This is a genomic window from Armatimonadota bacterium, assembly GCA_017993055.1.
Lineage (GTDB): Bacteria > Armatimonadota > UBA5829 > DTJY01 > DTJY01 > JAGONM01.
Genome location: JAGONM010000012.1, coordinates 1 through 57,671 on the forward strand (window position 1 = coordinate 1; position 57,671 = coordinate 57,671).

At 62.9% G+C, this 57,671-nt stretch carries 41 protein-coding genes and 1 pseudogene (1 of these 42 running past the window's edge); 24 read left to right on the forward strand and 18 right to left on the reverse strand.

All coding sequences use genetic code 11. The features are described 5' to 3' along the window. Both KBC96_06515 and KBC96_06520 read right to left on the reverse strand, forming a co-directional pair. On the reverse strand, positions 1–503 hold a 503-nt coding region (locus tag KBC96_06515; GenBank protein ID MBP6964042.1), incomplete at its 3' end, for a 50S ribosomal protein L25. A 285-nt stretch (positions 504–788) separates the two neighbouring features. Next, positions 789–1,952 (reverse strand): ADP-ribosylglycohydrolase family protein, encoded by a 1,164-nt coding sequence (locus KBC96_06520; GenBank protein ID MBP6964043.1) that lies wholly within the window; start codon positions 1,950–1,952, stop codon positions 789–791. 142 nt (positions 1,953–2,094) lie between these two features. Between KBC96_06520 and KBC96_06525 the strand changes: the two genes are divergently transcribed. Beyond that, positions 2,095–3,141 carry an SIS domain-containing protein gene (locus KBC96_06525; protein MBP6964044.1) on the forward strand — a complete coding sequence of 349 codons (1,047 nt, stop codon included), beginning with the start codon at positions 2,095–2,097 and terminating at the stop codon, positions 3,139–3,141. Between the two features lie 12 nt (positions 3,142–3,153). Here the strand turns inward: KBC96_06525 and KBC96_06530 are convergent, their stop codons facing one another. Both KBC96_06530 and KBC96_06535 read right to left on the reverse strand, forming a co-directional pair. Then, the gene (locus KBC96_06530; GenBank protein MBP6964045.1) at positions 3,154–3,822 is read right to left on the reverse strand and encodes a DUF1003 domain-containing protein; all 669 of its coding nucleotides are present in this window, start codon (positions 3,820–3,822) and stop codon (positions 3,154–3,156) included. After that, positions 3,807–4,316: a nitroreductase family protein gene (locus tag KBC96_06535; protein ID MBP6964046.1), complete on the reverse strand. Its 510-nt coding sequence runs from the start codon at positions 4,314–4,316 to the stop codon at positions 3,807–3,809. Before KBC96_06535 ends, KBC96_06530 begins: the two co-directional genes overlap by 16 nt. Positions 4,317–4,529: 213 nt before the next feature. On the opposite strand from KBC96_06535, the gene KBC96_06540 reads away from it, so the two are divergent. Next, complete coding sequence (locus KBC96_06540) at positions 4,530–10,460, forward strand: M6 family metalloprotease domain-containing protein (GenBank protein ID MBP6964047.1); 5,931 nt, start codon at positions 4,530–4,532, stop codon at positions 10,458–10,460. Positions 10,461–10,536: 76 nt separating this feature from the next. On the opposite strand, the gene KBC96_06545 is transcribed toward KBC96_06540, so the two are convergent. From KBC96_06545 to KBC96_06565, 5 genes are all read right to left on the reverse strand, one after another. Next, entirely contained in the window at positions 10,537–11,466 is a 930-nt protein-coding gene (locus KBC96_06545) for a sugar kinase (GenBank protein ID MBP6964048.1), read from the reverse strand. After that, positions 11,454–13,463 carry an alginate lyase family protein gene (locus KBC96_06550; GenBank protein MBP6964049.1) on the reverse strand — a complete coding sequence of 670 codons (2,010 nt, stop codon included), beginning with the start codon at positions 13,461–13,463 and terminating at the stop codon, positions 11,454–11,456. Before KBC96_06550 ends, KBC96_06545 begins: the two co-directional genes overlap by 13 nt. Before the next feature lie 66 nt (positions 13,464–13,529). Continuing rightward, positions 13,530–14,468, reverse strand: a complete 939-nt coding sequence (locus KBC96_06555; GenBank protein ID MBP6964050.1) for an ROK family protein — start codon at positions 14,466–14,468, stop codon at positions 13,530–13,532. Positions 14,469–14,507: 39 nt separating this feature from the next. Next, on the reverse strand, positions 14,508–15,530 hold the full coding sequence (locus KBC96_06560; GenBank protein ID MBP6964051.1) for a Gfo/Idh/MocA family oxidoreductase: 1,023 nt from the start codon (positions 15,528–15,530) through the stop codon (positions 14,508–14,510). A 113-nt stretch (positions 15,531–15,643) separates the two neighbouring features. After that, complete coding sequence (locus KBC96_06565; GenBank protein MBP6964052.1) at positions 15,644–16,213, reverse strand: methyltransferase domain-containing protein; 570 nt, start codon at positions 16,211–16,213, stop codon at positions 15,644–15,646. Positions 16,214–16,377: 164 nt separating this feature from the next. Between KBC96_06565 and KBC96_06570 the strand changes: the two genes are divergently transcribed. Together KBC96_06570 and KBC96_06575 are read left to right on the forward strand one after the other, a co-directional pair. After that, a complete protein-coding gene (locus tag KBC96_06570; GenBank protein MBP6964053.1) occupies positions 16,378–18,237 on the forward strand; it encodes a hypothetical protein in 1,860 nt (619 codons plus the stop codon). Positions 18,238–18,376: 139 nt separating this feature from the next. Next, positions 18,377–20,470, forward strand: coding sequence for a hypothetical protein (locus KBC96_06575; GenBank protein ID MBP6964054.1), 2,094 nt, complete (start codon positions 18,377–18,379; stop codon positions 20,468–20,470). 40 nt (positions 20,471–20,510) lie between these two features. Here the strand turns inward: KBC96_06575 and KBC96_06580 are convergent, their stop codons facing one another. Beyond that, the gene (locus tag KBC96_06580) at positions 20,511–21,257 is read right to left on the reverse strand and encodes a PIG-L family deacetylase (protein ID MBP6964055.1); all 747 of its coding nucleotides are present in this window, start codon (positions 21,255–21,257) and stop codon (positions 20,511–20,513) included. A 69-nt stretch (positions 21,258–21,326) separates the two neighbouring features. On the opposite strand from KBC96_06580, the gene KBC96_06585 reads away from it, so the two are divergent. The 14 genes and pseudogenes from KBC96_06585 (at position 21,327) to KBC96_06650 (ending at position 36,025) form a co-directional block, all read left to right on the forward strand. Beyond that, positions 21,327–21,626, forward strand: coding sequence for a nucleotidyltransferase domain-containing protein (locus tag KBC96_06585; protein MBP6964056.1), 300 nt, complete (start codon positions 21,327–21,329; stop codon positions 21,624–21,626). Further along, on the forward strand, positions 21,619–21,960 hold the full coding sequence (locus tag KBC96_06590; GenBank protein ID MBP6964057.1) for a DUF86 domain-containing protein: 342 nt from the start codon (positions 21,619–21,621) through the stop codon (positions 21,958–21,960). The genes KBC96_06585 and KBC96_06590 overlap by 8 nt, the downstream gene beginning before the upstream one ends. A 77-nt stretch (positions 21,961–22,037) precedes the next feature. Then, on the forward strand, positions 22,038–23,105 hold the full coding sequence (locus KBC96_06595) for an alcohol dehydrogenase catalytic domain-containing protein (protein ID MBP6964058.1): 1,068 nt from the start codon (positions 22,038–22,040) through the stop codon (positions 23,103–23,105). 206 nt (positions 23,106–23,311) lie between these two features. Beyond that, positions 23,312–24,301: a hypothetical protein gene (locus KBC96_06600; protein ID MBP6964059.1), complete on the forward strand. Its 990-nt coding sequence runs from the start codon at positions 23,312–23,314 to the stop codon at positions 24,299–24,301. Between the two features lie 166 nt (positions 24,302–24,467). Continuing rightward, entirely contained in the window at positions 24,468–25,538 is a 1,071-nt protein-coding gene (locus tag KBC96_06605; protein MBP6964060.1) for an alanine--glyoxylate aminotransferase family protein, read from the forward strand. 12 nt (positions 25,539–25,550) lie between these two features. After that, positions 25,551–27,629 carry an FAD-binding protein gene (locus KBC96_06610; GenBank protein MBP6964061.1) on the forward strand — a complete coding sequence of 693 codons (2,079 nt, stop codon included), beginning with the start codon at positions 25,551–25,553 and terminating at the stop codon, positions 27,627–27,629. Then, positions 27,626–28,924, forward strand: coding sequence for a (Fe-S)-binding protein (locus KBC96_06615; protein MBP6964062.1), 1,299 nt, complete (start codon positions 27,626–27,628; stop codon positions 28,922–28,924). Before KBC96_06610 ends, KBC96_06615 begins: the two co-directional genes overlap by 4 nt. A 107-nt stretch (positions 28,925–29,031) precedes the next feature. Then, positions 29,032–29,406 (forward strand): NADH-quinone oxidoreductase subunit A, encoded by a 375-nt coding sequence (locus KBC96_06620; GenBank protein ID MBP6964063.1) that lies wholly within the window; start codon positions 29,032–29,034, stop codon positions 29,404–29,406. Then, on the forward strand, positions 29,397–29,885 hold the full coding sequence (locus KBC96_06625) for an NADH-quinone oxidoreductase subunit B (GenBank protein MBP6964064.1): 489 nt from the start codon (positions 29,397–29,399) through the stop codon (positions 29,883–29,885). The genes KBC96_06620 and KBC96_06625 overlap by 10 nt, the downstream gene beginning before the upstream one ends. A 93-nt stretch (positions 29,886–29,978) precedes the next feature. Then, the gene (locus KBC96_06630) at positions 29,979–30,467 is read left to right on the forward strand and encodes an NADH-quinone oxidoreductase subunit C (protein ID MBP6964065.1); all 489 of its coding nucleotides are present in this window, start codon (positions 29,979–29,981) and stop codon (positions 30,465–30,467) included. Between the two features lie 8 nt (positions 30,468–30,475). Continuing rightward, positions 30,476–31,573 (forward strand): NADH-quinone oxidoreductase subunit D, encoded by a 1,098-nt coding sequence (locus KBC96_06635; GenBank protein MBP6964066.1) that lies wholly within the window; start codon positions 30,476–30,478, stop codon positions 31,571–31,573. Between the two features lie 230 nt (positions 31,574–31,803). Then, positions 31,804–32,853 (forward strand): TRAM domain-containing protein, encoded by a 1,050-nt coding sequence (locus KBC96_06640; protein ID MBP6964067.1) that lies wholly within the window; start codon positions 31,804–31,806, stop codon positions 32,851–32,853. Continuing rightward, positions 32,810–33,976: pseudogene (gene ispD, locus KBC96_06645) on the forward strand (2-C-methyl-D-erythritol 4-phosphate cytidylyltransferase). Before KBC96_06640 ends, ispD begins: the two are co-directional and overlap by 44 nt. 177 nt (positions 33,977–34,153) lie before the next feature. After that, positions 34,154–36,025 carry a diguanylate cyclase gene (locus tag KBC96_06650; GenBank protein ID MBP6964068.1) on the forward strand — a complete coding sequence of 624 codons (1,872 nt, stop codon included), beginning with the start codon at positions 34,154–34,156 and terminating at the stop codon, positions 36,023–36,025. A gap of 100 nt (positions 36,026–36,125) precedes the next feature. Here the strand turns inward: KBC96_06650 and KBC96_06655 are convergent, their stop codons facing one another. After that, on the reverse strand, positions 36,126–37,793 hold the full coding sequence (locus tag KBC96_06655; protein ID MBP6964069.1) for a formate--tetrahydrofolate ligase: 1,668 nt from the start codon (positions 37,791–37,793) through the stop codon (positions 36,126–36,128). 397 nt (positions 37,794–38,190) lie between these two features. On the opposite strand from KBC96_06655, the gene KBC96_06660 reads away from it, so the two are divergent. Next, positions 38,191–39,063 (forward strand): SPFH domain-containing protein, encoded by an 873-nt coding sequence (locus tag KBC96_06660; GenBank protein MBP6964070.1) that lies wholly within the window; start codon positions 38,191–38,193, stop codon positions 39,061–39,063. A gap of 374 nt (positions 39,064–39,437) precedes the next feature. After that, positions 39,438–40,388, forward strand: a complete 951-nt coding sequence (locus KBC96_06665) for a cation transporter (protein MBP6964071.1) — start codon at positions 39,438–39,440, stop codon at positions 40,386–40,388. Here the strand turns inward: KBC96_06665 and KBC96_06670 are convergent. The 5 genes from KBC96_06670 to KBC96_06690 all read right to left on the reverse strand — a co-directional run bounded on the left by KBC96_06670 (position 40,385) and on the right by KBC96_06690 (position 50,004). Continuing rightward, on the reverse strand, positions 40,385–41,929 hold the full coding sequence (locus tag KBC96_06670; protein ID MBP6964072.1) for a calcineurin-like phosphoesterase family protein: 1,545 nt from the start codon (positions 41,927–41,929) through the stop codon (positions 40,385–40,387). The genes KBC96_06665 and KBC96_06670 overlap by 4 nt on opposite strands. An 87-nt stretch (positions 41,930–42,016) precedes the next feature. Beyond that, a complete protein-coding gene (locus KBC96_06675; GenBank protein ID MBP6964073.1) occupies positions 42,017–43,933 on the reverse strand; it encodes a beta-galactosidase in 1,917 nt (638 codons plus the stop codon). A gap of 12 nt (positions 43,934–43,945) precedes the next feature. Further along, positions 43,946–45,280, reverse strand: a complete 1,335-nt coding sequence (locus KBC96_06680) for a hypothetical protein (protein ID MBP6964074.1) — start codon at positions 45,278–45,280, stop codon at positions 43,946–43,948. A 2-nt stretch (positions 45,281–45,282) separates the two neighbouring features. Continuing rightward, positions 45,283–48,180, reverse strand: coding sequence for a hypothetical protein (locus tag KBC96_06685; GenBank protein MBP6964075.1), 2,898 nt, complete (start codon positions 48,178–48,180; stop codon positions 45,283–45,285). Between the two features lie 18 nt (positions 48,181–48,198). Continuing rightward, complete coding sequence (locus tag KBC96_06690; GenBank protein ID MBP6964076.1) at positions 48,199–50,004, reverse strand: DUF4838 domain-containing protein; 1,806 nt, start codon at positions 50,002–50,004, stop codon at positions 48,199–48,201. Positions 50,005–50,150: 146 nt separating this feature from the next. On the opposite strand from KBC96_06690, the gene KBC96_06695 reads away from it, so the two are divergent. The 4 genes from KBC96_06695 (at position 50,151) to metW (ending at position 55,230) form a co-directional block, all read left to right on the forward strand. Next, positions 50,151–51,434: a homocysteine synthase gene (locus KBC96_06695; protein ID MBP6964077.1), complete on the forward strand. Its 1,284-nt coding sequence runs from the start codon at positions 50,151–50,153 to the stop codon at positions 51,432–51,434. A 2-nt stretch (positions 51,435–51,436) separates the two neighbouring features. Then, positions 51,437–53,323 carry a DUF4838 domain-containing protein gene (locus tag KBC96_06700; GenBank protein ID MBP6964078.1) on the forward strand — a complete coding sequence of 629 codons (1,887 nt, stop codon included), beginning with the start codon at positions 51,437–51,439 and terminating at the stop codon, positions 53,321–53,323. Between the two features lie 69 nt (positions 53,324–53,392). After that, positions 53,393–54,535, forward strand: coding sequence for a homoserine O-acetyltransferase (locus tag KBC96_06705; GenBank protein MBP6964079.1), 1,143 nt, complete (start codon positions 53,393–53,395; stop codon positions 54,533–54,535). A gap of 47 nt (positions 54,536–54,582) precedes the next feature. After that, on the forward strand, positions 54,583–55,230 hold the full coding sequence (gene metW, locus KBC96_06710) for a methionine biosynthesis protein MetW (GenBank protein ID MBP6964080.1): 648 nt from the start codon (positions 54,583–54,585) through the stop codon (positions 55,228–55,230). Between the two features lie 39 nt (positions 55,231–55,269). Here metW and serC read toward each other — a convergent pair whose 3' ends face one another. Continuing rightward, complete coding sequence (gene serC, locus KBC96_06715) at positions 55,270–56,346, reverse strand: 3-phosphoserine/phosphohydroxythreonine transaminase (protein MBP6964081.1); 1,077 nt, start codon at positions 56,344–56,346, stop codon at positions 55,270–55,272. A gap of 121 nt (positions 56,347–56,467) precedes the next feature. After that, positions 56,468–57,671, reverse strand: the final stretch of a protein-coding gene (locus KBC96_06720; protein MBP6964082.1) for a heparinase II/III family protein. Its footprint extends 2,246 nt past the window's final position; the window shows 1,204 of its 3,450 coding nt (coding positions 2,247–3,450); its start codon lies off the right edge, out of view — the gene reads right to left on this strand; its stop codon occupies positions 56,468–56,470.

The following is a 57,671-nucleotide window of genomic DNA, read 5'->3' on the forward strand; positions in this document are numbered from 1 at the left end:
CCCTCCGGGATCTGCAGGTCCCCGACGTGCACGGCGTCGCCGAGCTCGAGATGCGAGATGTCCACGTCAATGTGGCTCGGAATCTTGTCCGGCAGGGCCTTGACCGTCACTTCGCTCACCGGCTGCTCCGTCACGCCGCCCGCGGCGATTCCCGGCGCTATGCCTATGATGCTGATCGGTATGCTCGCCTGGACCGGCTCGTCCATCGAGATCCTGTGGAAGTCCACATGCCTGATCTTCTTGCCGACGGGCTCTCTCTGGATGTCCTGTATCATGGCCGGGTGGCCCTTCTCCAGCTTGCCGTCAACCTTCAGGTCAATGAGGGCGAGGCGTCCTCCCGGCGTCTTGAGCAACTGGACCATATCCTCGAGGCTGAGCTCGATGGACTTCGACTGCACGCCCTTGCCGTACAGGGTCGCCGGTATCTTGCCGTCGTTGCGGAGCTTCTTGGTGTAGCTCTTGCGGAAATCTTTCCTCGTCTCCGCCTGGAGTGAGAGTCTCATATAGTACAACCTCCTGGTCGAGTGCGGGTCAAATCATCTTGTCGGCGCGCGCCCGGATCGCGTCCTCTGCACTCGGTCGTGGATAAGTACGCCCGCGGAGCATACTTAGAGCGGCTCTCGTGCGGGCGAAAAGGCGTCACGCCAACGCGCAGTATACCAGCGCCCCGCCCGAAAGTCAAATTCGCGGAGATCGCGAAGCAGTTCACCGTCGCGGCCGGCGCTGTCATTCTGAGCAAAGCGACGAATCTCGCCCGGGCTCTCCGCCCCACTCCGGCGCGAGGGAAGCTACCGCTCGAGCCTCGGGGACTTCGGGCGCTGGACCGGGACCAGAAAGACCTCTTCGCCGGCGACAGTCTTGACCGACCCGCCCGCGCGCACGATCTGCTCCCGCGCGATCCTCTCCGTCGCCGCAACCACCCCGTCGAACGTGTACGGTGTGTGGCTGAACAGCTTGTCCGCCATCAGCGGCAGCCCGGACTTGTACCTCTCCGGCAGCGCGTCGAAACCCTTGATCGTCGCCAGGATGCCGGCCGCGTTCGACGGATTGCAGTCGGAGTCCTGCCCGCACCGCGTCGAGATCTCCATCGTCTTCTCGAGGTCGCCCTCGCCGTAGAGAAGGCCCATGACGATGTATGCGCCGTTCACCCGGGCGTCTATGTTGAAGTTGCCCGTCGAGCAGCGGCCCGTGGGATGCGCCACCCACTTGTCCTCGATCTGTTTCCACGTTGCGCGCCAGTCGGTCGGGTTCTTTCTGTGCCAGCGTATCACGTCGCGGATGGCGGCGGAGTAAGTGCTCGTCAGCGGTATGGACCTGAGAGCGAGATCAACGACCTTCGGCACGTCGCTCTCAAAGAACGCGTGAGAGTACATCGCTGCCACGAACATCCCGCCGTAGAGCCCGTCGCCGTAGTTCATGATCCGCCCGAAACGCTCCCCGAGGGTGTTTGCAGACTGCGGCATCCCGGGATTGAGCAGGCCGAAGAGGTCGGCCTCGATCTGGAAGTCTATGTCGTCGCAGTGCGGGTTGTTGTCCTTGTGCCCCGATGCAGGCGGCATGATGCCCGCGCGCACGTTCTCCCTGCCCTGCTTGTTCGCGTGCCAGAGCTTGAACCCGGTCCCGGCAAATGCCTTTCCGGCTTCCTCCCATGTGATGTCGAGGCCGTACTTCTCGATCGCTTCCAGGAAGCTCATCTCGACGTAAATGTCGTCCTGCCCGAGCGATTCGACGATGCGTTCGGGCCTCCACGCGGGGATGTCATCCTCGTAGATGCGTCTCTGCGCCTTGAACTCGGTCGGCCCGCCGTAGACGACGCCGATCATCTGGCCGAGCCACCCGGCCTTCATCTTGTCCGTGTAGTCGCGGGCCGTCAACTCGCGATACTCGGCAGCCGATGCGATCCCGCCGAGCAGGATGATCGCGGCAAGGGCTATGAAAAGGGCTCTCGTCAATGTCTTCCTCCGGGGCCGACGGGACCTGTTGAGTCTATACGACCCGTGCCGGCCATCACAGGTTTCCGCCAGTCCCGTCGAATCTCCTTCGTGACAACCGCGCTCAATCCGGGTACAATATGGCGGTGCGGGAGGAACGGCGATGGCTTTCCTTGATGAAGTGGCTCAACACGGCAAGGTCCTGCGCGACCTCATCGAGTTCTACCGGGGCGGCAGTGGCGCCGACCTTCTGACGTCCGCCGCGCGCGCTATGTCCCGGCGGCCCAGGAGCCTCACCTTCACAGGCATGGGGACGTCGGAGTTCGCCCCGCTCATCATCCGCGACTATCTTGGCGACAAGTGCCCCGTGCCCGTGGTCATCTGGGAGGCGGGCGAACTGCTCCACTGCGGCATCGAGAGCATCCGCGACGACGATGTGCTGATCGCCGTCTCGCAGTCGGGCGAGAGCGTGGAGACTCGCAACGTCGTCCGCCGCCTGCGGGAGCTTCGCGCTCTCATCACCGTCACCAACGACGCCGATAGCACGATGGCGCGCATCTCCCGCCTCGACCTGCCGATGCTCGCCGGCGAGGAGGCCTCGATATCGAACAAGACCTACGCGAACAGCATGGCCGTCCTGCTGATCCTGAGCCGCGCGCTCGCGTATCGGGAGGCCGATGCCGTCCTGGACTCGCTCGATACGATCGCGGACGGGATGGACACCTTCCTCGCGAACCGGCGATCGGAGATAGACGAGGCCGCATCCCTGCTCAAGGACGCGCGGACCGTCTACTTCGTCTCGCGCGGTCCGGCGATGGCGGCTGCAAGGCAGGCGGCGCTCACCTTTCAGGAAGGCGCGCACGTCTTCACGACCGCGCTCCCCGGCGGGAGCATGAGGCATGGGCCATTCGAGATTGTCGGCCCGGGGCATCACGCGGTCGTGTTCGCCCCCGAGGGTCACGGCGGTGACCTGGTTAGGAGCATGGCGCGCGAGATGGCGGAACTCGGCACCAAGGTCGTGCTGATGACCGCCGTCGAGGTCGAAGGGCAAGAGAATCTGGCGAGTATCGTGCTCTCACCCGGCGATCCGGAGTTGTTCTCTCTCGCCTGCGCCGTGCCGCAGGAGCTTCTGCTCGATCGGATGGCATCCGACCGAGGCTTGACCGCGGGCGTCTTCCGGCGCGGAGCAAAGATCACCGCCAGGGAATGACGGGGCTGCGAACTAGCTCATCTTCTCCAGAAGTAGCCGAATGCTCTTGTCATTCTGCTCGACGCGTCGAACCAGTTCCTGTATGCTGTCATCCTTCGCGCTCGCCGCGGGCGCCTGCCCTTCGGCGTTCGTCTGCTTGAGGATCTCGATGATGAGTTGCTCCTGGTGAGCCAACTGTCTCAGGATGGTTTCGACTTCCTCTTCGGCCTTGACGTTGATCTCGAAATCGTGCTGGGCTGCCAGGCGGTCCTTCTCCGATTGCCGGTTCTGGCTCATCATGACGATCGGCCCGGTGTACGCGGCCTGGAAGCTGAGCACGAGATTCAGCAGGATGAAGGGATAGGGGTCCCACGCGTGAAGGTAGCCCGGGTGCAGTTTGATCATCACGGCCAGGTAGACGTTGACCGCCATCCATAGGATCAGGAACAGGCTCTGCGTTATGATGAACGGCCAACTGCCGATCACGGCGGTCACCGTGTCGGCCACGCGCTGTCCGGGCGTGCGCTGTTGCTCGTACTCCACGTTCACGTTTCGGACCGGCGGATGATCGTGTCTGTATGCCGCCGCCGGCCCCGTGGGCTCGGGATTCTCTGCCACGGCAGGTCCTCCTCTCTTCGATCTCGGTCCTTCGAACACGGTAGTAGTCAGGCTCCGCGGGAGAGTCTCTATCCGCCGGAGCATCCGCCGAAGCGCTCCCAGTGGAGCACCTCTGCGAGCGCCCTTTTCGCCGGGCTGGGCGTCTGTTCCGGGTAGCCGACCGCGATCAGCGAGACGAGGTTGCGGTCCTCCGGCACGCCGAGCAACTGCCCGATCCGGGGCGCGTACTCCTTCTTGTCGCCCGCGACCCAGCAAGAGCCGAGCCCGTGGGCGCGCGCCGCGTTCAGGATGTTCTGGGTTGCCGCCGAGCCGTCCTCCAGGTAGTACTTCCCGTTCAGGCAGAAGACCGCGATGCACGCGCCTGCCTGCTCGATGAACTGGCCGTGATCGCTGATATCCGCGATCTGCTTCTTCACGCCGGAATCCGTCACGGCGACGAACGCCCACGGCTGGACGTTTATCGCCGACGCCGCGAGCCGTCCGCAGTCAACGATGTCCTCGATGATCTCCTTCGGCACGGGCCTGTTCTGATACGCCCGCACGCTCCTCCTGGTCTTCAGGCACTCTATGGCATCCATGTTCGTGTCCTCCCGTTGACAGATTCTAGGGCCGTCGGCCTACCTCCTGCACGCGCGAAGTTCCTCCAGTCTTGACGAAATCATGCCAGAATGGTAATATAACGTTGAAGCAATCGGCTGCGGTCCAGTCAATATGCACTGGCAACACGGGCCGATCCTCGCGAGCCGCTGGCCAGGCTTTCAACGAGCGTGAGACCCTGGAGCAAACACAATATGATCAGCAACAGATCCTGCCGGCCAGCGTCGTGGCTCTCGATACTGCTTTCGGTCGCTTTCCTCTCTTCCGCCGCCCGAGCCGTCTACGTCCGGGAGATGCCCGTCAAGCTCATGCAGCCGGACGGGCAGGAGATACAAGCCTACGTCACCGGCGACGAGTTCTACCGCTCTGTACACGACAGAAATGGCTATGTGATCGTACCGGATGCCAAGGGTGAGTGCTACGTCTACGCAGTCAAGGTCGGCGATACCATCGGTCCGTCGGCGTATGTGGTAGGCAAGAGCGATCCGGTTCAGCTCGAGCTCGTGCCGAACGTCCGCCCGTCGGAGAAGATTCTCGCGGAATATCGAGCAGAGCGCCTCTCAGTATTCGCCGCGCCGAGCAGGAGCATCAACTCGGGCACGCCGACGACCACCGTGATCAACAACATAGTGATCTTCGTGCGGTTCAGCGGCGAGTCGGAGTTCGGCGATCCTATCACGACGTATCAGGGACTCTTCACCAACTTCGGGACCGGCGTCAACTCAATGCGCGCCTACTATCGCGAGGCGTCCTACAACCTGCTGGACGTCAGCTCGACTTTCTACCCCGCCCCGTCCGGCGGCATGGTCGTCTCCACGGTGGACTCCCATCCCAGGGGATACTATCGGCCGTGGAGCGCGGCGAATACCATCGGCTATACCAACAACACGGAGCGCAACACCCGGCACACCGCATTGCTGAAGAATGCGGCCGCGGCTATTGCCGGTCAGGTGCCCGCCGACCTCGACATCGACGAGGACGACGACGGCAACGTGGACGACGTCTGCTATATGTTCTCCGGCACATCGGATAACTGGGCCGATCTGCTCTGGCCGTGCTGCGGCGCGCTCAGCGGCGACACCGTCTACATCCGGGGAAAGCGCGTCTGGACGTTCAATCAGCAGTTCCGCGATTGGATGTTCGGCAGCAGAGCGGTTGGCGTGCTCGCGCACGAGATGTTCCATGCGCTCGGCGCTCCGGACCTCTACCACTACAGGGAGGACCAGCAGTTCCTTACCCCGGCCGGGCCTTGGGACCTGATGGAGAACGACCGGAACCCTCCTCAGCACATGACGGCGTACATGAAGTACAAGTACGGCGGCTGGATCGGCGCGATCCCGCAGATCACTACAGCCGGCACGTACACGCTCCATCCGATCACGTCGTCCACGAACAATTGCTACAAGATCGCCTCGCCGAACTCTGCCACCGAGTACTTCGTGGTGGAGTATCGCAGGAAGACCGGTACCTTCGAAAGCTCGATCCCCGGTTCGGGACTCATCGTGTACCGGATCAACCCGGCGTACAACGGAAATGCCGACGGCCCGCCGGATGAGCTTTACATCTATCGCCCGGGCGGCACCACCGATAAGAACGGCACGGTGAACTCCGCGAACTACAGCGAAGTCGTGGGCCGGACGCAGATCAACGACTATACCAACCCGAAGAGCTTCCTCAGTTCCGGTGCGAACGGCGGCCTCGATATCTCCAATGTCGGCGCGCCGGGCGATACCATCACATTCCAGATCGGCATCAACCAGGCGCTGACACCGAGTCTCAGCCCCGACGGCGGAGTCTACGCGACCGGGCAGACCGTGACGGTCACCTGCGCGACGCCGGGAGCCACCATCCGCTACACGACGAACGGATCCGAGCCGACGGTGCTTTCGCCGGTCATCGCGTCCGGGGGAACGATCAGCGTCGGTTCGACCCAGACGGTCAAGGCGAAGGCATGGGCCACCGGGCTGAACCCGAGTTTCACCAAGTCGGCGAAGTATGCCATCCAGAACCGCGTCTACGTAGACTTCGACTCGCCGGGTCCGACCCTGGACGGCACCTCCTGGGCCACCGCCTTCCACCTGGTTCAGGATGCGATTGACGTCGCCAATGCGGGTGTTGACGTGTGGGTTGCGTCGGGTACGTACGTCGAGAACATCACCATGAAGGACGACGTTTCGCTCTACGGTGGGTTCAGGGGCACGGAGACTGCTCTCAGCCAGCGAAACTGGGTCAAGTACGTTACGACACTGGATGGCGGCGGAGACGGAACGGTGGTGACAATCCCGAGCGATGCTTCCTCCTCAACCAGGCTGGAGGGCTTCACCATTCGGAACGGGATAGGTACTGTCGGATGGGACGGCAAGCGCACCGGCGGCGGCATACGCACCGGCTACGCGGTTGAGGCCAGGATCGCCTTCAACATCATCAAGTCGAATTCGGCCGATTCGGGCGGCGGAATCTTCTGCGACGACATGGCCAAAGCCCAGATCTACAACAACGTCATACACTCGAATACCGCGACGGACGGCGCAGGCATCCACTGTCACTTTGAGGCATACACGTCCATCGTTGGCAATACTATCGCCTACAATACGGGGTCAGGCAACGGCGGAGCCATCTACCTCGATGACATATACAGCATATACCAGCCGACGATCAAGAACAACATGATTGCCTGGAACAGCTCGGGAATATATGTGGATAATCCGATGTCGGCTCCAGTCGTTCAGACCAACTGCCTCTGGGGCAACACCGCCTATGCCTATCAGGGCATACCCGACCAGACCGGCTCGAACGGCAACATCTCCGCCTATCCGATCTTCGCTGATTCCGCGGCGGGCGACTTCCACCTCCGCCCCGGCTCGGGTGGCATTGATGTGGGCTCGACAATGAACCTGCCTCTTTTCACCGACCGCGACGGCGGAGACCGGGCCTGGGACGGCAATCAGGACGGTACGGTTCTTGTTGACTGCGGGGCCTACGAGTTCAGGCGGTACTATGTGAAGTACGACTCGCCGGGTGTCCAGGACGCGAGTTCCTGGACGAAGGCTCTGCACACGATCCAGCCGGCGCTGGACGCGGCGGTCTGGCCGGACGAGGTCTGGGTCGCGCGTGGCACCTACAACCAGCACATCACTCTTAAGGACGGCGTGGCTCTCTATGGAGGGTTCGCCGGAACGGAGACCAGCCTGGGCTCGCGATTCTGGTGGCAGAACGAGACAGTCCTCGACGGCGCGGGCGCCCCGGGTTCCGTGGTGATCGTCCCAGTATACGCCGGCCCTGCGACACGACTCGACGGCTTCACGGTGATGAACGGGAGCGCGACCAACGGCGGTGGGCTCTGGTGCGGCAGCGGATCGTCCGCGGCCATCGCAAACAACAAGATAGGCCCGAACAATGCCGCATACGGGGCCGGAGTCTACTGCGATTACTCGGGCGTCCTGCTCGCGAATAACCTGTTCACGTCGAATACCGCATCCGTGGCTGGTGGGGCGATGTATCTCTCGTACTCTCCCGCGACCGTGAGCTACAACACGATCGTCGCCAACACAGCTCCGGGTGGGGGCGGCGGTATCGTCTGCTATCACTCCGACCCGGCGATCTCGAGCAACATCGTGGCGTTCAACAGCCAGGGCGTCTACGGCGTGACCGCGTCGCCGACATTCAGCAACAACGATGTCTACGGTAACGCCGGCGGAGACTACTCCGGGGTAGCAGATCCGACCGGCGCTGGCGGCAACCTGTCCGCCGATCCCAGGTTCCTCGGCAGATCCGACGGCGACTACCATCTCACCGACGGTTCGCCCTGCATAGACACCGCCAGGCACACCGATCGTCCGATCAGCGACCTAGACGGGCGCGGGCGCAGCATAGATGGCGATGGCAGCGGAACGGGCCTGGCGGATATCGGCGCATACGAGTTCCGGAGGGTCTACGTCAAGTGGGACTCCTCCGGGGGATTCTTCGACGGAAGCGCCTGGCCGACCGCTTACCACACCGTCACGGACGGCCTGAACGCGGCAAGGTCCGGCGACGAAATATGGGTCGCGGGCGGAACATACAACGAGCGCATTACTCTGAGAGACGGCGCCGCGCTCTACGGCGGTTTCTCGGGCTCTGAGACCTCGAGGATCCGACGGAACTGGCCGGTCAACGAAACGATCCTCGATGCCGGTGCGGGCGGCAGAGTCGTAATGGTGCCGGCGGGCTCGAAGCCGTCTACGCGCATAGACGGGTTCACGCTGCGCAACGGCCGGACAACGATGTACGGAGGAGGCATCTACATTGACCAGCAGTCCCGGGCTTGCGTCGAGAACAACCGTATAATCGGCAACTCCTCCAGCGGCGTGACTTCAGGCTGTGGCGGCGGGATCTACAGCTACATTGCGAGTCCTACGATTGTCAACAATGTGATCGCCGGCAACTCCGCGACCGGTTCTGCGATGGGTACCTATCGCGGCGGCGGCGTCTGTCTCAGCGGGGCCGCGCCTACCGTCATCAACAACACGATCATCGGCAACAGCGCGAACTATCTCAAGACCGGCGGGGACGGAGGCGGATTGTACCTCGAGAGCACCTCGGCGGTTCTCCGCAACAACATCGTCGCCTTCAACAGCTCCGGAATCTGTAAGAACACCGCGGGCGCCCCGGCGCTCGATCACAACGATGTCTACGGCAACACATCCTACAACTACTCGAACCTCGCGGCCGGATCGGGCGATATCTCGAGTGATCCACTCTTCGTCAGCAAGGTCGGTGGCGACTACCATCTCCTTGCCGGTTCGCACTGCATTGACCGTGGGGCCGGCACGGACGCCCCCGGCGCCGACCTGGACGGCCTGATCCGGCCGCTCGACGGCGACGGCGACGGTACGCCGGTCGTAGACATCGGCGCGTATGAGAGCCCCGCTGATCTCGCCGGCGCGAAGAAGTCGCTGGCCGATGGACAGCCGGTCGCATTCGCGGGTGTCTCGGTCACGGGGTGCTTCCCCGGCGATCTCACCCAGGTCTACGTGGGAAAGCCCGACCGCAGTTCGGGGATCAGGGTGGATTACGTCGGACCGGCGCTCGCCGAGGGGCAGATAGTCAGCGTCCTCGGCGTCATGGCGACGGCCCCGTCAGGCGAGCGGTATGTGAACGCGGCCGACGGTTCGATCAAGCTCGCCGGCGGTTCGCTCGTTCTCAACCCGCTCGGACTGACGAACAGGGCGATGGGCGGAAGCGCGAGCGGTCTCCAGCGCGGAGTGGCCGGAAGCTCGGGTCCCAACAACGTCGGCATGCTCGTCAAGACCTGGGGCCGCGTCACCGGCACGGAGTCCGGCCTCGCATGGCTAGACGACGGATCGGGGGTCAGCAGTCTCCTCTCGCCCATCGGCATACGGACCGATCTCTCGCCGTCGGGACTCCCGAAGCTGGCAGCCAACCAGATCGTCGAGATCACCGGGATCAGCTCGATCGCGCAGATAGGGCGGGGCGTCTACTGCAGTCTCCTGAGACCGAGACAGGCATCGGATATCGTAGTGCTGCAGACGCCGGTCGCGTATGTCTACAACTCCGACAGCGCCGGGGCGAGTGAGTTCAAAGCCCTGCTGGATAGCGAGGGCTTCCCGACCGACCTGATCGGCGTCTCGGGCGTCGCGACGGCCGATCTCTCGAGGTACGCCCTGATAATCCTCGGCTGGGACAGCGGCTCGTGGACGAACTCGGCGGCGGTGGCGAACGTCAACAGCTCGTTGAAGCCGGTCGTCGGCGTCGAGACCGGCGGCGCGAACTTCTTCGGCAAGCTGTCGCTGAACATCGCCGTGAACAGCTACTACACGGGCAATATCATGATGGCCATGCAGTCCTCGAGTCCGATGTACCATCAGCCCTTCGAGGTGGCAATCTCGCCCGTCGGGGCGGTCACCGTCTCGACCAACGCCTCCGGGTGGTACGGATACAAGGTAATGAGCCCGGTGCCGGCCGGGGTCGAAGCGTTCGGCAGCCGTGTTGGCGACCTGAACGGAATCATGCTGGCGAGAGAGAGCGGACGGTTCCTCTACTGGCCGTTCCGCGACAAGCCGAGCCTGCTGACCGACGACGGCAGGCATCTCTTCATCAACGCGTGCTGGTACGCGCTGAGATAGGCCGCAGCCATCCTCCCTCCCCTGAGAGGGAGGGGGTCAGAAGAGGGGCCTCGCGGACTCATGACGGTTTAGTACGTCACGGGCTGACCGAAGTCCAGAACCCTTTCTCCGACCTCTCGCGCAGGAACTCGAGCGCCTGGGGCAGGGTGGGGATACCCGTCCGTCCGCCGAGGGCGGTACACTTCATCGCCGCAACCGCGCTCGCGAACTCGACCGTCTCCGCGATCGTCCATTCCCTGGACACGCCAAATGAGAGCGCCCCGTGGAAGACGTCGCCCGCGCCGGTGGTATCTACTACATCCACCTCGAACGCCGGCTGGTAGAACGTGCCCCCGGCCGTCACGAAGACGCATCCCTCGTCGCCCATGGTGACCGCCGAGAGCTTCCGGCGACCGCCGAAGAGCGCCCGCGCCCCCGCCTCAGGGTCGTCCTCACCCGTGAATGTCTTCGCGAACCGGCGTGAGACCGCGGCGTAGTCGGCGTGTTCGATCATCACCTCGGACCCGGACCGGGCAGTCCCTCCGTCGAACACCACCGGAACGCCCGCTTCGTTCGCCCACTGAACCGCCTGTGCTGCCGCAAGAAAATCGTGGCCGTCGACGTGGAGCACCTTGGCGGAGAGGACGTGCTCCCGGTTGATCTCCTCCGCCCTGAGCGACGGGATTTCCGAGCGTGTCCAGTAGATCGTCCGCTTGCCGGTATCGGCATCCACGACGATGAACGCGAACTGCGACTGCGCGCCCGGCTCGATGACCATCTGAGATATGTCAACCCCCTCAGCGGCAAGCTGGTCGAGTATGAATCTCCCGAAGTCGTCGTCACCGGTCTTGCCGACGTGCGACGCGCGCCCGCCGAGGCGCGCCACGGTTACCATCGCGGTCGCGCACGGGCCGCCGCCCTGCCTGGTGAACTGTGTCAGCTCGACCTTCTCGTCGAGTTCCGGGTACCTCGGCACGATACCCAGGTAGTCCGTCGCGCTGTATCCGATACCTATCACATCGAACATCTCTTGATCTCCCTGCCCATTTTGTCTGTGCGAATCCACAGCGCCTCGCCGGTGAACTCATAGCCGAGAAACCGCTTTGCCCGGCCGATCGCCTCCGGGTCGTGGCAGACGACCAGGACGTCCTCGTACTCCGGCAACCGGATCGAGATCGCCGACACCTGCCCGGAACCGGGATGCTTGCCGGCGATCAGGCAGTGGATCGGCCGCGCCTCAGGCACGATCGCAGCGCCCTTCGACGGGTACAGCACCGTTTCGAAAGCGGCGGGCGTCGCGCAGGATCGGGTGAACACGGCGGTCGGCGACGGCTCGCGGATATTGTACAGCGGCGCGTAGTATCCCAGGATCGGCCGGTCCTCGCCTTCGACGAGTCGCGCCTCCGCGCCGTCCGCGCGCACCACCGTCAGGTTCGCGTCGTCGTTGAGCGTCCGCGCGGTCCCCGGCTCGACCGCGACCTCGCCGGGCATGAAGTGCCACATCTGCTCGAACTCGTGCTCTCCCTCGCCCTTCAGGACGTCTATGACGATCCAGTACTCCGGCTTGATAAAGAATACCTTGCGGATATGAGTGACCGTCTTGTCGTTCTCAACGCCGAAGCCGTCTTCGTAGACGCCCTCCGCGTAGTCGAAGCCGTCATTCGAGACCCACCGGCATCCGGGCGCGGGCTCGCTCACGATCCAGTTGCCGCGGTCCACGCCCCTTCGGTACTGGCCGTGACCGTCAACCAGGATCGTGTTGTGAGCGCCCGTTCCCTTGAACGGCGCGCCCTCGGCCGTGTAGGTGAAGCGCCCCGGATCGACGACGAACGGGCGTCCGTAGGCATAGACCTCCAGGTTGAGCTTGTCCTCGTGCTGGTGGCCCGCGCCGTAGGGTCCCGCATCCATCATCAGGTAGAGGTCCTGCGCCCTCATGCACGAGATGCCGGAGTACGGCAGGAAGACCGACTTCTTCTCGGGCTTGATGTCGAGCAGGCCCCTGATCTCGGGTATACTGTCGCCGCCGATCTTGCGGGCAGGTTCCTGCACCCTGCGGAGTATGTCATGCTGGTCGGCGTCGTTCAGCATCGGCGCCTTGCCGTCCGGGCGGCTGACCCCGGCGCTCCACCGGAACATCAGCGCCAGCCGGTCGGTGTACTCCTTCGGCAACTCGAAGTTGCCGGCGGCATGCATCAGGATCACCGGGTGAAGCAGGTTCCACAGGCTGATGCTGTGGTAGGATGTCGTCAACTCGAACTGCGCTCCGTCCGGGTAGACCTGAGTCGCCATCTGCTTGACCAGCCGCTCGACGGCGGTGTCCCGCCACTTCTGAGCGTCCTTGAACTCGGGGAACATCGCGCCGACGTGGAGCAGGCCGTTCGTCTCCATGAGCAGCCAGTTCCCCCCGCCGGAGTGCTTCATCAGGAAGTCCGCGTGCTCCGCGAACGACCTCAACATGAGGATTCGGGAGTCCGTGGTGAAGCTGGGCGAGTCCTTGAATGACTGCCAGCCCATCTGCCAGGAGTTGAACATCCTGATGCCCGCCTCGAGGGTGCGCCAGGAGTTTCTGCTCGTCCCGCCGTCGTCCGCCACCGGATTGCTGATGATCCAGTCGGTGACGATCTCGTCGAATGCCCGGGCGTACTTCTCGTCGCCCGTCCGAAGATAAGCCCGCCCGAGTTCGAGGAAGTACGTGTGCCGGTTGAGCAGCCAAGTGTACTCCCTGTCGCCGTAGGGCACGACGGCCCAGTCAATCCTGCGCTCATACTGAGCGGTCTTGCTGCTGATCGTGAACCTTCGCGCGAGGACGTCGTCGGCGGTTGTGGAGTCGAGAGATGGATAGAGACCGCCCTCCGGCGGCTCCTTGCAGTACCATCCGGGCTTCGCGCGCGTCCTGTAGTACTGAACGATCCGCTCCTTCGCCTGCCCGTAGTCGCCCGACTGAACTGAAGCCTTGACCGCCTCCAGGCCGGGGTAGTCGAGGTTCACCAGATCGAAAAAAGCCTTCGCCTGAGAGTCATCCATGGCGGCATGTCCTCCGACAGAGCACATGGTCAGCAGCAGAACAAGTGCACATACTCTCATCTTGTGCTACTCCCATACCAGGCTCGCGGCCCCGACGAGGCCCGCGTTGTTGCCCAACTCCGCGCGGACGATGCGCACCGGGTCCCACTCGCCTCGGAGCGCGTACTTCCGGGCGACCTCGCGAGACGGATCGAGCAGCGCGTCGCCCAGCACCGCCACTCCGCCGCCGATCACGATCATCGCGGGGTTGAGCAGGTTGAGCAGGGATACGAAACCCCAGCCAAGATACTCTCCCGCCTCGCGTATGACCTCGCCGCCGAGGTCGTCGCCGACCGCTTCGCACATCAGGCTCGAACTCCGCGGCTCGCCCTGCCTCAACCGCTCGATGAACGGGGAGTTGTAACTGCGAATCTCAGCCAGCTCGATCATCCGACCGAGGATCGCCGTCCCGGACACGTACGCCTCCAGGCATCCCCGGCTCCCGCAGTTGCACTGCCGCCCGTCGCAGTCAATCACCATGTGCCCGATCGAACCCGCAACGCCGAGCGCGCCGTTGATCAGCCGCCCGCCGGTCACGATGCCGCCACCGACTCCCGTCCCGAGGGTGAGGAGCACGAAATCCGAGACGCCTTTCGCTGCCCCGAAGCGACCCTCGCCGAGCGCGGCGGCGCTCCCGTCGTTCAGCACCCTGGTCTTCACGCCGAACCGTTCCTCGATGATCTCGGTGATGCGGGTGCCCTTCCAGCCGGGGAGCAGGTCGGTCGCGTGGATGACGACGCCCGTCCTGGGGTCTATCTGGCCGCCCGACGCTACTCCGATGCCCTCGATCTTTCCGCCGGCGGCACTCCTCAGTCTCGCAGCCGCGTTGACGGCGCGGGACATCACGGCCTCCGCTCCCTCCGATGCGCGCGTCGGGCACTGGATGCGCTCGGTGATCGCGCCGGATCGGTCTACCAGTCCGCCCGCGATCTTCGTCCCGCCTATGTCTATGCCGATGGTGAACATGGTGACTCCAAGTCCGATGTGTCTGACGCGTCTGACCCGTCAGACAGTTGCCACCCGCCCGGTCTGAGCCGACTCCGTGGCGGCCAGGCACAGCCTCACCGCGAACGCCGCCTCATCAGGTGTGATGGTAGTCGGCTTAACGCCCTCACGGATGCACTCCAGGAAATAGACGATCTCGTTGAAGTAGCCGCCGAGCGATGAGACGTTTCCGCCCGCCTCAGCTGTCCCGGCTTCGACCGTCGGAATCTCCGGGTACTCCTCGGGAGCGCCCGACGGACGCACGATAACCGACGGACCGGCGGTCAGGTCGAACTGCACCGATCCCTTCTCGCAGACCACGAGAAGCTGGTTCGTGAACGGGAAACCGTCCGGCATCGCGAGAGAGCCCTCTGCCTGGCTCGTCATGCCGTCGGAGTGGCCGATCAGCGTCGTGAGCGCCGTATCGAGTGCGCCCGTCGCCGTCCGGACGCCGGTTGACATCACATGCGTCGGGCGGCCGAGTATCCAGGTCAGGAAATCGAGGTCGTGGATATGCAGGTCGAGGATCGCCCCTCCGCTCCGAGCCGGATCCTGTAGCCATCCCTGCCAGGCCCACGTCGCCGGGGAACTGAGCCGACGGGCGGACGCCCAGACCGGTTTCCCGAGCCGTCCCAAGTCGAGCACGGACTTCACGACCTGCAGGTCCGGCCAGAACCGGACGACATGCCCGACCTGGAGCTTGATACCTGCATCCTTCGCCGCCAAAACGATCCGCTCGCAGGACTCGTTAGTGAGCGCGAGCGGCTTCTCGCAGAAGACGTCCTTCCCGGCGCTGATCGCGGCCAGGACGTGCTCCTCGTGCAGGTAGGTTGGCGTGCAGATGTCCACCGCGTCAACGTCCGCGCCGTCGAGCAGCGCCCCGATGCTTGCGAACGTCCGACAGCCCCACTTCGCGGAGGCGTCGTCGCGGCGGTCAGCCTCGACATCCGCAAGTGCGACGACCTGCCCCTTGCCGGACGCCGCGTAGCACTCGGCGTGCATCCTGCCCATGAATCCGTAGCCGATAAGTCCGATCTTGATCATCTCTGGCCTCCCGAAAGGAGTTTCCTTGTGGGCGCGGAGGTATCCTTCGGCCTCCGAGTATTCCGCAATCAGTGACCAGTTGTCCGAAGCCTGCTCTCATCGCTGGTTACTGGTCACCGTTTCCTCAGCCACAGCCAATACTCGATGTTCCCGCCGCCGCCGATGTATGGTGAACGCTCTTCCCCGAGGACTTCGAACTCCTCCGGGACCTTCGACCGCACCGCCTCCAGCACATCGGGGATGCGTTCCTCCGGCAGAACCCCCCGATTACCTTCCGCCTCATACTGCGGCTTCACTAGCGAGAGCGCCTGCCCGCCCGGCTTAAGGATGCGCGCCATCAGTGGGAGCGCCAACTCCTGCTTCGTCCAGCCGAGGTCGCCGACCGCCAGATCGAAGAGTTCGGGCGGCGTCCAGTGGAGCGCGTTCGTCCGCTCGACGACCACCACGCGCTCGTCGGTCCGCAGCTTCCACGCCAGCAGACCATAGGAGGTATCCACGGCATACACCCTCGCCGCGCCGCCTTGGATGAGCGCGTCCGTGAACCCGCCGACGTTGCATCCCAGGTCGGCGGCCACGAGGCCGTGCACGTCTATGCCGAAATGCTCCAGAGCGAACTGGAGTTTCAGCCCGCCCTTACCGACAAATGGGCAGTCCTTCGGCCGGTTCTGTTTCGATCGTTTCATCAGCGCGCCTCATGGGTAATCTTTGATGATAAGCAGGCCATTGTCCTGCATCAGAAGGCGCGACGATGGACACTGCGACACCTATCTCCAACTCTCGAGGATTCAGATTCTGTGCTCTTCTCGCCTTGATGCTCATCGGATGCGCGACATCCCTAAGGTGCGATATGCCATCTCCCTGGAAAGCCTGGCAACCGATCGTGGTCCGGGGACGAGAGGCCCGCGTGTGGGGGCGCGACTACCGGCTCGATGAGATCGGCCTTCCTGCGCAGATCACGTCGGCGGGCGAACCGTTGCTCGCCCGGCCCGTGAGCCTCGATATCGCCGCCGACGGTCAGGCAGTCCGGTGGACCAGGACCTCCGGCCACTGGACTCGCGCCGGTTCGACCAGCGCCCGGTACGCCTTCAGCGCCGATTCGCCCCACCTGACGCTCAAGATCGCCGGCCTGATCGAGCCGGACGGGATGTGGCGCTTCGACGTGGACCTCATCCCGAAGCATCCCCTCAGCCTCGACCGCCTGCGCCTCGTGATCCCGCTCGACCCGGCGCACGCGGGCCTCATGCACTGGTATCCCCTGCCGAGGAACTGGCCGAATGTCACGTTCTTCGACCGCGCTTACCAGAACTCCGGCGCTCGGCCCAGGGAATGGGAGTCGCCGTTCACGCCTCTGGTCTGGATCGGCGATGAGGAGCGCGGCCTCGAGTGGTTCTGCGAGTCCGATGAGACGTGGAGGCCCGAGGGATCGGCGCTCACCGCTGAGGAGTCCGGCGGCGCGGTCGTCTTCACGGCCCACGTGATCGAGCGCCCGACTGAGCTTTCGGAGCCGTATCGCCTGACGTTCGGGCTGCAGGCCGGCCCGGTGAAGCCGAAGTCGCCGCTGGTCGTTCAGGGCGATGTCGGCTATGGGCATTGGGCGACGTACGAGAACACGGACGCCGCTCGGCTCGAGGTGTCGAAGGGCCAGGGCATGAAGTTCGTCGGCATGCACGAGGATTGGACCGACCTCCAGGGGATGCCGAGGGTCACTCAGCCGGAGAAGCTGCGCCGTCTGGCGGATGACGTCCATGGCGCGGGCATGGGCCTCGTGCTCTACCATTCGCTCGCGCTGCCGGACACAGCGCCGGAGTTCGGCACGCTAGCTGACGACTGCCTCTGCGAGCCGAGGACCGCGAACTACGTTCACTCGCGGCAGCCCGATCAGCGGGATTACCCCGTCTGCCATCGGAGCGCGTATCCCGCGATCTGGGCGGAGGGGATCGAGGGCCTCTTCCGGGAGTACGGCATCGACGGCCTGTACCTCGACGGAGCGGCATGTCCGATCCCGTGCGCGAACCAGCGGCATGGATGCGGCTATACCGACGCCGAGGGGAAACTGCATCCCACGTATCCGATATTCGCGGCGCGCGAGACGATGAAGCGCCTGCGGACGATCTGCGAGTCGCAGTCGAGGCCGACGCTGATCGTAGCGCACATGTCCGCCATGATCACTCTGCCTTCGCTCTCCTTCGCCGATGTGCTCCTCACGGGCGAGCAGTACTGGAAGTCGCCGGAGGACTACCGCCCGCCGATCGAGTTCTTCCGCGCGGAGTGCATGGGGCACAATCACGGGATACCGACTCACTTCATCGGTTATCCGCCGCTGAATGGGGACTACGCCCGCACGATGATCGGCCTGCACAACGCGCCGAGCCCGTGGTGTCCCGGCGGCGTGGATATGTGGCGCATCTACAAGGATTTCGACGCCGACGGCGCGAGGTTCACGCCCTACTGGGCCTTCAGGCCACTCGCCTCCGCCGATGTCCCGGACGCGCTGGTGTCCGGCCTGGTGCATCCGGATGGAAGGGCGCTGCTGGCGGTCGGGAATCTGCGGCAGTCCCGGCAGGCGGTGACGATCACCCTCGGGGCGGAGGTCGGCAGGTTCAAGTCCGCGAAGGATCCGCTGACCGACGCGAAGCTCGACATCGTCTCAGGCACGATCCGGCTCGACCTCGGTCCGGAAGCGCTTCAGTGGATTCTGCTCGATTAGGCTGGTAGAGAGAAGGGGACAGACGATGCTGAAGGAGAATGTTGACAATTCTGATAGGGCTGCCTAGAATGGACGCGAGTCAACGGCAGCCTTGCACTGTCGCCGGGACGATCTCTGGGCAACACCGACGGAGGAATCAATGATGCTGACACGTTGCTTGTCGCTCTGCTGCGTACTGCTCTTCTGGAATGTGCCTTCTTCTACGGCCAGCCAATGGTACTCCGGAATCGTCCACGTGCACACTACGTTTTCCGACGGGTCGGACAACATACCCCAGCGCGTGGAAACGGCGAGGAAACTTGGCTACAAGTTCCTGATAGTCACCGACCACTACGAGCAGATCAACTCCCTGGAAAAGCCGACCGCCAAGTACGGCGGCAATCTCGCGAACCCGGCGGCAGTTGACATTACGTTCAAGGACTATCGCCGCAACTGCGACGAGCAGACCACTGACGGCGAGTTCGTCACGATCCCCGGCGCGGAGATCCAGGCGATCTGGAAAGCCGAGTCCGACACTCAGGACATGTCTCACACTCTAGCCCTGGGGCCGCTGGGGGAGTCGGGCTCGAAAGACCTTGATAAACTGCTGTCGAAACAGGGCAGCCAGCGAGAGATCATCTCCTGCGTGAACGGCAAGATGAGGATGCTTCCCGTGGCGGCCCACCCGACGCTCATCTCGGAGAAGTCGTTCCCCAAAGTCTGGGAGTGGCAGCGCTGCCGGTACGACCTGCGCAGTCCCGAAGCCTATGAAGGCATCCGAGGGGTGGAGTTCTTCAACTCCGAAACGCCCGAACAGGACCGCGGGGTGCTCGACTGGTATATGTCCCTCATCCGCGATGAGATGAAGAAGCCACAGAACAAGCGCAAGACCATCCTCGTGACGGCCGGGTGCGACAGTCACGGTTGGAAAGACCTCAAGGACCTGGAGCGCTGGCTGCGCGTCACCCGCGTGTGGGCCGATGAGCTTACATCCGAAGGACTGCTGAAGGCGCTCGGAGAGGGGCGCTGCTACGCGTCCGCAATGGGCGCTTACCTGAAGGAAAGCAGTCACCTGCCCGGCGGGACCGCACAGAATGTCGGCATCCCGACGTTTCGCTTCACGGTTGCGCTGCCTGCGCGCTCGGATTCCTTCCTGAACTCGATTGTCCGGAATTATGGGGTTACTCTGAAGGTTGCCACCGAACTGCTCTCAGAGAAGATCGGTACCACCGATATCGTTATGTATCGAGACGGCGTGGAGGTGCCTGAGTCGCGTAAGAGCTTCAAGGGTACGCCCACGAGTGTATCCTACGAATGGACGGACAAGAGTGCGTCTCTGGGTGAGCACTGGTATGTTCTTTGCGTCGACGGATTGCTGGTGACTTCGCCGATAGCGTTGAGGGTGACCGGAAGGGTGACTGACGATATCGCGCAGATCATAGCCTTTCTGCGCAAGCACAACAAACCGGCGCTAGTCGGCTCGGTCGTCAAGACCATGGAGCAAGAGGGCTATCACGTCGAACACGTTCTGTACGGCGATCACGAAACGGGTGCTACTAAGATCATGATGAAGGGATTCTACGATTTCCTTATCATGGCAGATATCATCCGCAATGAAGCCGTGGAGGCGCGACTTGGTATGATAGATTACCGTGATGGGTTTTGGTGGAGCAAGGATAACGGTTTCTCGAGCACCTGTGACCACGAAATGGGTAGCGCCTACTACCAACGGCTCTTGGATAAGATACTGGCTAACTTCACGGTGACTGAGATAGGTGTTGAACTTCAGACCCTTGACGACGAACTCATGAGGCGGATGGAAGCTGAGCTTGGACCTGCGGACGAGAAGAGCCGCATCTGGGGTGATGGTGCCGGGCACGAGAGCGGACCCTGGGAAGCAGAGTGGGGAAAGCCGACCAGGTTCCAGCTAAACCCCTGGACAGACAACTACAGGATATACGCCGCTTGTGGCGACCCTCCTCCGCTGCGATTGGCGGATCTGTTACCATACGAGACGGACGGATTCCCGTATTCGCCTGGCTTCAGGATCAACCCCCCTGATGCCAAAGGTGTATACGTTATTAGTATGGTTGCCATATTCAACGCGGGAGTCAATGGACCGCCGATATCGGAACAGCTTCGGGGATACTACAAAGATATTGGCCACTTCAAAGAACTAGCCAACGCATGGATAAGGTCCAAAGGATATGACCCGAGCAAAATGAAAATCCGCTGGGACTACACCAAGTATTGACACGCATTCAAGAGCGGGAAGGCATCATCTGTGGCGCGGGTCAGATACGCCGGAGTGCCGCTTCAAACCGCTCGGAGTAGATGCCATCCGCGTGGCGGTTCATACCCAGGATCCTCTCAACGAAGGTGATCCCCCGGGTCGCCTGGTTTCGCGCGCTCTGCGACCGATGGCATTCCAAGAGCGACGCCTTCCACAAGGCTTCGTCCTCGCCGAAAGTCACCTCCACGTTCGGATGGAAGTCCTCGGACTTCGGATCCTCGTTGCCGAGCGCCAGGAGCGGCCGGGTCACCGAGTCGGCCCACTGATCGAACCACTCGTACACCAGCCGATGGGTCGGATTGGAATCCTTCCCATGGGGCAGGAGTACCACATCAGGTTGCAGGCGGTCGAGCAGGGAGGTCACCGCGCGGCGATTGGCATCAGTCAGGGCAAGCTCGCCCTCGTCGGTTTCCTCTGCCTCCAGGAAGTAGAGCCGGTCCGACGGCAGACCGAAGAGACGCGCCGACTCGCGCTGTTCGGCCAGGCGCACCTCGGCCTTCATCCGCCGATCAGGGCCGCAGAAGTCGTCGGTAACGCCGGACCAGCCCGAGGTGACGACCGCCCAGTGCATCTCCCAGCCGCTATCGGCCAAAAGACGAAGGGTCACCGCGATCGCATCCGGATCGTCCGGATGAGGGGCCAGTGCCAACGCGATTCCTCGATCCCAGGCACCCGGCGCCATCAGGCGGATGAACTCAGGGCTCCCACACTCCCATACACCCATACTCCCGCACTCCCACTCCTCCATTCTCCCCTTCTCCCACTCCCCCCTTCCCATCCATTGACTGGCGCGGGGACTTCGGGTATAGTATGGCCGATGAGAAACCATCCAAACCTTGACCGCGAACGGATCGCTGAGTTCTGCAGGCGAAACCACATACGGAAGCTGTCCTTGTTCGGCTCGATCCTGCGACAGGATTTCCGGATCGACAGCGATGTGGACGTTCTCGTAGAGTTCGAGCCGGGCTACCGGGTCGGACTGATCCGGATGGCCGCGATGGAGAACGACCTCTCCGCGATGATCGGCCGCAAGGTGGACATGCGTACCCCTCAGGATCTCAGCCGCTATTTTCGTGACAAGGTCGTGTCTTCAGCCGAGGTCCAGTATGTTGCCTGAAGAAGACATCGTGAGACTCCGCCACATGCTGGATGCTGCTGAAGAAGCGCTCGACTTTGCACGTGGCAGATCAAGGGCGGACCTCGATACCGACCGCATGTTTGCTCGCGCGGTTGTCCAGGATATCGAGATCGTCGGCGAGGCTGCCGGCGCTGTCAGTCGGGAGACGCAGGGTCTATACCTGGACATACCGTGGGCCGCGATTACCGCCATGCGCAACCGGCTCATTCACGCGTATTTCGACATAGACCTGGATCGCGTGTGGGATACCCTGGTGGACGACCTCCCGAGCCTTGTCCCGGAACTGCGCCGTATCGTTCGAGGGCAAGACTGAGCGAAGCCCCAAAACTCCCTTCGCCTCTCCGTCCCTCGTGTGCTACAATCAGCCATCGCCGTCCGAGGAGGGATTCCATGCTGCCCAAGACCATGAGAGCCGTCGTCACATACGGTCCGGAGGACTACCGGCTCGAGGAAGTGCCGACCCCGCAGGCCGGACCCGGAGAGGTCGTCGTCAAGGTTGACCACGCGGGAGTCTGCGCGAGTGACGTGAAGTGCTTCACCGGCGCTCACCACTTCTGGGGACCCGGTGGGGCGTGCGAGCCGCCGATCATCGCGGGCCATGAGTTCGCGGGTGAGGTCGTCCAACTCGGCGAAGGCGCTGGGGAGAAGCACGGCCTGGCGATCGGCGATCTCGCCGTCTCGGAGCAGATCGTCCCCTGCGGCGAGTGCCGATACTGCGCGACCGGCAGGTACTGGCTCTGCAGGGAGGCGAACGTCTACGGCTTCAAGCAGAAAGTCCCGGGTGCGTGGGCCGAGTACATGAAGTTCCCCGCCAAGTCGCGCAACTACAAGCTGCCCGTGGGAATCTCCCGGACCGCCGCCGCCGCGATCGAGCCGCTCGCATGCTCGATCCATGCCGTCCAGAGGGCGCAAATCCAACTCGGCGATGTCGTCGTGATCGCGGGCGCGGGGACTCTCGGCCTCGGGATGGTCGGCGTCGCGAAGCTCCTGACCCCATCGCTCCTGATCTCGATTGATCCGAAGGACTACCGCCTGGAGGTGGCAAAGCATCTCGGCGCGGACATGACGATGAACCCCGACCGGGAGGATGTCGTCGCGCGGGTGCTCGATCTGACCGACGGCTACGGGTGCGATGTCTACATCAATGCGACCGGCTACCCGGAGTCGGTGCTCCCCGGCCTGATGATGCTCCGGAAGCTCGGCACGTTCGTGGAGTACGGCGTCTTCCGCGAGCCGGCGACCGTGGACTGGACGATCATCGGCGACAAGAAGGAGCTGAACGTCCTCGGGGCGCACCTCGCGCCGTACACGTTCCCGCTGGCGATTGACTACATCATGCGCGGCCTGGTGGATGTCTCCCCGATCGTGACCCACGAACTGCCGCTGGAGAACTACGAAACCGCCCTCCACATGGTCCACGAAGCGACGGAATCTATCAAGGTGCTGCTGAAACCTTGAGAATCTTCCGGAATTCTCACCAAACGATATGACAACCTGTCCGGCGGGTGATACCATGGATTCAGCTTTGGGGCCGATGGGCGGTCGCCGGACTGCGATTCCGCTGTCCTTACTCACCTCCCTTCCTGAATCCATTCCGAGGGCTTCTACGCCCATTCGGCCCCGTATTTCTACCGGCCCCCGGCGGCTGGAAAGGAGACGGGAGTATGAAAGAGAATATCGTACAAGACGCTCTGCTGAAGGCGGAGATCAGGGAAGCGCAGCAGTTCGAGAACATGACGGTCCTGCCGCTGTTCTCGGATATCGAACAGGGACCGGCGTACCTGACGCTCGGCGAAGCGATGGAGAAGCAGTTCCTGACGGTGAAGGAGATTGACGAAGGGGGATCCGTCCCGAGGCTGTGCGCGGTCAACAGCGGTGACGTCCCTGTGCTGCTCCTCGACGGAGAGGAGATGATCGGGGCGAAGCAGAACCGTGTCGTCAACACCACGATCCTGCTGGACGCGAAATCGGAAACCGTGATACCGGTGAGCTGTACCGAACAGGGCAGGTGGCACTACACGTCCGAGAGGTTCGATGAATCGGCGCATCTCCTGTCCCGGCGCACGAGGGAATCCAAGCTTTCTTCCGTGAGCCGGTCCCTGCACGCAGGCGCGTCCTTCGCCTCGAACCAGTCCGAGATATGGTCGGAGATCGCGGACATGCATACGGCTGCCGGTGTGGACTCGCCTACCGGGGCCATGAGGGATGTCTACGAGCGCCGCTCCGCGGACATCTCGCAGTACCTGGACGCCTTCCCGTGCGCGCCCGGGCAGAGGGGAGTCCTCGTATTCGTCAACGGCCGGGTCAGTGGCCTCGACTTCCTGTCGTCCGAGGCGGCGTACCCGAAGCTGCACTCGAAGCTCGTGAAAAGCTACGCGATGGACGCCCTCCTGAGGAACAGAGGCCCGTCCATGCCGGACCTCGGCGCGGCCAAGACCTTCCTGGAGGCGGCCGCCGCATCGAGTGGGTCCGTCTTCGACTCGGTAGGCATGGGCAAGGACCACAGGTACGAGGGCCCTTCGGTCGTCGGCTCGGCGCTGGTCTGCGAGGAGTCGGTCGTCCACATGGCCTTCTTCAAGGTCGAGACGCGCGGAAACGGTCCCGACATCGCCAGTTCGAGAGCCCGCATGCGCTTCCGCAGAGAGCATATCTGATCCCCTGCCCGAACCGGGCCGTCCGCGACACCTGCCCCTTGCGGGCGGCCCGGTTGCCCTCTTCCCATCCCCGGAAGGAATCCCTCCGCCACTCCCCGAACCTACCGGAAGACCATAACCCTTTCCCGGAGGAACCATAGTGCTGGATATCACACCGCGTGTGCTCATGGGCCCCGGCCCGAGCAATGTAGACCCTCAGGTCCTTCAGGCGATGGCGCTTCCCACCATCGGCCACCTCGACCCTGACTTCATCGAGATCATGGAGAGCACGAAGGACATGCTCAAGCGGGTCATGATGACCGAGAACGAGCTGACGATCCCCGTCTCCGGCACCGGAAGCGCCGGGATGGAGGCCGCGATCTGCAACCTCGTCGAGCCGGGCGACCGCGTCGTCGTCTGCGTGAACGGCGTCTTCGGCACCCGCATGGTGGATGTCGCGGGCCGCTACGGAGCCGAGGTCATCCGCGTCGACGCTCCCTGGGGCAAGCCGATCGATCCGGCGGACGTCCGCAAAGCGGTCGCGGGCGGAGGGATCAAGTTCGTCGGCATCGTACATGCGGAGACCTCGACGGGCGTCCTTCAGCCGCTCGAGGAGATTTCGAAGATCGTCCACGACGCCGGCGCCCTCTTCCTGGTAGATACCGTCACGTCGCTCGGCGGCCATCCGGTCCGGGTGGATGAGTGGAAGATAGACGCGTGCTATTCCGGCACCCAGAAGTGCCTCAGCATCCCGCCGGGCCTCGCGCCGATCTCGTTCTCGCCGCCAGCGGTCGAGGTCATCGCAAACCGTAAGACCAAGGTGGCGAGCTGGTACCTCGACATGAACTTCATCCGCAACTACTGGGGCAGTGAGCGAGTCTACCATCACACCGCCCCGATCAACGCGATCTATGGCTTCCACGAGGGCCTGCGCCTGATCCTCGACGAGGGCCTCGAGAACCGCTGGGCGAGGCACAAGGCGAACCACGAGCTGCTCGTCGCCGGCCTCGCGGAGATGGGCCTCGGCATCCTTCCCGATCCCGGCTTCCGGCTCTGGAGCCTGAACGCCGTCACGATCCCCGACGGAGCGGACGACATGGCGGTCCGGAAGCAGTTGCTCGCCGACTACAACATCGAGGTCGGCGGCGGACTCGGCGATCTGAAGGGCAAGGTCTGGCGCGTCGGCCTGATGGGAGCCAGCTCCACGCCGAACAACGTCATCCTGCTCCTCGGCGCGCTCAAGAAGATACTCGGGTAGGTTCAAGGTTCAATGCTTAAGGTTCAAGGCGGCCTTGTTGACCGCCTGCGTGCGGTGATGCCCCCTGACGCCGTTGTGGACGATCCGCTGCGGCTGTCGTTCTACGGCTACGACGGCACGTTCTACGAGGGAATGCCGGATGTCGCCCTCCTGCCGGAGACCACCGAGCAGGTTTCCGCGGCCGTCAGGCTGTGCGCGGAATCAGGGGTTCCGCTCGTAGCGCGCGGAGCGGCGACCAGTCTCAGCGGCGGGCCGGTTCCCGTGCGAGGCGGCGCGGTATTCTCGTTCACGAGGATGGACCGCATCTTGGATCTCGACTATGCCAATCAGCGCGCGGTCGTGCAACCCGGCGTCGTCAACCTCCAGTTCCAGAACGTCCTCGCGAAGAACCGATTCTTCTACGCGCCCGATCCCGCCAGCCAGTGCGTCTGCACCCTTGGCGGGAACGTCGGCGAGAACTCCGGCGGCCCTCATTGCCTCAAGTACGGTGTCACCGCCAACCACATCCTCGGCCTGACGATGGTCCTGCCCGACGGATCGGTCCTCGAGACGAGCCTCGATCAATCGGGTTATGACCTCACCGGCGTGATCGTCGGCAGCGAGGGGACATTCGGCCTCGTGACCGAGATCGTCTGCCGGATCATGCCGCTCCCCGAGTCGGTGGTCACGATGCTGGCTGTCTTCGATACCCTCGACGGCGCGAGCCGCTCGGTCTCGGGCATCATCGCCGAGGGAATCATCACCGCGACACTCGAGATGATGGACAATCAGACGATCCGCGCGGTCGAGAGGCATCTCAGCGCAGGGTATCCGCTCGATGCGGAAGCGGTTCTGCTGATCGAACTCGACGGGCCAAAGGGAACGCTGGCCGATCAGGTCGCGCGCGTCGAAGAGGTCTGCCGCCGGAATGGAGTTCGCAGCCTGGATAAGGCCGAGGACGAGGCTCAGCGCGCGCTCCTCTGGAAGGGGCGAAAGGGCGCATTCGGGGCGGTCGTCAACATCGCGCCGAGTAAGATCTGTACCGACATCTCGGTTCCAAGGACCGAACTCCCGGCGACGCTAGCGGCCGTCATGGAGATCGGGCGCAGGCACGACATCGCGATCGCGAACGTCTTCCACGCGGGAGACGGCAACCTCCACCCGCTGATACTCTTCGATCCGCGCGATGACGGCCAGCTTCGGCGGGCACGGCAAGCCGACCAGGAGATCACGCAGCTTGCCCTCGAGTACGGTGGAGTTCTCACCGGCGAGCACGGTATCGGCTGTGTCAAGCGGCAGTACATGACGCAGATGTTCGGCCCGTCCGAGTTGCGGCTCATGCACCGGATAAAGGATGCATTCGACCCCGAGCACCGATGCAATCCGGGCAAGGTTCTCCCCGACTTGAGCGAGCTCGCAGATCCGGACCTGCCTAACCTTGCCGGACGCGCGCTCGACCTCCAGCCGCTGGACCAGGAGGCTGTGAGAGCCACGCTCGCCATTGCGAATCGTGACGGCGCGAAGTTGCTGGTCCGAGGCGGCGGGACCAAGTCGCCGCGGTCCACCGGTGGAAGGTCCGTTCTGAAGCTCGGATGGCTGAACCGGATCATCTCGCACGACTACGAGAACCTCACCGTCACCGCCGAGTGTGGAGTCACGCTGGGTGCGCTCGAGCAGGCCCTCGCCGAGCATGGGCAGATGCTCCCGTTCCGCAGGCGGTTCGATGACAGCGAGACTCTCGGAGGTATCATCGCCGCCGACCAGTCGGGACCGGGGCGGCTCGTCTACGGAACGCCGAGGGATTTCGTCACCGGCATCAAGGCGGCGCTCCCGAACGGCGAGGTCGTGTCGTTCGGCGGCTCCTGCGTGAAGAACGTCGCGGGCTATGCTGTCGAGAAGCTGCTCATCGGCTCGCGGGGCACGCTGGCCGCGATCCTTGAGGTCACCCTGCGCACTGTGCCTCGGACTGTGGACTGCGGAACCGAAGTCCGCGGAGCTTCCGCTTCCTCTGGGGCGCAAGGCAGAGCGGAAGCTGCGTCCGGAGACTCCGCCTCCGCACTCCAAGAATGGATCAAGCGCGCATTCGACCCGAACGGGGTTCTACCCGAATGAGAGACCCTGACTACATCGAATCCGAGCTGAGCAGGTGCAACAAGTGCGGCTACTGCATGCAGAGCTGCCCGATCTACCGCACGACTCGCCGCGAGTCGCAGGTCGCCCGCGCCCGGAACCAGACCGTGCGAGCGATCACTGAGGGCGGCGAAGAAGTCACCCGCGAGATGCTCGAGCCGTTCTTCGACTGCTTGCTCTGCGGGGCGTGTACGACTGACTGCTTCGGTCGCGTCGAGACGAAGGAACTGATGGTCCGCGCCCGCGAGGCGTTCAACTCCCGGTTCGGCGATTCTGCGGTCCGGCGGTACATCTTCCGCACGCTTCTCGCCGATCCGAAGCTGCTCAACACCGTCGTCCGGCTGGCTCGACTCGGCAAGCGGACCGGCATCTCGACCACTGCTCGAAACCTGGGGCTGCTCCGCTGGCTGAGTTCCTCGCTCGACGCCGCGGAGGACCTGGTGCCGTCGATGCCCGGTCGGTTCCTGCGGGCAAAGCTGGTCAGTCTCGGATTCAGGGAGATCGAGCAGGGTGGGGTGAAGGTGATGCGGCTCGATCCGGAGCAGGCGTCAGGCCCGCATGTTGCCTACTTCATTGGTTGTGCCACGAACTTCCAACTCCCGGGCATGGGCGAGGCGGCGATCAAGCTGCTTGCAGCCGCCGGATGCCGGATCACGATCGCTCCGAACGTCTGCTGCGGGCTTCCTCCGTATTCCTACGGCGACATCGAGGGCGCGCACGATCTCGCCCGCATGAACGTCGAGCTGTTCGCCGACCTCGACTTCGATCTCCTGGTGACCGAGTGCGGCAGTTGCAGTTCATTCGTGAAGGAGTGGGCCAAACTGCTACCCGATTCCCCCGAGGCTGCCGATCTGTCGAAGCGCACCCGGGACATCACCGAACTCCTCGCCGGGCTGAAGCTCCCGAAGTCTCAGGCCACCGGCGTGACGGTCACCTACCACGATCCGTGCCACCTCGGGCGCGGGCAGGGGATCACCGACGCGCCGAGAAGGCTGCTTGCTGATGTCGGCGGGTTCGAGCTGGCGGAGATGGCCGAGTCGAACTGGTGCTGCGGAGGGGCCGGCTCATACAACCTCAGCCACCCCGAGATGTCGAAGGAAGTCCTCTCCCGCAAGATGAGCCGCATCTCCGACACCCGCGCCGAGATCATCTCGACCGCCTGCCCCGCGTGCATCATCCAGATCGACTTCGGCGCCCGCACTCAGGACACCCGGCGTCCCGTCCGCCACGTCATCGAACTCCTCGCCGAGCGCCTCGGGCTCATGAGGGGCGGCTGATTCCTGTCCCAATGACATCCAGTCAAGCCTGTTCAGACCCGCGCGACGTGTGATATAATGCAGTGCTTTCGGGCATAGCGCATCTGTCGCGATTCGAGAGGTTCGAGATGCAGAACAACTACGCGTATATCGCCCTTTTCGCGATAGTGGGGATCGCCTTCACGGTGGTCACCATGTGGTTCTCATGGCTCCTGCGCCCCAGTTACAGGGCTGAGGGCGTCCAGGCCGAGCCCTACGAGTGCGGTGAGGTCCCCGTCGGCCCCGCGTGGAAGCAGTTCCGAATCGGTTACTACATATTCGCGCTCGTGTTCGTCATATTCGATGTGGAAGCGATCTTCATCTTCCCGTGGGCGGTGGTGCTCAGGGATATGAAGGCGGCCGGCCTCGGCCTCTTCGCCTTCGTGGAGATGATGGTTTTCATCGCCGTCCTGCTCGTCGGACTGCTCTACGCGTGGCGCAAGGGGGTGCTCAAGTGGGAGTAGTGGTCGAGAGGCTGCCCGGCGTCGTGACCACCAAGCTCGACACCGTGCTCAACTGGGCCCGCACCTCGTCGCTCTGGTATATGCTGTTCGGCCTGGCGTGCTGCGCGATCGAGTTGATGGCGACCGGCGCCGCCCGGTATGACTTCGACCGCTTCGGCATGATGTTCCGCGCCTCGCCGAGGCAGAGCGACCTGATGATCGTCGCCGGCACCGTCACCAAGAAGATGGCGCCCAGGATCAAGCGCATCTACGAGCAGATGGCCGAGCCGAGATACGTGATCGCTATGGGGTCTTGCGCGATCTCGGGCGGCCCGTTCATCGGCTCCTACAGCGTCGTGATGGGAGTGGACGAGATCATCCCGGTTGACGTGTACATCCCCGGGTGCCCGCCCAGGCCCGAGGCGCTTATCCAGGGCTGCCTCAAGCTCCGCGAGAAGATCAACAAGGAGAGCATCAAGCCCAAGAAGGGCGAGGCATAGTAGCGAACCTGTCGTTCCTGGCGCAGCGAGGAATCTCATGCCTGATACTTCGCTTCGCTCAGACAGACACCGTTGATTACAGGTCATCACACCATGAGCAACTCGGAACAACTCGAACAGGTCGTCCGAAACGCTTTTCCCGATGCCGTGGACGAGGCCTCGGAGGTCGGCGGGGTCGCGACGCTCACCGTCTCGGCCGATGCGATCGCAGGAATCTGCGCCTTCCTGCGGGACGACCCGGCGGCGAGGTTCGACTACCTGATGTCGCTCACCGCCGTGGACTGGACCGACCGGTTCGAGGTGGTCTACCACCTGTATTCGATCCCGATGAAGCACTACCTGACGCTGAAGGTCAAGACCGATCGGGACAACCCGGTCGTACCCTCCGTCTGCACCGTGTGGAAGGCGGCCGACTGGCAGGAGCGCGAGGTCTACGATATGTTCGGCATCCGCTTCGAGGGCCATCGCCACCTCGCTCGCATCCTGCTTGAGGACGACTGGGAGGGCTTCCCGCTGAGGAAGGATTATGCCGCCGATTCGGCAGTCTCCGGCCCCTCCGACACGTCCGATGCGACAGGCTGAGCACTGATATGATCCGAACCGAGACAATCCAGATCAACATGGGCCCGCAGCATCCGAGCACTCACGGCGTGCTGCGGATGATCCTCACCCTCGACGGTGAGACGGTCGTCGAGGGCAGGCCGGACATCGGCTACCTTCACCGGGGCATCGAGAAACTCGCGGAAGCACGCACCTATCCGCAGTTCGTGGGCCTCACGGACCGGACCGACTACCTCTCCGCGATGATCAACAACGCGGTCTACGCGATGGCTGTCGAGAAGCTTGCGGGCATCGAGGTTCCTGCCCGCGCCGAGTTCATCCGCGTCATCATGATGGAGCTTCAGCGGATCGCGAGCCACCTCGTCTTCGTGGGCGCGTTCTCTCTCGACCTCGGAGCAACGACGCCGTTCCTCTATGCCTTCCGCGAGCGCGAGGACGTCATGGACCTCTTCGAGATGGCTTGCGGCGCGCGCCTGACCTACAGCTACATCAGGCCGGGCGGCGTGATGCGCGACCTGCCGGAGGGATTCGATGCGAAGGCCCGGGCGTTCCTCAAGAAACTCCCCGGGCGCCTCGAGGAGATTGACAAACTCTTTGGCAGGAACGAGATCGTCTACGTCCGCACGCGCGGAGTCGGCATCCTCCCGCCCGAGGACGCCGTGAGCTACGGCGTGAGCGGTCCCTCCCTGCGGGCGTCCGGCGTGCCGATGGATGTGCGGAAGGACGATCCTTATTCGGTATATGACAGGCTCGACTTCGACGTAGTCACCGGCGACACCTGCGACTGCCTTGCTAGGTATCAGGTTCGCTGCGGAGAGATTCGTGAGAGCGCCAGGATCGTGGAGCAGGCGCTGGACATGCTTCCTGAAGGCGAACACACCGCCAAGGTGCCCAGAGTTCTGAAGCCGCCCGTCGGGGAAGCCTATGCCCGCGTGGAATCGTCGAGAGGCGACCTGGGGTGCTATGTGATCAGCGATGGGTCGGTCAATCCCTACCGACTGCACTGGCGCCCGCCGTCGTTCATCAATCTGGCGGCGGTCGGCGACATGGTTAGAGGCTGGAAGGTCGCGGATACCGTGGCGATCATCGGCAGTCTGGATATCGTCCTGGGCGAGGTTGACCGGTAACGAGGTGACCAATGATCTCTTCTAGACCATTCTGGATTCTGTATACGGTAACCGTCATGCTGATGGTGTTCTGGGTGGCCGTAATGCCGCTGACCGAGTGGCGCATCGGCGATGAACTCATCGCCAAGCGGGTCGTCATCATCACCTCCGACGATCTTGCCAAGTTCAGCGGCGATCTCCAGAAGGCTGCGGAAGTGCAGTTGAAAGATCTCCCCCTGATCACCAAGTGGATGATGCTCTACGAGCGCTACAATCTGAGCGCTCTCGGTATCACCCTTGGGATGATCTGCATAGGCCTGCTCGGCGGATTCCTTCTCGCGTCGCTTACATTCAAGCAGATCGCCGGCATGGGTGACCGGCTTCATAACATGACCGCCGCCGACAAGATCGCGGCCCTCATCGGGGTGATCATGGGATTGCTGCTGAGCGTGCTGCTCCTGCAGTATATCCGAGACTGGGCCGGCGAATCCGGGCCGCTCCTCGGCGTGCTCACGGTGCTGTTCCTCGTCTTCTTCTGCGTCTGGGCGATGATGAGCATGAAGGACGAACTTCGGTTCTACTTCCCGGGGCTGTCCCAGATCAAGGAAGCCGAGGAGAAGGAACTGCAGCGGCCTAAGCTGCTCGACACCAACGTCATCATTGACGGCCGCATCGCCGATGTGTGCCGGGCCGGGTTCGTCGAGGGCAAGATCTACATACCCAGCTTCGTCCTGGAGGAATTGCAGCATATCGCGGACTCGCCTGACAACCTCAGGCGCGCGCGGGGACGCCGGGGCCTCGATATCCTGAATGCCATGCGCAAGGAACTCGAACTCCAGGTCAAGCAGGACGACCCCGCCGACCCGGAGAACCCCGACGAGGTTGACTCCCGGCTCGTGAGAATGGCCAAGGACCTGGAGGGGTCCATCGTCACGAACGACTTCAACCTGAACAAGGTGGCGGAGCTGCAGGGCGTGCCTGTCCTCAATATCAACGAACTGGCAAACGCGCTCAAGCCCGTCGTGCTGCCCGGAGAGGAAATGTCCGTCCCCGTCATCAAGGAAGGCAAGGAGCCGAGCCAGGGCGTCGCCTATCTCGACGACGGTACGATGGTGGTCATCGAGGGCGGTCGGCGCTTCATCGGCGAAACCGTGGACGTCATCGTAACGAGCGTGCTCCAGACCGTCGCGGGCAAGATGATCTTCGCCAATATCAAGGCCGATCAGGAACAAGAGGACCAGATCATTGACCGCAACGTCCGCGATTATTCCGGCTTCCGGCCGAGGAAGAAGACTCGGTAAGCCGTACAACAAGGTGTTTCTCCCGCTCGCCGGCATGCCGATGCTCGCCCGCACGCTGGCCGTCTTTCAGGCCTGCGAAGAAATCGAGGAGATCGTTCTCGTCGTGAATGAGGACGAGACCTGCAGAGCCTCGGACTTGGTGAGCGACTACTGTTTCTCGAAAGTCGCCGCCATCGCACCCGGCGGCGAGTCCCGTCAGGACTCGGTCAGGAACGGCCTGAGCCGCATCTCTCCCACCTCGGAAATCGTCGCGATTCACGATGCCGCGCGCCCGCTCGTCACCCCGGACATCATCGTGTCTTCCATCCAGGCCGCGCGCGAGTTCGGGGCCGCCGTCGCGGCGGTGCCGGCAGTGAACACCATCAAGTCCTCCGGCGACGGCCGATTCGTGGACGAGACGCTGGATCGCGGCCGCCTCTACGCCGTGCAGACCCCTCAGGCCTTCGACCGCTCGCTCATCGAATCGGCCTACGAGCGCGCATCTGCAGACGATTACGTCGGCACGGACGACGCCTCGCTGGTCGAACGGATCGGCCGTACCGTAGCAATCGTGCAGGGCTCCTGCGAGAATATCAAGGTGACTTCGCCTCCGGATGTCGCGACGGCCGAAGCCGTGCTGGAGGCTCGAGGCGAGATCGTCCGCGCGGAGATCAGGGTCGGTCACGGTTGCGACGTGCATCGGTTCTCGCCCGGCAGGAAACTCTTCCTCGGAGGGGTGGCGTTTCCCGGCGAGGACGGGCTTCTCGGACACTCAGACGCCGATGTGCTGGTACACGCCGTCATGGACGCCCTCCTCGGAGCCGCCGGCATGCCGGATATCGGCCGCCTGTTTCCGGATACGGACGCCTCGTACAAGGGTATCCGCAGCACGCAGCTGCTTCGGCGCGTCGCGGAGCGGATCGCCGATGCCGGTTGGCTGGTGGGCAACGTTGACGCCACGCTGATAGCCGAACGCCCCCGGATCGCGGCGAGAGTGGAGGATATGCGCCGCGCGGTGGCCGAGGCGCTCGGTATCACCCCGTCGCAAGTCGGCATCAAGGCGACCACCGCCGAGGGTCTCGGACGCATAGGCGAGGGGCTCGGCATCGAGTGCCACGCGATCGCCCTCCTGCGGCGCCCCTAGATCATCCGGCGCTCTCCGTCTCCGTTACTCCGCGCCCTTGTCCGATTTCAGCCTCTCAACCCCTAATGACAACGTTTGCACAACCGATAATGTCAGAAAGGCGAGTCTCTTCCCCCCAGGTCCGGAGAGCCTCGTATGTGTAAGTACTCCTATTATCGCGGGAGGAATCTTTGCAGTATGAGATCTCGAAGTAGTCTCGAATCGCGAATCTGTGTTCTTACAACCGGCCTGCTCTTCGCATTGCTGCTGGCCGTCGGGCACGTTGAGATGTCCGGTCAGAAGGCGGCTCTTACTGAGGAGAAGATTGAGAAGTACGAGACCCTGTCGAAGGTTCTCGCCCTGTCCTACACGCCGCTCGGGCAAGGCAGCAATGATGCCCTCTATCGGGAGTTCACCGAACGGATCATGCACACTGATCGCGACATCACCTACGTCGTGATCAGGGACTCAGATGGACAGGCGATCTTTGTTCATGACAGGGCGACCACGAACGAGGCGAAGAGCGCCTCTCGCATGCCCAGCGCCAGGCAGATGCTCGGTTCGATTCGGCGGATAGCCCGTCCCGGTGGGGAAGACTTCAACGCCATTCGCGTGCCTGCCATGGTGCGGCCGGACGAGAAGGGCAGCATATCGGTCGGGTTCTCCTCCGCCTCCATTGACGCGGCGATCGAGCAGTCCCAGAACCGCCTGCTGGCGACATTCGCGGCCGCTCTTCTCGTCGGCCTGCTGGGCGCGATTTCGCTCGCCAGAGCCATCACTCGGCCTCTCCGCGATCTGATCGGCGCGGCGGGCAAGGTCGAACAGGGCAATCTCGACGTGGTCATCCCCGTCAGTTCGAAGGACGAACTCGGCCTTCTGGCAGGCGGGTTCAACCGGATGGTGATCGCTCTGCGAGAGAGCCACGACAAACTGGTCGAGAGGGCCAACACGGACAGCCTGACGAATCTGTACAACCACCGCCACTTCCAGGAGAGACTCTCCGTCGAGCTGAGCCGCGCCGAGAGGTTCGGCAGGCCGGTCTCGGTGATCATGCTCGACATTGACAACTTCAAGACGCTGAACGACACCCACGGGCATCCGGTGGGCGATATCGTCCTCAAGGATGTTGCCCGCATCCTCAGCGCAGAGGTACGGGACATTGACGTCGTGGCGCGCTACGGCGGAGAGGAATTCGCCCTGGTCCTGCCTGAGACTGCGCTCGAGGAGGCGCAGATTGCCGCCGAGCGAGTGCGTCTGGCGGTGCAGAGGCACTGCTTCACCGGCGGAGATGGAGAGACCATTTCCGTCACGATCAGCCTGGGTGTTGCCCAATACCCGATACACAGCGTGGAGCGCGAGGGCCTCATCATGGCGGCCGACCTTGCCATGTATCAGGCCAAGTCAATGGGGCGGAACCGCAGTGTGACGTTCAGCAACGATATCCGCGACGACAAGACGAGCGATCCGTACAAGCTCTACCTGCTACTTCACGCCACCGACGTCAGCACGATCGAGGCGATAGCGGCGGCCGTTGATGCCAAGGGTCAGCGCTACCCCGGTTTCTCCCGTGACGTGATGAAGAGCGCGGTGGCACTGGCTCAGGCACTGGGCATGTCGGAAGAGGAGCAGAACGACGTGCGAATCGCCAGCCTGCTGCACGACGTCGGCAAGCTCGGCGTGCCCGACGACGTGCTGAACAAGGACGGAGTGTACACGGACGAGGATCAGCGCATGATACGCGGCCACGCTGCGATGGGTTACGCCATCGTGCAGAAGTCGCCGCACCTGCGCTCGATGCTTCCGGGCATCTTGTACCATCATGAGCGCTGGGACGGCCACGGGTATCCGAACTGCCTCAAGGGCGAGGAGATCCCGCTGATAGCGCGGATCATCGGCATCGCCGATGCGTATCACGCGATGATGGTTACCCGGCCTCACGCCAGGGCGATGTCGCCGGCCGAGGCTCGAGAGGAACTGAGGCAGTGCGCCGGCACCCAGTTCGACCCCGCAATGGTCGAGGCATTCATCAAGATGCTGGAGATCTGTGAGGAGCGCGCTGAGGCGGCCTAGGCTCTGGACTCCGGACCGGGGGATATGCGAGGACATCCATACAGAAGCGATGACGATCGGGGAGGGAGCGCTGCTTCCTCCCAGACTCCATGTTCGGCACTCAGAACAGGCCCGTGATCTTCCCGTCCCCGTCCAGGTCAATCCGTTCCGCCGCCGGCCTTTTCGGCAGGCCGGGCATGGTCATGATGCTGCCCGTGTAGGCGACTACGAACCCCGCGCCCGCTGACACTTTCAGATCCTTCACGGTAATATGAAACCCGACCGGCCGCCCGAGGACGTTGGGATTGTCGGAGAGCGATGCCTGCGTCTTCGCCATGCAGATCGGGAGTTCCCCGAATCCCAGCGACTCCAGCTGTTTGATCTTCCTCTCGGCTTCCTCGGTGTACACGACTCCCTCAGCTCCGTAGACCTCCGCCGATATCAGCCCGATCTTGGATTTCAACCGCATCCGCGCATCGTAGAGCATTCGGAACTGGCTCGGTCTCTCGAGTGCCTGAAGAACCATACCGGCCAACTCCGATGCGCCCTCTCCGCCGTCTGCCCAGTGCGTCGCGACCGCCGCCGGAAGCCCGTGAACGTCGCACCTCAGCAATAGATAGTTGATCTCCTCGTCGGTGTCCGAGGCAAACCGGTTGATGCACACCACCGGCGGCAGGCCGAATGTCCGCATGTTCTCGCAGTGCTTGATCAGGTTCGGTATGCCCCGCTCGACGGCCAGCATGTCCGGCTTGTCCAGATCGGATTTCGGCACGCCCCCGTGCATCTTCAGCGCGCGAACCGTGGCCACGACCACCGCCGCGTCCGGAACGAATCCAGCTGCCCGGCACTTGATGTCAAAGAACTTCTCCGCGCCGAGGTCCGAGCCGAACCCGGCCTCGGTGACGAGGTAGTCCGCGAGGTGCAGGCCCATCCTGGTCGCGATGACCGAGTTGCAGCCGTGGGCGATGTTGCCGAAAGGCCCTCCGTGGACGAATGCCGGAGTGTGTTCGAGCGTCTGAACGAGGTTCGGCACGATCGCGTCCTTCAGGACGGCGGCCATAGCGCCGTTGGCCTGGAGGTCTCGCGCCGTAACCGGCTCTCCCTCGAGGTTGAAGCCTACCACGATGCGTCCGAGCCGCTCCCGGAGATCCGTCAGGTCGCTTGCGAGGCACAGGGTGGCCATGACCTCTGAGGCGGTCGTTATGCCGAAACCTGACTCCCTCGGCACGCCGTTCGGCTTGCCGCCGAGCCCGACCACGATGTTGCGTAGGGCGCGGTCGTTCATGTCGAGCACGCGCTTCCACGTGACGCTGCGCGGGTCGATTCGCAGGTCATTGCCCTGGTGCAGGTGATTGTCCAGCATCGCAGCCAGCAGGTTGTGGGCGGTGGTGATCGCGTGGAAATCCCCCGTGAAGTGGAGGTTGATGTCCTCCATCGGGATGACCTGGGCATACCCGCCGCCCGCCGCGCCGCCTTTGATGCCGAAACACGGTCCGAGCGACGGCTCGCGTATGGCGATGCAGGCTTTCTTGCCCATGCGGTGCAACGCGTCGCCCAGGCCGACGGTGGTGGTCGTCTTGCCTTCGCCCGCCGGCGTCGGCGTGATAGCCGTCACGAGTATGAGTTTCGCTTTCGGCTTGTCCTTGAGGCGGTCCATGACCGAGAGCGAGATCTTGGCCTTGTACTTGCCGAAAAGTTCGAGTTCGTCCTCCGCAAGGCCGAGCGACGCCGCGATCTCCGTGACCGGGCTCGGCTCTGCGTGCTGCGCGATCTCCACATCCGAAAGCATGAGCGGCTTGTCCCTCCGAGGTAGATGGGCGAATACTACCATATCAGCCGTCAGGGTGTCCAGACTCGAGGGTTGGCGCAAAAAAACAGCCCGTCCGCATTTGGGACGGGCTGTAGAGGAAGAAGACCTTAGCGCAAATGTGACAAAGTGTGCTTGTTCCTTCAAATCACCCACATATATTATCGGACGACTCCGGGGATTCCTTCAGGGTGATGTTATGTTTTTCCGAGAAGCAAACCGCCGAGAAGCCTATCCGGCTGTATCAGAGGGAGGGCCTCCGGACCCTCCCTGTTCCCTTGTACGCCTTCCCCGCGGACTCGGCGAAAAAAGTGCTTGACAAACGGCGCCGATATGATATCATGTTGATATCATCTTCATATCAAGGAGGTCGTGTGCCATGACGCACGAATACGAAGTCAAGCCCATCTCAGGATGGCTCGTCCTGGCGGTGTTCATAGCGCTGCTGGCGATCGAGATCTTCATCTTCATCACCGCCGTTCAGGGACAGCCTGATGCCTGGCGGCTCGGGGCGGCGATCGCACTCTTCACTCTTACGATGGTTTTCATCCCGGGCGGGTGGGTAGTCGTCGAGCCGAATGGAAGCGCGGTGCTTCTCCTGGCCGGAAGGTACAAAGGCACGATCAAGGACAGCGGGTTCAAGTGGGTGTGCCCGTTCTACTCCAAGCGCAAAGTCTCTCTGCGTATCAGAACATTGAACGGTGACAAACTCAAGGTCAACGACCTGGCGGGGAACCCCGTCGAGATCGCGGCGATTGTCGTCTGGAAGGTCAGGGACACCTACGAGGCTTCATTCGAGGTTGACAACTACGTACAGTACGTGCAACTTCAGAGCGAGACCGCGGTAAGGCATCTCGCGTCATCGTACCCCTACGACGCCGAGGACGAGCACGAGTCCCTCCGAAGGAACGCCGACGAAGTGAGCAAGGCGCTTCAGTCGGAACTGCAGGAGCGCTTGGCGGCGGCGGGTGTCGAAGTCATCGAGGCGCGGCTCTCCCACCTGGCATACGCCCCCGAGATCGCCGGGGCGATGCTTCGCAGGCAGCAGGCATCCGCGATCATCGCCGCCCGGCAGAAGATCGTCGAGGGCGCGGTCGGTATGGTCGAAATGGCACTCGACCGCTTGGAAGAGTACAAGAAGCTGCCGTTGGACGATGAGCGCAAGGCCGCGATGGTTTCGAACCTTCTGGTGGTACTGTGCAGCGAGCACGCGGCCCAGCCGGTGGTAAACGCGGGAACGCTCTATCAGTAGTAACGAGTCCTCTGATCTCGAGGCAGCACAGTGAAAAAAGCCTTTCCGCTGCGGATAAGTATGAATCTCTGGGATGACGTCCAGCGCTTGGCTGCGGCGGACCTCCGGAGCGCGAACGCGGAGATCGAGTTCCTGTTGAGAGACGCCGTGTCGAGGCGGTTGAAGCGCGCTGGTACGAGCAATGACGATACCGACGAATCTGAGTGACTCAGCTTGACGGTCAACCTGATCTGGGTTATACTACGCCCGGAACAGGCGGCTCCGGGAATGTCGGGGCGCGGCTGGGCCCGAGTCTTAGCCTCGGGCAGCAGGAGAATACAAGCCCTGCGGGACTGCTAGAGTCCCGCAGGGCTTCTTTGATTGTGTGGGTGAGCATGGACCAGCAACGACGCAAAACCGGCGTGGCGCTGCTCTCGGTGGCCTCCAATACCACTCTGGTGCTGCTGAAAGTAGCGGTAGGGCTATTCACCGGGTCGGTTTCGATCATCTCGGAGGGCATACACTCGGGGGTCGATCTGCTCGCGGCGCTGATCGCATGGTTCGCGGTAAAGACATCGGGCCAGCCCGCTGATGAGGACCATCCTTTCGGGCACGGCAAGTATGAGAACATCTCCGGCACCGTCGAGGCGCTTCTGATCTTTGTCGCCGCCGGGTGGATCGTCTACGAGGCGGTCAAGAAGCTTCTGCATCCCGAGCCTCTGCAGCATGTGGCACTCGGCACCGCGGTGATGCTCGTCTCGGCGGTGGTCAACATCATCGTCTCTCAGAGGCTCTTCAAGATCGGCAGGGAGACCGACTCCGTCGCACTGCAGGCGGATGCATGGCACCTGCGCACGGATGTCTACACATCGGCCGGCGTAATGGTCGGATTGACCTTGCTCTGGCTGAACGACATCATCGCGCCTCAGGTGAACCTCCATTGGATCGACCCGGTTGCCGCGATTGCGGTGGCGGTCCTGATCGTGAGGGCCGCCTATCACCTGACCGTTCAATCCGCGCGCGATCTCCTCGATGTCAGCCTGCCCGCAGACGAGGAACGACAGATTCGCGAGCACGTGATGGTCTGGACGCCTGTCGTCAGAGGTTTTCACCGCCTCCGAACCAGGAAATCCGGGGCGCACCGGTTCATCCAGTTCCACCTGCTGGTGGACGGAAGCATGTCGGTAGATGAGTCTCATCGAGTGCACGACGAGATCGTGGCCTCGATCAAGGAGCACTACCCGGACAGCACCGCGATCATCCACATGGAGCCCTGCACCAGGCCGTGCCCTGACAAATGCCTGCCCGACTGCCTCCTTAGTGAGGATGAGCGCATCCGCCTCTAGCGAACGTATATCACCCGGCGGCCGATGTCGGTCTGGCCGAAGACGTCCTTCGAGCGCACATGGATCAGGTACGTGCCTGGTGGAACGCCGGCCGGAAGCTTTGCCTTCCAGATATGGGCGCTGTTTCCCGGAGCCTGGACCGCCCGCCACAGCAGGGGCTTCGTCAGCTTGTCCTCGAGCTCCTTGATCCGCAGGTAGTATGGATCGGGCTCCGCGACTCTCGACATCTCGACCCACGGGCCGTCGCCCAGCTTCATCTCGATCTTCGACATCGGCGAGCCGGCGAAGACGTTGGCGACGACGTCGGTCGCTCCCGTGTCGGCCGACGGGACTTCCTCAGGTGCGAAGATGTTCATCTGATAGTCGGCGGGGCGCCTTGCGGCCTTGTAGCGGAAGGAGTACGCCGCCGCGTCGAACGATGCAATGGTGTACCCGTTCGGCGTGCCGTCGGCCCCGGTGGAATGAGGCTGACCGACTTCGTCCGGAGCTCCCCGCCACCATGCTCCGCACGCGGCCCCGTTTATGAGGTGATGGTGAGGTTGAGGCCCCTTCCATCCGTGAGCCTCTCCGCAGAAGACCTGATACAGGGTGTGAGTGTGTCCTGATATCGAGAAGGTGTTCGGGCGGTCCTGGAATAACTGGAATACCTCCGCCCTGTCCAACATCCAGTGAATCGGTATGTGCATCATGAAGACGATGAGTTGATCCTTCGGTACGAACTCCAGATCGCGCCTGAGCCACAGCTTCTGCCGAAAATCCAGTTCGGCGGTGTACCTGCCGTCGTGCTCGTAGTACGGATTGTTCAGCACCACGAAATGCACCGGACCGTAGTCGAAAGAGAAATACGGCGGACCGAAGACGCGCGCCCAGGTTTCGGCCGTCAGGTGGTGATACGGCCGACCGTCGTAGTTCGTGTCGTGGTTGCCCTTGACGTAATACCAGGGGATGCCGATCAGCCCGTGCGCTGCGGCGACGTCCTCGTACAGGGCCAGGCTGTCGCCGACTACATCTCCGAGTGTAACGCCGAAGGCCGCGTCTGCGCCGACGAGTTCCTCGACGATGTCGTGGCCCAGGGTGAAAACCGACGCCTTGCTCGAAGGCTGGGTGTCGCCGAAGAAGATCGCCTTGAAGCGGTCGGGCTCCTCGCGCTTGAACAGCGGGAAATCCACCGATTCGGGAAGCGGTCCGGTCGGGTCAACGCCTTTGTACTTCTGTGGCGGCGAGCCCTTCGGCTTGTGGACGTAGTAGAACTGCGGATGGTTGTTCGCGTCAACCGGGTTCATCCAGCCCCGCGGCTTTGTGACGAAAATGATGGTATCGTCGTCCACGGGAAGCCGGTAGGCGCCCGACGAATCGGTCTGCACTATCACGCGCCCGTTCGAGACTCGGACGCCCGCGATCCCTTTCTCACCGGGGTCGCGCGCTCTGTTGAGATTGGCGTCGTTGTATACGATGCCTTGGGCGAAGTCCTGACAAGCTGCCGGCGCTATCAATGCGAACAGGAGAACTGCGAGAAGGATAGGGCCTGGTGATTTCTTCATGTGGGTGGTTCGACTCCGTTGTCCGAAGGCACCGGGGGTTATGCCTGAGTTTGCTGCATTATAGCGGTACAGAGGCCACGCGGTCAATCAGAGCCTGATCTCGACGAGTTCACCGGGCTCCACGCGGGCATTGTGGGTGTTACTCTGCCATGTGCGCTCGACGTCGGCAGGCTTGTCGCCGTTGTTGTAGAGCAGCATCATGTCCGGGAAGACGGCGGTCCAGACGTTGTCCGCCCGGCTGTCCACCTCGGGAGCGCTCTTGAGCCTGCTGTCTAACCTGTCCGCGCGGTAGACGGCCCAGCGCACCAGTTCGCTCAGCATGTCCTTCTCGTCCGGCATGCGGAACTTGCCCAGCACAATCCCTCGTCCCACTCTGCCTTGTGACGGAACACCTGCTTCATAGGTAATCATAATAGGGAACAGCTTGTCGCTGATGTCAGTCCGACCTTCTACATCGGCAGGCTTCTCGCCGGATCCCCAGACGAGGATTCCACCGTTCTCGACCCACTCGAGGATCTTCTCGAGCACCACACGCTCAGTTACCGGGCCGCCGAGCCAGATCAGCACGCGGGTCTTGCTCTTCGCGAGGTAGTCGTCCTCGATCAGAAGCTCGTCCGCCACCTCGAAGTCGGTGATGTCGCGGAGGGCGTCCGCCGCGCGGATTACGGGCCAGATGTCGCCGTTCATGCGATACCAGGTGGTCGGGCAGTAGACCGCCACATCGGTGATCGACGGCACGCCCCGGTAGAGATGAATCCACTTCAGGCCGTCTTCCTTGTGCTTGTCCCACTCATAGCTGAACATTTCGGACGTGCCGTTGGAGGCATCCATGAAGACGCGGCGCAGGAAGGTCCGCTGGTCGAGGCCGCCCGCGGGCTCGGTCGTGAACGGGATGCCGTAGAACCGGTACGCGGTGCCGTACCATCGGTCGCCGAACGGTCGTCCGTGGCAGTCGGCGGGCTGGAGGCGCATCTTCCACCGCCCCTTGATCCCCACCTTCGCAAGGGGGGGTGAGACGGCCTTCGCGTACCCTGGGCAGTAGGTCCCCCAGGCGATCGGGTTCACGCCGCCGGCCGATCCGCCGGGCTTCATCTTCAACCTCTCGATCGGGATGTACTTCTTCGCCTCGTTGGTCACCTCTACGGAGAAGTCTATGAGCGACTGGTGATACCACCTGATGAAGTCGATCCATCGGCGTCGGGCCTTCGCGTCGCTCCGCTCCTCGGCCTTGAGCAGCTTGCCGGCCTTGATCTCGGGCGGGAATTCGACCTCGCTCCACCTGAGGAATCTCGTCCCCCAGGCCTTGTTGAGCGCCGGGAGCGACTTGTACTGCTTGCGAAACGAGGCGCTGAATGCCTTGCGGGCATACGGATCGCCGCACCAGTAGCCCTCGTGGGAGTGGCCGATCTTGACCCAGTCGGGGATCGGGAGCGGGTAGTTGCCCTCGCCGTATGGACCGACTAACCCGATGTACGTGCGCCCGAGCCTATCGCCGAGCGCCTGAGCCATGTGCTTGTACCAGCGGCCGAACCATTTCGCGGTGGCCGGGTCCCAGATGGAGAAGGTGTACGTCTCCTCGCCGTGCTCGAGGCAGCGCATCATGGTGAAATGGTCCGGCGCATCGGGATCGTTCGCCGGGAGCTTGCCCTCACGCATCCACAGGGGGGGATTCATCAGCCAGAGGTAGGCGTCGTACTCCAGGCCGCCCGCGCGCTGATTGGTCGCAACCTCGAGCTGCCGACTCCAGTCCCACTTGCCGGGCGCAGTCTCGACCGCGCCCCATGCGACGTAATCCTCGTAGGCCATCAGACCGGACGCGTGGTGACCCGCCCAGTTCTCCGGCGGCGGGACCGGCTCTCCGTTGAAGTTGGGGTCCGGCCACGCGCCGATCGGCGAATGCTGGATATGGTTGACGCTGAAGTTGCCGCTGATGATCGGCAGGCTGTCGGCGGCCGCCGCGATGATCGGCAGCACGGCGAGCACAAGTGCGATCGTGACAGTCATGGGTTCTCCATATCACTCGTCAGTGTCTGCGACGTTGTCCTTGATGACGACCTGACCCTCGGAGTTGTTGACGATCGTGCCGGGGCCGTAGAACTCGTTGCCGGTGATGACCGCCGCTCGGACCGGCGGGTCTAGGACGATCGGACGATTGTTGAACGGCGCATCGTACATGTTGAGGAACACGCAGTTGGTGATGCTGATGCGGCCCTCGCGGACGCGAATGATGTCGTCGGCCTTGATGCCGCGGTCTATGCAGTAGAAGTGGCAGTTGTCGAACGAGACTCGGCCCCTGCCGGAGATGTCGGCCGCCCCAACGTTGTTCTTCGAGTGCTCGCTGCCGAAGATCCCGCAGCCGGTGAAGCGGATCATGCCGATGTTCGTGTCCCTGACGATGATGTCGCCGAAGATCTGCGAGTTCGAGAAGCTGACGCCGCTGTGGCCCTGGGTCTCCTCGACTAGCACCGCTATGTCGCAGGCATCTGCGCCGCTCTGGGTGAGCAGGTAGTTGCCCGCGCCTTCATATGGACCGGTCCCCTGGCCGCGCACGAACTTCATGCCGACCTTGTAGCTTATGGCAAAGCAGTTGGTGACGTACTGCCAGTCGCTCCGACCGAAGATGAAGGCCTCGCCATGCTCGAGCATGAACCTGCCGACCGGGCTGTCGGGGTCGCCGGCCGTCCAGAACGGCCAGAGGTGGACGTTCTCGATCCGGCCGATGTCTATGCAGTAGTCAATCCACACACCGCGCCGCAGCGGTTGAGCGTAGAGGTTGCGGATGTAGTGCCGACCGGAGACGCGGCTGCCGAAGTCCACGGCCTGGTAGGGATTGACGAGCAGGCAGTCTACGATCGAGCAGTTGTCCGCGCCGACGGTCGCCACGCACCAGGGATACATTTTGGGCGGATTGGTCTTCGTCTGCTCGGGATAGAAGACAGTCACCCCCTTCAGCGTCGAGCAGCGGTCGAGCGTGATGAACGGAGTGCCGGTTTCGCTGCCTGCCCCCTCAACTGCCAGCAGAACACTGCCCTTCAGATCGGGGCCGGATTCGGGCTTGCCGGGAACCTTGTGGTACTCGTTGACGCTCGCGGGTGCGCGCCAGGTGCCCTCGAGCGTGACCGCTCGCGGGATGGCGAGGTGCGTCTTGATCATATACTGGCCGGCCGGGACCTCGACGATCCCGCCGTCCTGCCTGGCGCACGCGTCGAGCGCCTTCTGGAAAGCTGATGTGTCGTCGGTGGCTCCGTCGCCCTTGGCGCCGAAGTCGCGAACGTTCAGGGCGCCCGGCGTCCGCGCGAGGCAGGGCCCCGACAGGATGAGGATCAGGATGAAGATGGAACAGAGTTTCATGCTTACCTTCCCGTGCCTCCGGTGAACGCTACGGCCGGCTCGAGCGGCTTACCCTCGCTGATGACCGTGACTCTGGCACGGGGGTTGATTCCCGGCAGGCTGCCGCAGTCAAAGCTGACGGCGTAATCCCCGCGTTCCAGGATCGGCGCCTCCCCCTCCGGCTTCACCTCGCGAATCAGCGCTCCCTGCGGGCCGTAGAGCTTGCAGTCGGCCATGGAGTTGAACTCCAGGTAGCAGCCGCTCTCGATCTCGACCGGGAAGGTCACTTTCTTCCCGCCGACGGTGATGGCGGGGTTCACCAGCTTACCGTTGACGAGCGGAAGCGCCTTGATCGGGCTGAGGTAAGTCGTGACGGGCTTGCCCGATGGGAGGTTGTTGTACCACAGGCTTAACTGCTCGACCTTGCCGAAGTTCACGTTCTCGCGGTAGATGAAGTATGCGCCCCATATCCAGTGAGGCTTCTGGCCTTCCTCTTCGTTCCAGGTGTTGTTCCAGTCGGCCTCAGGGCGGTTGTACGGCCATGAGTAGTCGGCAAAGCGCTCGCCCTCAGGCTCGATCAACTCGAAGTACCGCCAGCCAGTGAAGTCCAGCTTCACGTAGTGCTCGCCGTGGGCTTCCGACACATGCGCCGGGCTGCGCAGTTGGACGTTCAGGATCGCCCCGCTTCCGTCGCCGTGAATCCAGACGCCGAGCGCCTGTGCAGCCGAAATGTCAATGGGAGCTTCCCACTTCTTGCCGACCATGGCCCATGCGCCCTGTCTGCCGGGCAGCTTGCTCTCTGCGGTGAGTTTCCCGCTGACGTCACCCGCCTTGACGATATCCGATGCCGAGGTGAGGCTCGCAGATATCTCCGGAGGGCTGAATCGCCGCGGCATCTCTGACGGGTCGGTGAATCCGGCCACCGTGACGCCATCCGGCGAATCGTAGGGCGCGGCCGACATCAGCGCCTCGATGCGTATTCGCGCGGGCTGGCGGTCGAAGGCGTTGGCAACCGTCCACGAGTTGCTCCATCCGCCGATACCTTCCACTCGATGTTTGTCGTACTTCGTCGGGATGAACACATAGTTGCCGGAGGTGTCCTGCTCTAACGTGAAGTCCCTGCCCGGCTCTCGAAGACGAGCCTTGATAGACTCCGGCACGACGTTAGCGGCTCGCAGGGTTTCCCAGCGCCTCATGATGTCCGCGAGGCGAATCATGTAGGTGTTGCCGAGATCAGCGGGCGAGATGCCCATCAGCGCGAGACCCGTATCGTTCCCCAGGCACTTGGCGCAGAGGTACTCGATGTCGTCGGGCATGGTCGGCTCGACCAGCGCCCCGCCCCATGTCTTCACCGCCCACCAGCCGAGCTGGCTGGGCATGAATATGCGCTTGTTGTTCTCGTTCGCGGCGCAGTGATTGTCAATGAACTTCTTGTAGCTGCGGCTGGGATGATCCCACGCGCCCATCCGCGAGCGGACGTACCACAGATGGTGATGGAAGGTGCTCATCTCCATCAGCGCAGGCTTCTCCAGTCTCTTGTACAGCTCGAAGGCGAACTTCGATCCCCAGTGCCAGCCGTACTCGGAGCCGTCGAAGATGTCCTCGGCATCGAGCGCGTCGAGGTAGATCGTGTCGAATCCGCAGCGATTGAAGGCCTCGGCAGACTTCGCAGCGACCTCGGTGAAGAGCGTCGTCTTGTGGTCGGGCTGGAAGTACCCGAAGACCTCCTTCAGGTGGCCGACCTTCGCTCCCTTCTTGTGCTCCGAGACGCGCGTCCCGAGCACCCCGCGAGTGCAGCCGGTGAACGCGTAAGGCGGCTCCTTCGAGACGCCCGTGTACGTGATCAACTCGTCGTCTATCTGCAGGGTCACGCTGTTCCGCACGAAGAAGCCCGTGATGGCGGACATCTTCTCTGTGGATTCGCGCACGCTAACCACCGCGTCACTTGCGGTCATGTCCTGAGCCAGCGTGAAGGTTGCATCCTTGCCGAGCCTCGGGTCGGGCACCGGCGTCACCCAGGGGGTGCGCTTGTCTATGCAGGCGGCGTAGGTGTGCAGGCCGGCCTGGATCCCGGCGGCATGGAGCTTGTCTATGGCGGCCTTCAGATCGTCGAATCCTCTTGGATACCGCGCGGGATTCGGCTGGCAGTCGCCGAACCGGAAAGAGCTTCCGCCGTGGAAGTCTATCTGTGTGATTCCCAGGGACTTGGCGAGCTTGATCCACTCGTCGGCTGTGTCTACGGTGATGCCGTCGAAGTTGAAGAGGTACGATCGGTAGTTGTCCGGGCCGTCGAGCGCCCAGGGGCCTCCGACGGGCGAGTGCGGAAGGTCCTCGGCCGCACTGACTACTTCCTTTATCACGTCGCGAAGCTCGGCCTGAGGGCATCCGATCAGAGCCGCCTTGGCTCCAGCGAACCCGACCCGGCGCATGCAGCTCGCACTCAGAGCGCCGGCTGGACCTGGAAGCGGTGAGACGTAGGTCCTCAGGTTCAGGGCGAGCGCGCACGCCGCGAAAGGTTCATCGGGCTGACCCTTCAGTCTCAGCGGCACATCCACGAAAGTGAGTTGCTCGACGCCGTCGCCGCTGAGCGAGACGACTTCGAGGACGATGTAGCGCTTCACCGCCGTCGCTCTCAGGACGGCTTCGACCTTCGCATCCCCGAACCGCACTCGGATGCCGCCGGAACTGCTGCGCACTTCCGAGGCGGCGAAACTCCTGCCGTCCTTGCTTATCCTGGCGAAGGGCGACTGCTCAGCGCGGCAGTAGTCCGTGCCGGTTGCCTTGTCAACGAATCGAAGCCCCAGACCGTCGGGTGAGACCTCCAGCCGGATGAGGTCGTTCTCTATCACCGCGCCCATGTTACCTCCTGATGCTGCGCAGGCGATCAGCATCGCCGCCGCACAAAGCACGATTCTAATCATATCGGTTCATGCTCCACGTCATTTCCGTAGCGGTGCGGCGAGGGCATCGAAGTTGGCGTCCATCGGCTGCCACTCGGACCATTGGGTGATTCCGTCGGCCTTGCACCGGTCGCGGAAGTCGGTCAGCCATCCGAGTGCGGCGGCTTTCTCCTCGGGCGTGCCCTTCTCGCCGGCACGCTTGGCCTCGCGCATGACCTTGACATACTCGAGCGAGAGGCGGGCATGCTTTACGCGGGCGAGTACCCCGGGGTTCTCCGCCAGCTTCTCGGCCCTGTCGAAGCACTCCTCGCCCTTCGCCAGGATCTCCGGCGACAGGTGACCGGCGCCTTCATTGGCCCAGATGTTGCCGTGCAGGTTCTCGTCGCGAACCTTCTTGTGCATCGCCTTCAGCCACTCGTGAATCGGCTCGGCGGCCTTGCCGTAGAAGCCGACCAGGAAATCGGCGATCACCAGGTTCACGTCCGCGCCCTCGTCCCAGAGCGTCTTGGCGAGCATGTAGGCTTTCAGGTCGTCCATGAAACCCGCGCCGCCGTCGGGACCCCAACCGGCGTTGTACGTGCCCTGCATGAACATGCCCTTTACGCCGAACCGCTTGTACATCGGAACGTCGGCCTTCAACTCGTCAAGGTCCGGGAGCGGGAGCAGGTAGTTCGGGAAGACCGTGTTGTAGTGCCAGATGTAGAGACAGTCGGTGATATTGCTCCAGTTGCGAATGTTGTCCATGAAGCCCGCGTTCTGCTCGCACCGCTCATAGGGATGGTGCTGGCAGTTGGAGATGGGACAGAGGCGGACGCGGACGTTCGGCCTCGGCTTGGTGATCTTCGGCGGCTTCTCGGTCCATTGATAGGCGAGTGTGTCAATCAGCACGTTCGGATGCTTCTTTGCCACCTCGTCGGCGATCGCGTTGACGAAGCGGAGCATGAGGCCGGAGGGACTGCCCTCCTCGGCATCGACGGCTCTGCACGCGTCGCACTGGCAGTTCTTGTACGTATCGTTCTGGGAGACGGAGAATATCGTCGCCTTAGGGTCATCGGCGATCCACTTCATCACGCCGTCGGTGGCGATCTTCAGGACCTCGGGATTGGTCATGCAGATCTGGGCATAGCCGTCCTGGCGCTTGCCGTCGACCAGCGAGAAGTACTCGGGGTGGTCTTTGAAGTACTTGGCGGGTGGGATCAGTTCGGCGAACGTATGGACGAACCGGCCGTAGCTCACCTTGCCGCCCCGAGTGTCGTCGAGTTTGGCATGGTTGCCGTTGCACTTGTTGCGCGCGGCCCAGTCCGCATCGAAAGCGCCGGAGTAGAACGGTTCGCGGTACTCGAAGCTCGGCGTCTCGGTGATGTCGAGCCTCGGCAGGATGATGGTCCGCTGCTTCGGAATGTAGCTCACGGTCGGTGAATACCACCGGCACCCGAGCACCTTTTCCAGGAACGTGTAGACGCCGTACATCGTGCCTCGCAACCTGCCCCCGACGATGATGAGGTCCGGGCCGAAGGTGCGGATCGTGTAGCCCTCGTCGCCGAGCGCCCTGATATCTATCGGAGTGCCCCTCAGCCGGCGAGTCTCTCCGTCGCCGAGGACGATCATCCGAGCCGGGACCGTGTCTCCCTCGATCTCGATCGGCAGCTTCGCGCCGCTGATCTCGAACAGGAAGTTCTGAAGTTCCTCAGCGGCATGCTCCTCTGACGGGGAAGCCTCCTTCGAGAGCACGATCGTGTAGTCGCTTTTGCCATTCTTCACGAGCGGAAGTCCTTCCGCGGCGGCCTGAGCGCCGACGATAAGTCCTGCGAGCGCGCACATTGCGATGATGTGTCCTGCATGCATGTCCATGCCCCCCATTTCGATGCGAGTGTTACCGGACTGTTCGACGGAGGAGGGCGATTACCTGCATCTCGGGCCGAGTGTCGCTTGCAGAGCCCTCCCTGATCTGCTATGCTTTCGTACAAAACTCCCGGGAAGGAGTTCTCCCAATGGACAGGAAACTCGGCTTCGACACCATCGCGCTGCACGGCGGACAATCTCCCGATCCGGCTACCGGATCGCGGGCGGTGCCCATCTATCAGACGACGTCGTACGTGTTCAAGGACACGGACCACGCGGCGCGCCTGTTCTCGCTGAGCGAGGCAGGCAACATCTACACGCGGATCATGAACCCGACGACGGGTGTTCTGGAGGAGAGAGTCGCGATGCTGGAGGGCGGCATGGGCGCGCTCGCCGTGTCGTCCGGGCAGTCGGCGGAGATGATATCGATCCTGAACCTGGCGAAGGCGGGCGACGAGATCGTTTCGTCGTCGAGCCTCTATGGCGGAACGTATACGCTCTTCAAGCATACACTGTCACGGCTTGGCATCGAGGCTGAGTTCGTCGATGGGAGCGATCCCGCGAACTTCGCGAAGGCGATCACGCCCCGGACGAAATGCCTGTACACTGAGACCATCGGCAACCCGGGGCTCAACGTGCCGGACATCGAGGGCATCGCGAAGGTCGCGCGCGACGCGGGCATCCCGCTGATCATAGACAACACGTTCGCCACGCCTTATCTGTGCCGACCGATCGAGCACGGCGCGGACGTAGTGGTCCATTCGCTGACGAAGTGGATGGGAGGCCACGGCACGTCCATCGGAGGCGCGATCGTGGACTCGGGCAGGTTCGACTGGACGAACGGCAAGTTCCCGCACTTCACGGAGCCCGATCCGAGCTACCACGGCATGGTCTTTTCCGACGCGTGCGGTCCGGCAGCATACATCGCCCGGGCGAGGGTCGCGCTTCTGCGCGATCTTGGTCCGGCTATCAGTCCGTTCAACGCGTTCCTGATCATGCAGGGCATCGAAACGCTCTCTCTCAGGATGGAGAGGCACTGCTCGAACGCGCTGAAGGTGGCGGAGTATTTGGAGAAGCACCCGAGCGTATCGTGGGTGACGTATCCGGGCCTCCCGAGCCATCCCGACCACGAGCGCGCGAAAAAGTACCTGCCGAAGGGCGCAGGCGGGATGCTCGGCTTCGGCATCAAGGACGGGAAGCAAGCCGGCATCAAGTTCATCAACTCGGTCGAACTGCTCAGCCACCTGGCGAACGTCGGCGATGCCAAGTCGCTCGTCATACATCCCGCGAGCACGACTCACCAGCAGCTCACGCCTGAGGAGCAGCGCGCGTCGGGTGTTACCGAGGACTTCATCCGCATGTCGGTCGGCATCGAGGACGTGAACGACATCATCGCAGATATCGAACAGGCGCTGGCGAAATCACGAGCGTAGATATGCAAGTCAACTGCATCGGGGATCATCAGACGGTAAGGTATGCGGCTGGGGAACTGGCGAAGTACCTGCGTCGTATGACCGGGGCTGACGCCTCGATCAAGATCGGGAGGTCGCCGGATGGGATCAACGTCGGGTTGGCGTCCGACCTGAGGATCGAGATGCCGTCGGTAGCCGATCCGGTCGTAGACGATGCCGTCAGCATCAGAGTGTGGGACGGCAGGGGATATGTCGTCGGGAACAATCCCCGGAGCGTGCTGCTGGCCGTCTACCGTTACCTCACCGAACTCGGCTGCCGGTGGGTCCGTCCGGGCGTTGACGGCGAGTATGTCCCTGCCCTTGACGGTCTTCCGCCGGTGGAACTCTCCGAGACGCCGTCATACCGCCACAGGGGTATCTGCATCGAGGGCGCAGTGAGCATCGAGCACGTGCGCGACAACATCGAATGGCTGCCCAGGGTCGGGATGAACGGCTACTTCATCCAGTTCCGGGAGGGACACACCTTCTTCGACCGCTGGTACTCGCACGAGAACAATCCCGCGATGCCCGGTGATCACATCTCTATCGAGCAGGCGCGGGAGTATACTACCCAGGCGGTAGATGAGATCAAGCGTCGCGACCTGCTGTATCACGCGGTCGGCCACGGGTGGACCTGCGAGCCGTTCGGGATCAGCGGCACGGGATGGGTGAAGTACGAGGGAGAGGTGCCTGAGGCGTCGGTCAAGTACCTGGCGGAGGTAGACGGCAGACGGGAACTCTGGGGCGGAATCGCCCTCAACACGAACCTATGCTACGGCAACCCGGATGCCCGCCGGATCGTCATCACCGAGATCGCCGACTATGCGCGGGAGCATCCACAGATTGACATCATGCACTTCTGGCTCGCGGACGGCGTGAACAATCACTGCGAGTGTGAGATGTGCCGGGACACGCGTCCGTCGGACCTTTACGTCAGGATGCTGAACGAACTCGACGAACTGCTCGCATCAAGAGGGCTGAGCACGCGGATAGTGTTCCTGATATACGTTGACCTGCTCTGGCCGCCGCTGGAGGAGAAGCTCGCGAACCCGGAGCGGTTCATCCTGATGTTCGCGCCGATCACCCGGACCTACAGCACGTCCTTCTCGGCATCGGAATCGCTCCCTGAACTGCCGGAGTTCAGGCGCAACAAGCTCGAGTTCCCTAAGAGCGTGGATGCGAACGTCGCGTTCCTGCGGGAGTGGCAGAGCCTATTCTCGGGCGACAGCTTCGACTTCGACTACCACTTCATGTGGGACCACGTGCACGATCCCGGGTACACTCAGACGGCGCAGATCGTCGGGCAGGACATGCTGGGATTGAGGGACCTCGGGCTCAACGGCCTGAGCAGTTGCCAGGTCCAGCGCGCATACTTCCCGACGGGGCTCCCGATGACCGTGATGGCCAGGACTCTCTGGAATCGGGACCTGAGTTTCGACGAGATCGCCCGCGACTACTTCGAGAGCGCGTTCGGTCCTGACGGAGCCGCCTGCCGGGAGTACATGGCGAAGATCACGGACTTGTTCGATCCCGTCTACATGCGCGGCGAGAAGACGGTCGTTGACCCGGAGGTCGCCGAGAGACTGGGCAGGATCCCCGGAGTCGCGAAGGAGTTCCTGCCGGTGATCGAGCGCAATGCTGCGAACAGCAATCCGTGCTGGGCGAAGTCGTGGGAGTACTTGCGGCACCACGCCGAGATATGCGCGATGCTCTCGAACGCGCTCGAGGCAAGGGCGCGCGGCAACATGGAGTCCGCCGCTCAGGAGTGGGAGCGCGCGAAGCGGTACGTTCAGGAGAGCGAGCCGGTCCTGCACCCGGTGCTCGACGTGTGGAACTTCGTGAACGTGCACGGGCGGAAGTTCGCCGTCTGACCGGTCGGATACTTCAGACGGGTCAGATGGTTGACTACTGCGAGCCCGAGAGCGGATAATAGAGGCGTGATCGAAGAAGGATCGGTCGGAATCGTAGAGACGCAGTACTTCACGTTTGCCGAGCCGCCGAACGAGATGGAACTCGAATGCGGGCGGAAGCTCGGTCCGATTACGCTCGCCTACGAGACCTACGGCGAGTTGAACGAGGCGAAGGACAACACTATCCTCGTGCTCCATGCCCTATCCGGCGACGCGCACGTTGCAGGGCGCCACAAGCCTGACGACAGGAAGCCGGGCTGGTGGGACGACATGGTCGGCCCCGGCAGGGCCATGGACACGAACAAGTACTTCGTCGTCTGCTCGAACGTGATCGGCGGATGCAAAGGATCCACCGGGCCGAACTCGATAGACCCGACTACGAGCAGAGAGTACGGCAGGTCCTTCCCTGTCGTCACTATCAGGGATATGGTGAACGCCCAGAAGGCTCTGATAGACCATCTGGGCATTGAGAGGCTGCTGTGCGTGATCGGCGGCTCGATGGGTGGGATGCAGGTGCTGGAGTGGGCGTGCAGCTACCCGGATATGGTCCGATTGGCGATACCGCTGGCAACCACGGCACAACTTTCCCCCCAGGGAATTGCCTTCGACTGGGTCGGCAGAGACGCCATCATGTCCAACCCGGAGTACATGGACGGCGACTACTACAGGAAGTCAAGCTCGGGCAGGGGCCTCTCGCTGGCGCGGATGATCGGTCATATCACGTACCTCTCTGAAGAATCGATGATGAGGAAGTTCGGCCGTCGCCTCCAGAACAAGGAGAAGGACGAGTACGCGTATGACTTCAGGACGGAGTTCGAGGTGGAGAGCTACCTGGATTACCAGGGGGAGAGCTTCGTGGAGCGTTTCGACGCAAACTCCTATCTGTACATTACCAAGGCGATGGACTATTTCGACATGGAGCGGCAGTACGGGTCGCTCGAGAAGGCGTTCGCTCGAGCCAGGGCTAAGTTTTTGGTCATCTCCTTCTCGTCGGACTGGCTCTTCCCGTCCAGCGAGTCCAAGAAGATAGTAAAGGCGCTTCGGGGCAACAATCTCGATGCGATCTACATGGAAATCGAGACCGCGTACGGGCACGACGCGTTTCTGGTCGAGTGGGAGAGACTAACCGCGTCGGTGTCCAACTTCCTGAGGCACGGATACGCGAATACCTAGCCGGACGCTCCGGAGGGCAGAATCCCTGCAATCTGCTCCGAACCAACATGACACAAGAGATCAAACTCGAAGAGAACGGGACCGTCCTGAAACTCGCGCCGGAGCACAGGATCATCATTGATCTGATCGAAGAGGGCAGCCGGGTGATGGACCTTGGATGCGGCGAGGGCGACCTGCTGAAGGCTCTCAAGGTGATGAAGCACGTCCGCGCCGAGGGCATCGAACTCAGGGAGGAATGCATCCAGGCCTGCGTGGCGAAGGGGCTGTTCAACATCCACCACGGCGACCTAGACAAGGGCCTCGCCGACTATACGGACAAGTCGGTGGACTACGTGATCATGACGAACACCATCCAGGTCCTGCACCGGCCCCTGACCCTGATCAAGGAGATGGCTCGTGTCGGCAGGAAGTGCATCATCAGCTTGCCGAACTTCGGCTTCCTTCGTATCAGATGGCAGCTCTTCGTCAACGGCCGGATGCCGAAGAGCCCCAGGCTTCCTTACGAATGGTATGACACCCCCAACATCCACTTGGCCACGCTTGCGGACTTCCGCGACTTCTGCCGCGTGGCCGACCTGCGGGTGCTGAAAGAGATCGCGCTGCGGACCACGGACGACGGCAACTGCCGCATAGTCCGATACCTACCGAATCTCATGGCCGACGCCGGCATCTTCCTCGTGGAACCGTGCAACTGACCGCATACGTTCCGTACACCCTCTCGCTCCGTGCTGAGGCTAGCCGTTCGCCGATTTGAACTCCTTCATGAACGCCACGAGCGCGTCCACAGCCGCCTCGGGGACGGCGTTGTAGATGCTCGCCCGCAGACCGCCGACGGACCGGTGCCCCTTGAGGCCGACCAACCCCGCCTTCTTCGACTCGGATACGAACTTCTCTTCCAGTTCCTCGCTCGGAAGCCGCCACACGACGTTCATGATCGAACGGCTCTCTGTGTCAATCGGGCACTTCCAGAAACCGCTCGAGTCAATCTCTGCGTATAGCTTGCCGGCCTTCCGCTCGTTGATCTTCTGGATGCCTGCGATGCCTCCGAGTCCCTGCAGCCACTCGGTGACGAGCTTCAAGATGTAGATGCCCCAGGTGTTCGGCGTGTTGTAGAGGCTGGTGTTCTCGACGTGCGTGCCGTACTTGAAGAAGATCGGCTGGCTTTCGGCCTCGCGCTCCAGCAGGTCCTTCCGCAGGATCACGAGCGCCAGCCCTGAAGGACCGAGGTTCTTCTGAGCGCCGGCGTAGATCATCGCAAACCGGTTGACGTCAATCACGCGTGACATGATCTCGCTCGACATGTCGGCGATCAGGGCGTCGGTCTTCGGGAACTCCGTGAACCGAATGCCGCCGATCGTCTCGTTCGAGCAGATGTGAAGGTACTCGGTGCCGGCGCTGACGTCGAGATCGCCAGGCTTCGGACATCGAGGATAGCCCGCTTCTTTGCCGGACCATGCGATGTGCGTCGAGCCGGTGATCTTAGCTTCCTTTGTCGCCTTCGACGCCCAGCTTCCAGTGTCTACGTAGTCCGCGGTCTTGCCGGCGCGCCGGAAGCTCATCGGGATCGTGGCGAACTGGAGGCTGGCGCCGCCCTGAAGGAACAGCACCGCGTAGTCGTCCGAGACGCCCATCAGGCTTCGGACGTTCGCCTCGGCGGCGTCAATGATCGCCTGGAACTCCTTGGAGCGGTGTGACAGCTCCATTACCGACATGCCGCTCCCGGCATAATCGGTCATCTCCGCCTGCGCCTTCTCCAGAACCGGGAGCGGCAAGGCCGCGGGTCCTGCGTTGAAATTGTAAGCTCTTGCCATGATGTGCACCTCTTTGTGTTATTCTCTGAGCGCCTGCAGCGGACAGCGTCCGCACCGCTCACACGCCTGTGCCGTGTAATCTGAGTATTCGACTGCGGGGCGCGAATTCCTTTCTGCGCTCTCAGTTCTCGACGCGAATCTCCGCACTTCCGCCGAAGCCGGAGAGCGGGATCGCGGCGTACACCACGCCATCGCTCGATCGCCCGACCTCGGCCCACTCCGTGCCCGAAGCCTTTCGAATAGACAACCGAGACCCGGTGGGGCAGGGCAGTGAGATGGTGACGTCGTCGGTCGCCTCGAGGGAGTATGTGCCGTCGCCGGTGGCGTAGAGCGTGGCCAGTCCCGGCACGACTGCCCAGTCGCCGATTCCGTACTCGTAGAGGTGGAAGGTCGCGCGTCCGTCGCCGTCAGCGTCGGCGAACACCGACTTCAGGTCATCGGCAGACCGTTTGTTCGTCTTGTCAAGAATAACATCGTACCGAACATCCTCGGGCGCTCGGCTGCCGAATGCCCCGCGGACGCGGAGGTATGCGTCGCCGCTCTCGTTCTCGATCACCGCGCCCCGGTAGAGTGAGTAGCTCGAATGCCATACGCCATCGCCCTGGCTCAGTGCGGCGAAGTCGAGCATAGTCTTGTTCCTAATGACGCCGTCTGCGAAGCCGACCGCCACACCCTCGGCGAGCAGGCTCGTCGTTCCGAGAGTCAATCGAACAGCGCCATCTGCGGCCACCTTCGCCCCCACGACCTCATATGCGTCACATCGTTGCATGCCCTCGATCCGGATCCGCCGGCCGATCAGTGCCTTCGGGTCGCCGATAGTCATGTCTACGGTGATCTCATTCGCGACTCGGTCCAGGGCGATGATTTGGCTCGCGTTCTCCGCGCGCGCCAGGCTGATCGAGGTGTCGCCGGCGATCAGAAGCGTCCCACTCGACAGGAAGAGCCGCTCGATCCGCTCTCCCTCTTGCCGCACAAGGCCGACATCGCCCATCAGGGCCATGTTACCCAGCTTGGCCGACCCGTCTGGTATCCCGGTCGAGAGAATCGTGTCCTGCGTCTCTCTCGTCGCCACGCGGATGCCCGCCGGACGATAGCCCTCGACTGCCTTGCCCTGCGGTTCCAGGCGCTCGATGCGGTCTACCACGCGCGTGCCCGAGTACGGCTCGATCACCGTCAGGTACTCGCTGGTCAAAGGCGCATCGTCTTTCCGGCAGGCTAGGGAGTAGGTGACCGTGTAATCATCCGGCTGCGAAGGAGCGCGTCCATCCGCGAGGACGAGTTCCGTCCCCGGCTCGGGCAGCCCGGTCACGCGGATGTGAACCTTC

Coding starts and splice junctions, on each gene's coding strand:
- KBC96_06620 (MBP6964063.1), top strand. CDS start 29,032: ATGCAGAACAACTACGCGTATATCGCCCTTTTCGCGATAGTGGGGATC.
- KBC96_06580 (MBP6964055.1), bottom strand. CDS start 21,257: ATGGAGGAGTGGGAGTGCGGGAGTATGGGTGTATGGGAGTGTGGGAGC.
- KBC96_06575 (MBP6964054.1), top strand. CDS start 18,377: ATGATGCTGACACGTTGCTTGTCGCTCTGCTGCGTACTGCTCTTCTGG.
- KBC96_06570 (MBP6964053.1), top strand. CDS start 16,378: ATGCCATCTCCCTGGAAAGCCTGGCAACCGATCGTGGTCCGGGGACGA.
- KBC96_06665 (MBP6964071.1), top strand. CDS start 39,438: ATGGACCAGCAACGACGCAAAACCGGCGTGGCGCTGCTCTCGGTGGCC.
- KBC96_06595 (MBP6964058.1), top strand. CDS start 22,038: ATGCTGCCCAAGACCATGAGAGCCGTCGTCACATACGGTCCGGAGGAC.
- KBC96_06605 (MBP6964060.1), top strand. CDS start 24,468: ATGGGCCCCGGCCCGAGCAATGTAGACCCTCAGGTCCTTCAGGCGATG.
- metW (MBP6964080.1), top strand. CDS start 54,583: ATGACACAAGAGATCAAACTCGAAGAGAACGGGACCGTCCTGAAACTC.
- KBC96_06565 (MBP6964052.1), bottom strand. CDS start 16,213: ATGAAACGATCGAAACAGAACCGGCCGAAGGACTGCCCATTTGTCGGT.
- KBC96_06555 (MBP6964050.1), bottom strand. CDS start 14,468: ATGTTCACCATCGGCATAGACATAGGCGGGACGAAGATCGCGGGCGGA.
- KBC96_06535 (MBP6964046.1), bottom strand. CDS start 4,316: ATGGATGCCATAGAGTGCCTGAAGACCAGGAGGAGCGTGCGGGCGTAT.
- KBC96_06660 (MBP6964070.1), top strand. CDS start 38,191: ATGACGCACGAATACGAAGTCAAGCCCATCTCAGGATGGCTCGTCCTG.
- KBC96_06615 (MBP6964062.1), top strand. CDS start 27,626: ATGAGAGACCCTGACTACATCGAATCCGAGCTGAGCAGGTGCAACAAG.
- KBC96_06530 (MBP6964045.1), bottom strand. CDS start 3,822: ATGCTCCGGCGGATAGAGACTCTCCCGCGGAGCCTGACTACTACCGTG.
- KBC96_06600 (MBP6964059.1), top strand. CDS start 23,312: ATGAAAGAGAATATCGTACAAGACGCTCTGCTGAAGGCGGAGATCAGG.
- KBC96_06550 (MBP6964049.1), bottom strand. CDS start 13,463: ATGGATGACTCTCAGGCGAAGGCTTTTTTCGATCTGGTGAACCTCGAC.
- KBC96_06585 (MBP6964056.1), top strand. CDS start 21,327: ATGAGAAACCATCCAAACCTTGACCGCGAACGGATCGCTGAGTTCTGC.
- KBC96_06650 (MBP6964068.1), top strand. CDS start 34,154: ATGAGATCTCGAAGTAGTCTCGAATCGCGAATCTGTGTTCTTACAACC.
- KBC96_06680 (MBP6964074.1), bottom strand. CDS start 45,280: ATGAAACTCTGTTCCATCTTCATCCTGATCCTCATCCTGTCGGGGCCC.
- KBC96_06630 (MBP6964065.1), top strand. CDS start 29,979: ATGAGCAACTCGGAACAACTCGAACAGGTCGTCCGAAACGCTTTTCCC.
- KBC96_06675 (MBP6964073.1), bottom strand. CDS start 43,933: ATGACTGTCACGATCGCACTTGTGCTCGCCGTGCTGCCGATCATCGCG.
- KBC96_06685 (MBP6964075.1), bottom strand. CDS start 48,180: ATGATTAGAATCGTGCTTTGTGCGGCGGCGATGCTGATCGCCTGCGCA.
- KBC96_06700 (MBP6964078.1), top strand. CDS start 51,437: ATGCAAGTCAACTGCATCGGGGATCATCAGACGGTAAGGTATGCGGCT.
- KBC96_06560 (MBP6964051.1), bottom strand. CDS start 15,530: ATGATCAAGATCGGACTTATCGGCTACGGATTCATGGGCAGGATGCAC.
- KBC96_06635 (MBP6964066.1), top strand. CDS start 30,476: ATGATCCGAACCGAGACAATCCAGATCAACATGGGCCCGCAGCATCCG.
- KBC96_06640 (MBP6964067.1), top strand. CDS start 31,804: ATGATGCTCTACGAGCGCTACAATCTGAGCGCTCTCGGTATCACCCTT.
- KBC96_06540 (MBP6964047.1), top strand. CDS start 4,530: ATGATCAGCAACAGATCCTGCCGGCCAGCGTCGTGGCTCTCGATACTG.
- KBC96_06655 (MBP6964069.1), bottom strand. CDS start 37,793: ATGCTTTCGGATGTGGAGATCGCGCAGCACGCAGAGCCGAGCCCGGTC.
- KBC96_06545 (MBP6964048.1), bottom strand. CDS start 11,466: ATGTTCGATGTGATAGGTATCGGATACAGCGCGACGGACTACCTGGGT.
- serC (MBP6964081.1), bottom strand. CDS start 56,346: ATGGCAAGAGCTTACAATTTCAACGCAGGACCCGCGGCCTTGCCGCTC.
- KBC96_06695 (MBP6964077.1), top strand. CDS start 50,151: ATGGACAGGAAACTCGGCTTCGACACCATCGCGCTGCACGGCGGACAA.
- KBC96_06525 (MBP6964044.1), top strand. CDS start 2,095: ATGGCTTTCCTTGATGAAGTGGCTCAACACGGCAAGGTCCTGCGCGAC.
- KBC96_06690 (MBP6964076.1), bottom strand. CDS start 50,004: ATGCATGCAGGACACATCATCGCAATGTGCGCGCTCGCAGGACTTATC.
- KBC96_06670 (MBP6964072.1), bottom strand. CDS start 41,929: ATGAAGAAATCACCAGGCCCTATCCTTCTCGCAGTTCTCCTGTTCGCA.
- KBC96_06610 (MBP6964061.1), top strand. CDS start 25,551: ATGCTTAAGGTTCAAGGCGGCCTTGTTGACCGCCTGCGTGCGGTGATG.